53 protein-coding genes (1 of these 53 running past the window's edge) are annotated in these 56,348 nt (G+C 62.0%); 34 read left to right on the forward strand and 19 right to left on the reverse strand.

Features of this window, described 5'->3' with window-relative positions; genetic code table 11:
• Positions 1-55: 55 nt before the first annotated feature.
• Both NQL71_RS26070 and NQL71_RS26075 read right to left on the reverse strand, forming a co-directional pair.
• Positions 56-1,621, reverse strand: coding sequence for an aldehyde dehydrogenase (NADP(+)) (locus NQL71_RS26070; protein WP_046820261.1), 1,566 nt, complete (start codon positions 1,619-1,621; stop codon positions 56-58).
• 8 nt (positions 1,622-1,629) lie between these two features.
• On the reverse strand, positions 1,630-2,253 hold the full coding sequence (locus NQL71_RS26075) for a cysteine hydrolase family protein (protein ID WP_274643580.1): 624 nt from the start codon (positions 2,251-2,253) through the stop codon (positions 1,630-1,632).
• A gap of 99 nt (positions 2,254-2,352) precedes the next feature.
• Between NQL71_RS26075 and NQL71_RS26080 the strand changes: the two genes are divergently transcribed.
• Together NQL71_RS26080 and NQL71_RS26085 are read left to right on the forward strand one after the other, a co-directional pair.
• Entirely contained in the window at positions 2,353-2,871 is a 519-nt protein-coding gene (locus tag NQL71_RS26080; protein WP_046820259.1) for a winged helix-turn-helix transcriptional regulator, read from the forward strand.
• A gap of 117 nt (positions 2,872-2,988) precedes the next feature.
• Positions 2,989-3,327, forward strand: a complete 339-nt coding sequence (locus NQL71_RS26085; protein ID WP_046820258.1) for a hypothetical protein — start codon at positions 2,989-2,991, stop codon at positions 3,325-3,327.
• 24 nt (positions 3,328-3,351) lie between these two features.
• On the opposite strand, the gene NQL71_RS26090 is transcribed toward NQL71_RS26085, so the two are convergent.
• Complete coding sequence (locus NQL71_RS26090; RefSeq protein WP_274643581.1) at positions 3,352-4,359, reverse strand: LacI family DNA-binding transcriptional regulator; 1,008 nt, start codon at positions 4,357-4,359, stop codon at positions 3,352-3,354.
• A 189-nt stretch (positions 4,360-4,548) separates the two neighbouring features.
• On the opposite strand from NQL71_RS26090, the gene NQL71_RS26095 reads away from it, so the two are divergent.
• The 5 genes from NQL71_RS26095 (at position 4,549) to NQL71_RS26115 (ending at position 9,101) form a co-directional block, all read left to right on the forward strand.
• Positions 4,549-5,715: a Gfo/Idh/MocA family protein gene (locus NQL71_RS26095; protein ID WP_166619096.1), complete on the forward strand. Its 1,167-nt coding sequence runs from the start codon at positions 4,549-4,551 to the stop codon at positions 5,713-5,715.
• 38 nt (positions 5,716-5,753) lie between these two features.
• The gene (locus tag NQL71_RS26100) at positions 5,754-6,806 is read left to right on the forward strand and encodes a sugar phosphate isomerase/epimerase family protein (protein ID WP_046820256.1); all 1,053 of its coding nucleotides are present in this window, start codon (positions 5,754-5,756) and stop codon (positions 6,804-6,806) included.
• Between the two features lie 44 nt (positions 6,807-6,850).
• Entirely contained in the window at positions 6,851-8,083 is a 1,233-nt protein-coding gene (locus NQL71_RS26105) for a nucleoside permease (protein ID WP_046820255.1), read from the forward strand.
• Positions 8,084-8,285: 202 nt separating this feature from the next.
• The gene (locus NQL71_RS26110; protein WP_274643582.1) at positions 8,286-8,684 is read left to right on the forward strand and encodes a hypothetical protein; all 399 of its coding nucleotides are present in this window, start codon (positions 8,286-8,288) and stop codon (positions 8,682-8,684) included.
• 21 nt (positions 8,685-8,705) lie between these two features.
• Positions 8,706-9,101 (forward strand): hypothetical protein, encoded by a 396-nt coding sequence (locus NQL71_RS26115; RefSeq protein WP_046820253.1) that lies wholly within the window; start codon positions 8,706-8,708, stop codon positions 9,099-9,101.
• Between the two features lie 45 nt (positions 9,102-9,146).
• Here NQL71_RS26115 and NQL71_RS26120 read toward each other — a convergent pair whose 3' ends face one another.
• The 9 genes from NQL71_RS26120 to NQL71_RS26160 all read right to left on the reverse strand — a co-directional run bounded on the left by NQL71_RS26120 (position 9,147) and on the right by NQL71_RS26160 (position 19,414).
• Complete coding sequence (locus NQL71_RS26120; protein ID WP_077183164.1) at positions 9,147-9,866, reverse strand: NAD(P)H-dependent oxidoreductase; 720 nt, start codon at positions 9,864-9,866, stop codon at positions 9,147-9,149.
• 23 nt (positions 9,867-9,889) lie between these two features.
• The gene (locus NQL71_RS26125) at positions 9,890-11,431 is read right to left on the reverse strand and encodes an acyl-CoA carboxylase subunit beta (RefSeq protein WP_274643583.1); all 1,542 of its coding nucleotides are present in this window, start codon (positions 11,429-11,431) and stop codon (positions 9,890-9,892) included.
• Positions 11,432-11,500: 69 nt separating this feature from the next.
• A complete protein-coding gene (locus tag NQL71_RS26130) occupies positions 11,501-12,685 on the reverse strand; it encodes a thiolase C-terminal domain-containing protein (RefSeq protein WP_077183166.1) in 1,185 nt (394 codons plus the stop codon).
• Positions 12,682-14,211, reverse strand: coding sequence for an AMP-binding protein (locus NQL71_RS26135; RefSeq protein WP_077183167.1), 1,530 nt, complete (start codon positions 14,209-14,211; stop codon positions 12,682-12,684). Before NQL71_RS26135 ends, NQL71_RS26130 begins: the two co-directional genes overlap by 4 nt.
• Positions 14,212-14,219: 8 nt before the next feature.
• Entirely contained in the window at positions 14,220-14,636 is a 417-nt protein-coding gene (locus tag NQL71_RS26140; RefSeq protein WP_274643584.1) for a Zn-ribbon domain-containing OB-fold protein, read from the reverse strand.
• Between the two features lie 7 nt (positions 14,637-14,643).
• Positions 14,644-16,143, reverse strand: a complete 1,500-nt coding sequence (locus NQL71_RS26145; RefSeq protein WP_274643585.1) for a hypothetical protein — start codon at positions 16,141-16,143, stop codon at positions 14,644-14,646.
• 3 nt (positions 16,144-16,146) lie between these two features.
• Entirely contained in the window at positions 16,147-17,544 is a 1,398-nt protein-coding gene (locus NQL71_RS26150; protein WP_274643586.1) for an acetyl-CoA carboxylase biotin carboxylase subunit family protein, read from the reverse strand.
• Positions 17,541-18,950: an acetyl-CoA carboxylase biotin carboxylase subunit gene (gene accC, locus NQL71_RS26155; protein ID WP_077183171.1), complete on the reverse strand. Its 1,410-nt coding sequence runs from the start codon at positions 18,948-18,950 to the stop codon at positions 17,541-17,543. The genes NQL71_RS26150 and accC overlap by 4 nt, the downstream gene beginning before the upstream one ends.
• Entirely contained in the window at positions 18,950-19,414 is a 465-nt protein-coding gene (locus NQL71_RS26160; protein ID WP_077183172.1) for an acetyl-CoA carboxylase biotin carboxyl carrier protein, read from the reverse strand. The genes accC and NQL71_RS26160 overlap by 1 nt, the downstream gene beginning before the upstream one ends.
• A 196-nt stretch (positions 19,415-19,610) precedes the next feature.
• Between NQL71_RS26160 and NQL71_RS26165 the strand changes: the two genes are divergently transcribed.
• From NQL71_RS26165 to NQL71_RS26210, 10 genes are all read left to right on the forward strand, one after another.
• Complete coding sequence (locus NQL71_RS26165; RefSeq protein WP_077183173.1) at positions 19,611-19,835, forward strand: acyl-CoA carboxylase biotin carboxyl carrier protein subunit; 225 nt, start codon at positions 19,611-19,613, stop codon at positions 19,833-19,835.
• 5 nt (positions 19,836-19,840) lie between these two features.
• Positions 19,841-20,551, forward strand: coding sequence for a GntR family transcriptional regulator (locus tag NQL71_RS26170; protein ID WP_082240463.1), 711 nt, complete (start codon positions 19,841-19,843; stop codon positions 20,549-20,551).
• A gap of 62 nt (positions 20,552-20,613) precedes the next feature.
• Entirely contained in the window at positions 20,614-22,173 is a 1,560-nt protein-coding gene (locus NQL71_RS26175; RefSeq protein WP_166619093.1) for a class I adenylate-forming enzyme family protein, read from the forward strand.
• The gene (locus tag NQL71_RS26180) at positions 22,170-23,750 is read left to right on the forward strand and encodes an acyl-CoA carboxylase subunit beta (RefSeq protein WP_077183176.1); all 1,581 of its coding nucleotides are present in this window, start codon (positions 22,170-22,172) and stop codon (positions 23,748-23,750) included. Before NQL71_RS26175 ends, NQL71_RS26180 begins: the two co-directional genes overlap by 4 nt.
• 61 nt (positions 23,751-23,811) lie before the next feature.
• Positions 23,812-25,086 carry an MFS transporter gene (locus NQL71_RS26185; protein ID WP_077183177.1) on the forward strand — a complete coding sequence of 425 codons (1,275 nt, stop codon included), beginning with the start codon at positions 23,812-23,814 and terminating at the stop codon, positions 25,084-25,086.
• Positions 25,087-25,089: 3 nt separating this feature from the next.
• Complete coding sequence (locus tag NQL71_RS26190; RefSeq protein ID WP_077183178.1) at positions 25,090-26,091, forward strand: YeiH family protein; 1,002 nt, start codon at positions 25,090-25,092, stop codon at positions 26,089-26,091.
• A gap of 185 nt (positions 26,092-26,276) precedes the next feature.
• Positions 26,277-28,103, forward strand: a complete 1,827-nt coding sequence (locus NQL71_RS26195; protein ID WP_077183179.1) for a DUF1302 domain-containing protein — start codon at positions 26,277-26,279, stop codon at positions 28,101-28,103.
• 37 nt (positions 28,104-28,140) lie between these two features.
• A complete protein-coding gene (locus NQL71_RS26200) occupies positions 28,141-29,499 on the forward strand; it encodes a DUF1329 domain-containing protein (protein WP_077183180.1) in 1,359 nt (452 codons plus the stop codon).
• Positions 29,500-29,567: 68 nt separating this feature from the next.
• On the forward strand, positions 29,568-30,656 hold the full coding sequence (locus tag NQL71_RS26205) for a WD40/YVTN/BNR-like repeat-containing protein (protein ID WP_274643587.1): 1,089 nt from the start codon (positions 29,568-29,570) through the stop codon (positions 30,654-30,656).
• Between the two features lie 15 nt (positions 30,657-30,671).
• Positions 30,672-33,194 carry an efflux RND transporter permease subunit gene (locus tag NQL71_RS26210; RefSeq protein ID WP_082240465.1) on the forward strand — a complete coding sequence of 841 codons (2,523 nt, stop codon included), beginning with the start codon at positions 30,672-30,674 and terminating at the stop codon, positions 33,192-33,194.
• Between the two features lie 66 nt (positions 33,195-33,260).
• Here the strand turns inward: NQL71_RS26210 and NQL71_RS26215 are convergent, their stop codons facing one another.
• Positions 33,261-33,797: a glyoxalase superfamily protein gene (locus NQL71_RS26215; RefSeq protein ID WP_046820252.1), complete on the reverse strand. Its 537-nt coding sequence runs from the start codon at positions 33,795-33,797 to the stop codon at positions 33,261-33,263.
• 379 nt (positions 33,798-34,176) lie between these two features.
• Here NQL71_RS26215 and NQL71_RS26220 point away from each other — a divergent pair, with 379 nt between their 5' ends.
• Entirely contained in the window at positions 34,177-34,653 is a 477-nt protein-coding gene (locus NQL71_RS26220; protein ID WP_274643588.1) for an HvfA family oxazolone/thioamide-modified RiPP metallophore, read from the forward strand.
• A gap of 176 nt (positions 34,654-34,829) precedes the next feature.
• On the opposite strand, the gene NQL71_RS26225 is transcribed toward NQL71_RS26220, so the two are convergent.
• Positions 34,830-35,858, reverse strand: coding sequence for a D-cysteine desulfhydrase family protein (locus NQL71_RS26225; RefSeq protein WP_274643617.1), 1,029 nt, complete (start codon positions 35,856-35,858; stop codon positions 34,830-34,832).
• A gap of 266 nt (positions 35,859-36,124) precedes the next feature.
• Between NQL71_RS26225 and NQL71_RS26230 the strand changes: the two genes are divergently transcribed.
• On the forward strand, positions 36,125-37,360 hold the full coding sequence (locus tag NQL71_RS26230; RefSeq protein WP_274643618.1) for an MFS transporter: 1,236 nt from the start codon (positions 36,125-36,127) through the stop codon (positions 37,358-37,360).
• Here NQL71_RS26230 and NQL71_RS26235 read toward each other — a convergent pair.
• A complete protein-coding gene (locus tag NQL71_RS26235; protein WP_274643589.1) occupies positions 37,344-38,231 on the reverse strand; it encodes a LysR family transcriptional regulator in 888 nt (295 codons plus the stop codon). The two genes, NQL71_RS26230 and NQL71_RS26235, sit on opposite strands and share 17 nt — an antisense overlap.
• A 259-nt stretch (positions 38,232-38,490) precedes the next feature.
• Between NQL71_RS26235 and NQL71_RS26240 the strand changes: the two genes are divergently transcribed.
• Genes NQL71_RS26240 through NQL71_RS26255 form a run of 4 tightly spaced genes read left to right on the forward strand, consistent with a single transcriptional unit; the run spans position 38,491 to position 42,066 of the window.
• A complete protein-coding gene (locus NQL71_RS26240; RefSeq protein ID WP_046820247.1) occupies positions 38,491-38,805 on the forward strand; it encodes a DUF485 domain-containing protein in 315 nt (104 codons plus the stop codon).
• Complete coding sequence (locus NQL71_RS26245; protein WP_274643590.1) at positions 38,802-40,475, forward strand: cation acetate symporter; 1,674 nt, start codon at positions 38,802-38,804, stop codon at positions 40,473-40,475. Before NQL71_RS26240 ends, NQL71_RS26245 begins: the two co-directional genes overlap by 4 nt.
• 52 nt (positions 40,476-40,527) lie before the next feature.
• Complete coding sequence (locus tag NQL71_RS26250; protein ID WP_166619089.1) at positions 40,528-41,082, forward strand: cytochrome b; 555 nt, start codon at positions 40,528-40,530, stop codon at positions 41,080-41,082.
• A gap of 3 nt (positions 41,083-41,085) precedes the next feature.
• A complete protein-coding gene (locus NQL71_RS26255; RefSeq protein ID WP_274643591.1) occupies positions 41,086-42,066 on the forward strand; it encodes an NAD(P)H-dependent flavin oxidoreductase in 981 nt (326 codons plus the stop codon).
• A 74-nt stretch (positions 42,067-42,140) separates the two neighbouring features.
• Here NQL71_RS26255 and NQL71_RS26260 read toward each other — a convergent pair whose 3' ends face one another.
• On the reverse strand, positions 42,141-43,046 hold the full coding sequence (locus NQL71_RS26260; RefSeq protein ID WP_046820243.1) for a LysR family transcriptional regulator: 906 nt from the start codon (positions 43,044-43,046) through the stop codon (positions 42,141-42,143).
• A 116-nt stretch (positions 43,047-43,162) separates the two neighbouring features.
• Between NQL71_RS26260 and NQL71_RS26265 the strand changes: the two genes are divergently transcribed.
• The 4 genes from NQL71_RS26265 (at position 43,163) to NQL71_RS26280 (ending at position 47,241) form a co-directional block, all read left to right on the forward strand.
• A complete protein-coding gene (locus NQL71_RS26265; protein WP_274643592.1) occupies positions 43,163-43,828 on the forward strand; it encodes an MOSC domain-containing protein in 666 nt (221 codons plus the stop codon).
• 130 nt (positions 43,829-43,958) lie between these two features.
• Positions 43,959-45,476 (forward strand): CoA-acylating methylmalonate-semialdehyde dehydrogenase, encoded by a 1,518-nt coding sequence (locus NQL71_RS26270; protein WP_274643593.1) that lies wholly within the window; start codon positions 43,959-43,961, stop codon positions 45,474-45,476.
• A gap of 92 nt (positions 45,477-45,568) precedes the next feature.
• Positions 45,569-46,618, forward strand: a complete 1,050-nt coding sequence (locus NQL71_RS26275; RefSeq protein ID WP_274643594.1) for an NAD(P)H-dependent flavin oxidoreductase — start codon at positions 45,569-45,571, stop codon at positions 46,616-46,618.
• 68 nt (positions 46,619-46,686) lie between these two features.
• The gene (locus NQL71_RS26280; protein ID WP_274643595.1) at positions 46,687-47,241 is read left to right on the forward strand and encodes a nucleotidyltransferase family protein; all 555 of its coding nucleotides are present in this window, start codon (positions 46,687-46,689) and stop codon (positions 47,239-47,241) included.
• A gap of 129 nt (positions 47,242-47,370) precedes the next feature.
• Here the strand turns inward: NQL71_RS26280 and NQL71_RS26285 are convergent, their stop codons facing one another.
• On the reverse strand, positions 47,371-47,577 hold the full coding sequence (locus NQL71_RS26285) for a hypothetical protein (protein WP_046820238.1): 207 nt from the start codon (positions 47,575-47,577) through the stop codon (positions 47,371-47,373).
• Positions 47,578-47,768: 191 nt separating this feature from the next.
• A complete protein-coding gene (locus NQL71_RS26290) occupies positions 47,769-48,515 on the reverse strand; it encodes a hypothetical protein (RefSeq protein WP_274643596.1) in 747 nt (248 codons plus the stop codon).
• 270 nt (positions 48,516-48,785) lie between these two features.
• Here NQL71_RS26290 and nspC point away from each other — a divergent pair, with 270 nt between their 5' ends.
• On the forward strand, positions 48,786-49,883 hold the full coding sequence (nspC, locus tag NQL71_RS26295; RefSeq protein ID WP_046820236.1) for a carboxynorspermidine decarboxylase: 1,098 nt from the start codon (positions 48,786-48,788) through the stop codon (positions 49,881-49,883).
• 27 nt (positions 49,884-49,910) lie between these two features.
• A complete protein-coding gene (locus NQL71_RS26300; RefSeq protein ID WP_046820235.1) occupies positions 49,911-51,155 on the forward strand; it encodes a saccharopine dehydrogenase family protein in 1,245 nt (414 codons plus the stop codon).
• A 57-nt stretch (positions 51,156-51,212) separates the two neighbouring features.
• Here the strand turns inward: NQL71_RS26300 and NQL71_RS26305 are convergent, their stop codons facing one another.
• Positions 51,213-52,604 carry an aldehyde dehydrogenase family protein gene (locus NQL71_RS26305; RefSeq protein WP_274643597.1) on the reverse strand — a complete coding sequence of 464 codons (1,392 nt, stop codon included), beginning with the start codon at positions 52,602-52,604 and terminating at the stop codon, positions 51,213-51,215.
• Positions 52,605-52,704: 100 nt separating this feature from the next.
• Here NQL71_RS26305 and ptrR point away from each other — a divergent pair, with 100 nt between their 5' ends.
• The 5 genes from ptrR to NQL71_RS26330 form a co-directional block, all read left to right on the forward strand.
• Positions 52,705-53,577 (forward strand): putrescine utilization regulator PtrR, encoded by an 873-nt coding sequence (gene ptrR / locus NQL71_RS26310; protein WP_046820233.1) that lies wholly within the window; start codon positions 52,705-52,707, stop codon positions 53,575-53,577.
• A gap of 84 nt (positions 53,578-53,661) precedes the next feature.
• Entirely contained in the window at positions 53,662-54,384 is a 723-nt protein-coding gene (locus NQL71_RS26315; protein WP_046820232.1) for a GntR family transcriptional regulator, read from the forward strand.
• A complete protein-coding gene (locus tag NQL71_RS26320) occupies positions 54,381-55,169 on the forward strand; it encodes an SDR family oxidoreductase (RefSeq protein WP_077183198.1) in 789 nt (262 codons plus the stop codon). Before NQL71_RS26315 ends, NQL71_RS26320 begins: the two co-directional genes overlap by 4 nt.
• Positions 55,170-55,262: 93 nt before the next feature.
• The gene (gene kce, locus NQL71_RS26325; RefSeq protein ID WP_046820230.1) at positions 55,263-56,195 is read left to right on the forward strand and encodes a 3,5-dioxohexanoate:acetyl-CoA acetone transferase; all 933 of its coding nucleotides are present in this window, start codon (positions 55,263-55,265) and stop codon (positions 56,193-56,195) included.
• Between the two features lie 36 nt (positions 56,196-56,231).
• Positions 56,232-56,348 carry the 5' portion of an MFS transporter gene (locus NQL71_RS26330; protein ID WP_274643598.1) on the forward strand. It continues 1,224 nt past the right edge of the window, so only the first 117 of its 1,341 coding nucleotides appear in the window; the start codon lies at positions 56,232-56,234; the stop codon falls past the right edge of the window.

The raw sequence follows: 56,348 nt of genomic DNA on the forward strand, positions 1-56,348 counted from the left end.
CCTGGCCCCCCACCCCCCGCTCCCACATTCAGCATTTGCCAGGCGCGAAAACTGCTTATTGTCCGTCGACGCTGCGCGGCACACCGAGCGGGTTGCCCTCACGCAGCGCCTCGGGCAGCAACGCATCGGGAAAGCCCTGGTAGCACACCGGCCGCAGGAAGCGCTCGATGGAACTCATGCCCACCGAAGTGAAACGGCTGTCTGACGATGCCGGAAACGGCCCGCCGTGCACGCTGGCGAAAGACACCTCCTGGGGATGGGCGAAGGCGTTGACGACGATCCGCCCGGTGCGCCGTTCCAGGATCGGCAGCAAACGACGGGCCAGTCCCAGGTCCACGTCTTCCAGGTGCATGGCCGCACTGAGCTGACCGCGAAGCGCACGGGCGACCGCGAGCATTTGCGCCTCATCCTCGACTTTCACCAACAACGCGGCCGGCCCGAACACTTCCTCGGCCAGGCCTGTTTCGCCGAGAAAACGCGGGCCGTCGACCTCGAGCAATAGGGCCTGGCCGTCCAGTGCCGCAGTGGCGGCCAGGCCTTCGGCAACCGGCCTGGCACCGGCGCCGTGCAACCTGTCGAGTCCGCTCAAGTACGCTCCATGGATGCCCGGCGTCAGCATCGGCCGTGCCGCTGCCGCCGCTACCCGGTTGATCATGGCCGCGCGCAGGGGCTCGAAACCGGCCCCGGCGATGGCGATCAGCATCGCCGGCTTGAGACAGGCCTGCCCGACATTGACCAGCATGCGCTCGATGAAACCGTCACCGATCTGCGCACCACGCTCGGCCAGTGCCCGGGGCAGGATGAAGGTGGGGTTGACGCTGGCCATTTCGGTGAACACCGGGATCGGCTCGGGGCGTAGCTGCGCCCGGCGATACAGGGCCATGCCGCCCTGTTCGGAGCCGGTGAAGGTCACCGCCTTGATCAACGGATGGTCGACCAGGGCCTCGCCGATTGCGTTGCCGGCGCCGCGCACCATCGAGAACACGCCTTCAGGCAAGCCACTGTCCTGCACGGCCTTGCGGATGGCCCGGGCCTGGATTTCCGAGGCCCCCGGGTGAGCGTTGTGGGCCTTGACGATCACCGTCGCGCCGGCCGCCAGCGCGGCTGCCGTGTCGCCGCCGGCCACCGAGTAGCTGATGGGGAAATTGCTGGCGCCAAACACGGCCACGGGGCCGAGGGCGATTTTCTGCAGGCGATGATCCATGCGCGGGCGTGGCTGGCGCCCAGGCTGGGCCGGATCGATGGCCACCTGGAGAAAACGTCCGCGGCGCACCACCTCGGCGAATTGCCGGAATTGCGTGGCGGCCCTGGCCGCTTCGCCCAGCAATTGTGCTTCGGGCAAACCGGTTTCCAGGGCGGCCCGAACGGCCAGCGGCTGGGCGACGGCCTGCAGGTTGTCGGCGATACGCTCCAGCAAGGCCGAACGCTCGGCGAGCGAGGTGTGGCTGTAGTGGTCGAACGCGGCGTCGGCGAGGATCGCCGCCTGGTCCACTTCAGCGGCGCCACCGAAGGCGAACTCCGGCTCGATAAGCTGATGGGTGGCGGGGTTCAGCGCCTTCATCGTCCCTGCGCTGGCGGCGACTTCGTTGGCGCCGATCAACAGGTTTCCAGTCAGTTTCATGGGCGTGCTCACAGCTTGAGGGTGGCGGTCAGTTGCTCGGTGGTGACAATCGAATGGGCGAAGGTCGGGCCATTCAGTTCATGGGCCGCGTGCATCATTTCCGGCTTGAAAGCGGCGGTGGCGTCGCGCACCAGGGTGACGTGGTAGCCCAGTTCCTGGGCGTAGCGGGCGGTCGCCTCGATGCAGGTGTTGGCCAGCAGGCCGACGATGATCACGTGGGTGATGCCTTTCTGCTTGAGGCGAAAATCCAGGTCGGTGTTGGCAAAACCGCTGGAGCCCCAATGCTCCTGGACCACGGTGTCGCCGGGCTGGGGCGCGAAATCGGGGTGCCATTCGCCCCCCCATTCGCCACGGGCGAAGTGGTGCATGTGCTGGATCTTGCATTGGGTGGGGCTGGGGTGATCCCAGTTCTCGTAGTCGCCTTGCTCCCAACGCCGGTGCGGTACGATGAACACCGGTATGTCGAGGGCGCGAACCGTCCGGTCGAGGGTGCGCAGGTTGTCGAACAGGCCGACTTGCCGGGCGATCGGCTCCAGCAGCGGGAAAATCTTGCCGCCTTCGGAGAGGAAGTCGTTGTAGGGATCGACCAGCAGGTAAGCGGTGCGAGCCAATGGGTAGGGTGCGTTGGACATGACAAATGCTCCGGGAAAATGGGCGGTTCGGTGCCATGGGCTTGCCGTGGCAGTGCGTAGATATGATAATCATAGTTACTTGGAAAGAGGCAAGCCCGTATGGCGTTAAAAAAGACTAGCCCGCAAACCTTGTGTCCGATTGCCCGGGCCGAAGACGTGGTCGGCGATCGCTGGACCGTGCTGGTGCTGCGCGAGTTGTTCATGCGCAATCATCGCTACGATGACATCCAGGCGCAGACCGGCGGCACCCCGCAGATGGTCGCGACCCGCCTGAAAAGCCTGGAGGCGGACGGCATGGTCGAGCGCCGCGCCTACAACGAGCGGCCGCCGCGCTACGAGTACCACCTCACGGCCAAGGGGCAGGCGTTTTACTCCGTGGTGCTGGCGTTGCGCGCCTGGGGGGAAACCTGGTGCAAGTCGCCGCAAGAGGGCCTGGCCGTGCATTACACCCACCAGCGCTGCGGGCAGCCCGCAGGGCTGGGGCCGTTGTGCGAACATTGCGGTGAGTTGCTGCGCCGTGACGAATTGAGCAGCGAGCCGAGTGCGGCCTATGCCCAGGAGCGCCAGGAACGGCGCGAGGGGTTCAAGCGTGGGCCGGCGGTCAAGTCCGCGGAGTGAGGGCCGGGGTCTTTAACTATTCGTTGCACTGATAGTCACAATCATCCATCACAAGTTCTGTTGTTGCCGGCAAACAGGGAGTATCGCGTGCATTGAAAACGCTTCCGGAACCCTGTGATGAAGATGCTGACTCGACTGGCGCTGATCGCCCCCTTGCTGCTGTCCGGGTGTGCTTCTGCACCTAATGACCCGACGCTGACCCTGCAGACGAAAAAGGCCCCGGCGGACTACGCCCAGTGTGTCCTGCCGAAACTGCAGGAAGACGCGCTGAGCGCCACGATCTCGCAAACCCAACGCAGTTATCGAATCGTTGTATCGAGCAAGGTCGCCGCCGATGATGTACTCGAAGCCTACAAGGCCTCGAATGGCGGCAAGGTGTTCCTGTACGAACGCACGTTGCTGGCCTCGACGTTCGGGCCATCGCGCCTCGAACGTGCGGCCCAGGAATGCCTCTAGGCAGGCCCTCGATACAGCCGACCCTTACTGGCCTGCGTTCACTACCGCCGTGCTGCCGCGCAGCGTCAACTCGAACGGCAACACCACATGGCGCTGTACCAGCGGTTTTTTTTCGATCAGCGCAATCAGCATCTCGACGGCTTTGCGGCCGAAGACTTCGGCGGGTTGCGCGATGGTTGTCAGCGGGGGGTCGCAGTAAGCCGCGAAGGGAATGTCGTCAAAACCGACCAGCGAAATATCCTCGGGCACCCGTAAACCCTGTTGCTTGATGCGTTTCAACGCGCCGATGGCCATTTCATCGTTTTCGCAGAACAGTGCAGTGGGACGCTCTGGCAGATCCAGCATGGCGGCGGCGCCTTCATCACCGGCTTTCAGGCTGAAATCTCCATGGCAGATCAGTGTCGGGTCGCAATCAATCCCGGCCTGACGCAAGGCATCCTGATAACCGGCCACGCGGTCGCGGGTCAGCGGGCTGCTTTTAGGGCCCTTGATCAGGCCGATCCGGCGGTGGCCCAGTTCGATCAGGTGTTCGGTCATGGCCTTGGCGGCCGCGCGGTTATCCAGGCTGATGGTCGGATGACGGCCGCCATGGATCACCTCGCAGGCGTTGACGATAGGCGGTAGTTCGGTGTTGGGGAAGGGCGCCTCGAACGGGTCATAGGCGCGCAACTGGATCACACCGTCTGCCTGGTGGTTGTACACCAGTTCGGCGAATTCCTGTTCGATCTCCTCGCGACCCTGGGTGTCGCACAGCAGCAGCCGATAGTTGGCTGCCTGGGCCGCCTGTTGCGCGCCGCTGATGACCCGGGCGAAAAATGTGTTGGCGATGGCCGGCACCAGGATCACCAGGTTGCCGGTGCGGCGCGAACGAAACTGCACCGCCATCAGGTTCGGCCTGTAGCCGGCCTGTTCCACGGCCGCGTTGACCTTGTCCCGTGTCTTTGGGAGCACACGCTCAGGCGATTTCAGGGTTCTGGACACCGTGGCCACCGAGACGCCGGCCAGCCTGGCTACTTCACGGATATTGGACAAGATCACCTCGTTATCGAACCGCACGGCCGGCGAGCTTAACGCAGTTATTCCTGGGCTGAAATGTTCATTGATTTTAATCACGGGGTTTGACAGGCATTGAAACTGAGCCTAAATTTCCGCCACGATGTAACCGGTTACATCGGCGCCTGGCTTCAGTCTGAAAAGCCGCTTCAAACAGAGAACATTGCGATGAACGCTGCAACAGCAAAAATAAGAATGGGATTTGTCGGGGGCGGCGAGGGCGCATTCATCGCTCAAGCCCACCGTCAGGCCGCCGGGCTCGATGGGCGTTTTGAACTGGTGTGCGGCGCCTTCAGCCGCGACCCGCAGAACAACCTGAACACCGGCGCGGCACTGGGCCTGCCGCCCTCGCGCTGCTACAGCGACTGGCAGCAGATGATCGAGGCCGAGCGTGGGTTGCCCGCTGAGCAGCGCATGGAGTTGCTGGTGATCGTCACCCCCAACCACTTGCACGCTCCGGTTGCCAGCCAGGCGCTGGGTGCGGGTTTTCATGTGTTCAGCGAAAAACCTGCGGCACTGAACCTGGTGGAATTGCTGGCACTCAAGGACGTGGTCGAACGCAGCGGTCGCCTCTACGGCCTGGCCCATACGTACCTGGGCTACCCCATGGTCTGGCAGGCGCGCGAAATGGTGCGCAGCGGCGTGATCGGTGCGGTGCGCAAGGTCATTGTCGAATACCCCCAAGGCTGGCTCAGCCAGGATGTGGCCGGGCAGGGCAACAGGCAGGCGCTATGGCGCGACAGGCCGGAGCAGTCCGGTGTGGGCGGTTGCATCGGTGACATCGGCACCCACGCCTTTTCCCTGGCCGAGTTTGTCGCGGACCAACCGATCCAGCAGTTGTGCGCGATGTTGGGCGTGCACATCGCCGGCCGTCAGTTGGACGATGACGCCTCGATGCTGTTCAAGATGGCCGGCGGCGCCAGCGGCGTGTTGATCGCCAGTCAGGTCTGCGCCGGCGAAGAGAACCCGCTGAAAATTCGCGTCTATGGCGACCAGGGCGCACTGGAATGGCGGCAGGAGGAACCCGCCAGCCTGGTCCACCGTGCCCTCGATCAACCCATGCGCATCCTGCGCTCCGGTGTCGGCCAGCCGTGGCTGTGCGATGCCGCCAGCCAGCGCATGCGTTTGCCGGCCGGGCATCCTGAAGGCTATCTCGAAGCCATGGCCAATCTCTACGGCGATTTTGCCCGCGCCATCCGTGGCAACGTCGCGGGGCACGATGCGCCCGGGGTGCCCGGTATCGACATCGGCCTGCGCGGCATGGCGTTCATTGAAACCGTGATCGCCAACCATCGTGGCGACGCCAAGTGGACCGAACTGGTCTGCACCCCATGACTCTGGAGACTTGCGTGACTGACACTACCGCAACCGGCATGCGAGGCCCGGGGATTTTCCTCGCGCAGTTCATGTCCGCCGAAGCACCCTTCGATACCCTGGCCAACATCGCCCGGTGGGCGGCATCCCAGGGTTACAAGGCCATTCAACTGCCGACGCTGGGCACGTCGTTCATTGACCTTGCGCGCGCCGCCGAAGACCAGGATTACTGCGATGAACTGAAAGCGGTCTGCGCTCAGGCGGGCGTCGAGATCAGTGAGCTCTCGACTCATCTGCAAGGCCAACTGGTGGCGGTGCATCCGGCGTTCGACACGCTGTTCGATGACTTCGCACCGGCACATTTGCGCGGCCAACCCCAGGCCCGCACCGACTGGGCCATCGACCAGTTGAAGCTGGCGGCACGCGCCAGTCAGCGCTTGGGCTTGAAGGCCCACGCGACCTTTTCTGGCGCGCTGCTCTGGCCCTACCTCTACCCCTGGCCGCAGCGCCCGAGTGGTCTGGTCGAGCAGGGTTTCGCCGAACTGGCCAGGCGCTGGTTGCCGATTCTCGATTGTTTCGAAGAGGCCGGCGTCGACCTGTGCTACGAGATCCACCCCGGCGAAGACCTGCATGACGGCGCTTCATTCGAGCGCTTCCTGGAGGCAGTCGATCACCATCCCCGTGCGGCGATCCTGTATGACCCGAGCCACCTGCTGCTGCAGCAAATGGACTACCTGGGCTTCATCGATCGCTACCACGCGCGCATCCGCATGTTCCACGTCAAGGACGCCGAATTCCGGCCCGATGCCCGTTCCGGTGTCTACGGCGGATACCAGGGCTGGGTCGAGCGGCCGGGGCGTTTTCGCTCATTGGGCGATGGCCAGATCGACTTCAAGTCGATCTTCAGCAAATTGACCCAATACGACTACGCCGGGTGGGCCGTGCTGGAGTGGGAGTGCTGCCTGAAGGACTCCGCGCAGGGCGCCGCAGAAGGTGCGGCATTCATCGAGCGACACATGATCAGCAAGACTCGCAAGGCCTTTGACGATTTCGCCAGCGTGTCGTCCGACGCCGCCTTCAATCGTCGATTGTTGGGGTTACCCGACGCCTGAACCCGTTTCTCTCGCACCACAACAACAATAAGACGGTGACTGTCATGACCACGATGACCGCGCGGCTAAGCGCAATGATGTTCCTGCAGTTCTTTATCTGGGGTGGCTGGTTCGTCACCCTCGGTACCTTTCTTGCCAGCAATCTGGGCGCCACAGGCGGGCAGATCGGCATGGCGTTCTCGACCCAGTCATGGGGCGCGATCATCGCGCCCTTCGTGATCGGTCTGATCGCCGACCGCTTCTTCAACGCCGAGCGCATTCTTGCCGTGTTGCACCTGGTGGGCGCGGTGTTGCTGTATCAACTGTATCGAGCACCGGATTTCAGCACCTTCTATCCATTCGTGCTGGCCTACATGATGGTCTATATGCCGACCCTGGCCCTGGTCAATTCCGTCGCGTTCCGCCAGATGAGCGACCCGGCGCTGGAGTTTTCGCGCATCCGCGTGTGGGGCACCCTCGGCTGGATCGTCGCCGGCGTGGTGATCAGCTTTGTGTTTGCCTGGGACTCACAAGCGGCGATTTCCTCCGGCGGGTTGCGCAACACCTTCCTGATGTCGGCGATCGCGTCACTGCTGCTGGGCGTGTACAGCTTCACCTTGCCGCGTACCGCACCGCTCAAGGGCGAATCGAACGGCGGTCTCAAGCAGATGCTCGGGCTGGATGCCCTGGGGTTGCTCAAGGATCGCAGTTATCTGGTGTTTTTTATCGCCTCCATCCTGATCTGCATTCCGTTGGCGTTTTACTACCAGAACGCCAACCCGTTCCTGGCGGAAATCGGCGTGACCAACCCCACGGCGAAAATGGCCATCGGGCAAGTCTCCGAAGTGCTGTTCATGCTGCTTCTGCCGCTGTTCATCCAGCGCTTCGGGATCAAGCTTGCGCTGCTGGTGGGGATGCTGGCGTGGGCTCTGCGCTACCTGTTGTTCGCCTACGGCAACAACGGTGACCTGGCGTTCATGCTGTTCACCGGTATCGCCTTGCACGGCATCTGCTATGACTTTTTCTTCGTTTCCGGACAAATCTACACCGATGCCAAGGCTTCGGAGCGTTTCAGGAGTTCCGCCCAGGGCTTGATCACCCTGGCGACCTACGGCCTGGGCATGCTGATCGGTTTCTGGGTGGCGGGGCAGGTCACCGACCACTACGCCGCGTCGGCGGGCGCCCATGATTGGAAAAGCATCTGGCTGTTCCCGGCCGGGTTTGCCCTGGTGATCTTTTTCTGTTTTTCCCTGGCGTTCAAGGGGCGACAGGCGGTGGCTGTACAAACCACGGTTTGACCCAGGGTATCAATAAGTTGGGGTGTTGCACTGCGCGAACATTAGTTGGATTAAGTGACGGCCAATGTCCATATAATTTACATGTTCGTGCAGTTTGCAATGTGCGCGGGTTATTGAATTTATCGTGAATAATTATATTTACGCGGTGCTACGTGACTACTCTTAAAAGATTGGATCCGCTGGCTGATAAAAGGTGAGCGCTATGAATAAGATTATTGCCTGTTCAATAGTTATATGCTTGATGGCGGGTTGCTCATCCTCTGGTCACCAAGCTGCCATGGATGCCCATGCCGATGCCCCGGCGACTGCAAAGCAGCTCAGTGCAAGCGAGATCAATTCCACGGTAATAGGGCGCAAGCACTCCAGCGTCACCTCTACTGGATACCCCTTCTCTGAAACCCTGAATCCTGACGGCACCGCGACCATTAATATTTCCACCGAGCCTGTGCAGGCCGGTACCTGGGTAATCACCGAGGACGTCATTTGCGTGAGCTATCAGAAATATGGCAAGGAATGCAATAAAGTCCTGAGTGACGGAGTCACGATCTGGTTTGTCGATAGCGTAAAAAATAAAACCAACAACAAGTTTTCCGTTCAATAAAGTTGATGGGCGAGGTGCGGCATGAACAAAGAATATTGGAGCTGCCTGTTCCTGGCCCTTGTCTTGTCCGGTTGCGCTTCGTCTGGCAACCATCCGATAAAGCCGGTTTCACCTTCGGCGGTTGCGCTCGATGATGATCAGGTGCGCAGCACCCTGATAGGCAACAAATTGCATAATGTCGGGCCTTCGGGCTTGCCGTATTCGTTGAGTTTCAATGCCGATGGCACGGAAATATTCAAACTGTCCGGCAACCCACCCGAAACCGAATACTGGACCGTCAAGGATGGCGTGATCTGTTTCACCTCGCCCAAGATCCCCAAGGAATGTTATCGGCTGAAAAAGGACAAGGATGACTACTGGCTGGTAGATCCACAGACGGGCGCAGTGCACTACCACTACACCCTGACTTCGCAATGAGGTGATGACGCTTGCTGTTGAAGGCGTCGGCGAACTTGCCTGTTACTACAACGGGGTGTCAACCAGTCCCAGGGGATAGAGTCGATCATCGAACTGACTCAGGCGAGGGTATTGGATGGGTTCGTCCGCCTCGATGTTTTCCAGGCGCTGGCGATAGCTGAGCAAAAAATCCTGTCGCGCTTCGGCGCTAATGTACGGCACATGCCAACCGACAAAAGGTGGCAGCACTTCCAGGCCGACATAGGCCAGGGTACCGCGCAGCAGCGGGCGCAACATGTCTTCCAGGGGGCCGTGGATCGCCTTCTCGCCGAACATGTGTTCACGCCCGCCCAAGGTCACAGTCACCAGGGCTTTCTTGCCGCTCAGCCCGCCTTGATCATAAAAACGTTTGCCGCCGTAGCAGATGCCGGACACCAGTACCCGGTCAATCCAGCCCTTGAGGATGGCCGGCGTGGAGAACCAGTAGATCGGGAAATTGAGGATCAGCAGGTCTGTCCAAAGCAGCTTGTCCAGTTCCTGCTGAATATCGGCGGCGAGCGTCCGCTCCTTGCTGTTGCGTCGTTGTTCCAGCGCGTAGACCAGGTACTCGGGATTTTCCCTGACGCAAAAGTCCTCGGCACTGGCCACTGGGTTCCAGTCCATCGCGTACAGGTCCGATACCCGCACCTCATGCCCTTGGGCTTGCAGGGTCTGGACCGCCTGGTCGCGCAGCGCAGCGGTGAAGGACTTTGGTTCGGGGTGGGCATGCACGATCAAAACGTTCATGGTGAATCCTTGAAAGGGAGGGATCAAAAGTAGGTTGGCCACGTACGCATTTCGTGACGGCCGATACCGTTGTTGAAGCCGCGCCGTTGCGCCGCCAGTGCCTCGACCAGAAAGCGCCGGGTTTCTGCCGGGGCGATTACCTCGTGGGTGCCCATGGCACCGGCCAGGGCAAAGGCCGAGGTGTCTTTTGAGAATTCGGCATGCAGTCGCTCGTAACGCTCGGGGTCGCTTTCGCGGGTCACGTCATGCACGACGCTGACCGCAACGCCGGGGTCGACGAAGCTGACGTCGGCCATGCACCAGGCGGCGGACTGGTCGCTGTTGCGGCCACCGCCGAAATTCAGGTAGGCCTGGCCAAAACTCTTGCGCACGATTACCGAAAGTTTGGGCACCGAACACAGTTGCACTGCGTGAATCATGTTCATGATGTGCGCGGGCGCGCTGTGTTTCTCGCCTTCGATGCCCACCAGGAAACCGGGTGTATCGACTAGAAATACCAGTGGAATGTTGAACGAGTCGCACAGGGCGATGAAACCGGTGGCCTTGCGGCAGGCATCGGCGTCGAGCGCTCCGCCTTTGAATTGCGGGTTGGAAGCGACAATGCCGATGCTGGCCCCCTCGAGCCGGGCCAGGGCGGTGACGACCGAGCGACCGAAGCGATCCTTGAGTAAAAACAGGCTGTCACGATCGACCAGGGTGGCGAGCAGCTTGCGCATGTCGTAGGTCTTGCTGCGTTCGGCCGGGACGATGCGTTCAGGTCCCGACGAATCCGGACGGTCCTCGAGCGTGCAGGGCAGCACGGCCGGCATCTCATTCGAATGGGAGGGCAGGTAGCCGAGAAAACGCTGGATGGCGGCCAGCGCTTCCTGATCGGTGTTGACCACCATGTCGGCCAGCCCGGTGATTTCAGCATGCATGCGCCAGCCGCCGAGTTCTTCGCTATCGGACGCCTCGCCGATCGCCACCGAGGTGACTTTAGGGCTCGAAACAGCCAGCAATGCGCCTTTGCGCATCACTGTGAAATCCGCCAAACACGAATACCAGCTCGCCGAACCGAAACACGGGCCGAGCACGGCGCTGACCCACGGCGTCTCGCGACGGCGGCAGTATTGCTGAGCATCCTGACCGCCGCCGGCCATGGCGCCCGCGCCCATTGCATCCTGCATGCGCTGGCCCGACGACTCGCCAAGGAAGATCAGCGGCATGCCGTTGCGGGTGGCGCATTCCTTCATGTAGGCGATCTTGCGCGCATTGACCCACGAGGACGACGCGCCTTTGACTGTCATGTCGTTGGACACCACGGCGACCCGGCGCGAATCGATGCGGCCAAAGCCGGTGATCTTGCCATCGGCGGGCGTGCTATCCCGATCTTCGGGGCGGGCGGAGTGGGCGAGCATGCCGATCTCACTGAACGACTGCGGGTCCAGCAGACCCTCCAGCCGCTCACGGGCGTTGAGCACGCCGGCATCGCGTCGTGCCTGGAGTCTGGCTTCTCCGCCCATGTCCAAGGCGGTGGCGCGGCGGGAGTGCAGTTCTTGATCGGGTGAAGTGTGATCGCGGGTCATCAGTCTTTCTCTTGGGGAACCATGACGGCACGTCCGACGATTTCGCCGCGACGCATTGGCAGCAGGACTTCAATCACCTGGTTCGTTCGCCAGCACCATGTACATGAATGCCGACATGACGAGCCCGCCAGTCTGGACCAGGCAGCTGCTGCCATTGGCGACCTGGCGTGCGCCGCATTCGCCGCGCAGCTGGCGCACCGACTCGATCATCAGTTGCATGCCGAACTGGCCGGAGTGGTTGAACGCCAGGCCACCGCCCGACGTATTCACCGGCAATGCGCCGCCGGGCGCGGCAATGCCGCTGCGCAGAAACGCGCCCGCCTGGCCGGGTTCGCACAAACCCATGCTCTCCAGGCCGACCAGCACATTGATGGTGAAGGCGTCATAGATCTGCACCATGCTCAATTCGCTGCGCGCGATGCCGGACATGCGCATCGCCCGCTCGACGCAGGCGCCGGTAACGCCGTCGTCGAGCCAGTCGAACGTATTGACCGGCGTGACGTGGCCCCGATAGGTATCGGCGAAACCGCGGATGAACACCGCAGGTTTGGCCAAGGTGCGGGCGTGTTCGGCCCTGGTGAGGATCAATGCACCGGCACCGTCGCTGACCAGGCAGATATCGGCTTTGCGCAGCGGGTCCGAGATCAGCGGCGAAGCCAGGTAATCCTCCATCGTCAGTGGTTGGCGCAGCGTGGCCTGGGGATTGAGTTGCGCCCAACGCCGCGCGTTGATCGCCACCTCGCCGAGGTCCTCTGCGCTCGCCTGGTATCGATGCAGATACTGCTGCGCGAGCATCGCGTACCAACTGATCGGACTGAGCACGCCGTAGGGCGCCACGAATTGGCCGGACGGGGAACGCGGGTCGGTGACCACGCCGCCACGGTGGCGACTGTGATCCAGGCGCTGGGTACTGCCGTAGGTGACCAGCGCCACTGAGCACAGGCCAGCGTCGATCGCAGCCATGGCGTGGATCAAGTGGGTCAGGGGCGAACCGCCACCCACCACCGTGCTGTCGACGTAGCGCGGCGTGATCCCCAGGTATTCGCTCACCAGCAACGCATTGGCGCGGTCGTCCCAGTGCGCGAATACCCCATCGACATCGCCCAGGGTGAGCCCGGCCTCCAGTAGCGCTTCGCGGGCCGAGCGGCATTGCAGCGACAGCGCGGTGTCGCCTGGCTGCGCCTTGCCGAGGCCGGCCTCGCCCACACCGACGATGGCGTAGCGGCCGGCGAGGTGGGATGCGTCGAGCGTCATGGTCGAGGCTCCTGCGCGATCAGCTGTGCACGCACGTCTTTTTTCAACACCTTGCCGACCGGGCTGCGTGGCAGGCTGTCCCAGAACAGCACGTGTTTGGGCGTCTTCAGGCTGCCGAGTTTTTCCCGGCAGGTGGCGATCAATTCCTGCGCTGTTGCAGTGGCACCGGCCTTGAGTTCGATGACCGCGACGACTTTCTCGCCCCAGTCGGCATCGGGAATGCCGACCACTGCGCAATCCATCACCGCGGGATGCGCCCAGATCAGTTGCTCGATCTCGCTCGGGTAGATGTTGAACCCACCTGAGATGATCATGTCCTTGGTGCGATCGACGATGTACAGGTAGCCGCCTTCGTCGAACACGCCGATGTCACCGGTGTGGTGCCAGCCGTACCGGAGTGCCTCTTCGTTGGCTTGCGGATTGTCGTAGTAGCCGGGGGCGACCAGTTCGCCACGGGCGACGATCTCGCCGCGCTCGCCAGTCTCGACGAACCGCCCGTCGTCATCCATCAGGGCCACTTCGCAGGCACCGGTGGGACGGCCGGCTGAACCCAGGTGCTTGCCCTCACGCAGGTGGTCTTCGCGGGTCAGTACCGTGATGACACCGGGCACTTCGGATTGGCCGTAAAACTGCACGAACACCGGCCCCCACAGGGCGATGCCTTCGCGCAGCTTGTCCACGGACATGGGGGCGGCGCCGTAGATAACATATTCGAGCGAGGAGCAGTCGCGGGTCCTGGCGTCCGGGTGCGACAGCAGTCGGTAGATCAGGGTCGGTGGCAGGAACAGGTGGGTGATGCGTTCCCGTTCAATGGTTTCCAGGACCACGCCCGGATCGGCGGACGCTGCAATCACGTTGCGCGTGCCGAAACTCGACAGGGCCATGGCAGTTGCGCCTGCCGCATGGGTCAGCGGCGCCACGACCAGGTGCGCGGGGCTTTTTGCCGGCGGCATGAACTGGTTACCAATGCGGTAGCAGGCGAGCAATGCGCGATGGCTTTGCATGATTGCCTTCGGCCGCCCCGTGGTGCCGCCCGAGGACTTGATCAGGGCAATCTCGTCGAGCGTCTGGCGCACCGTGCACGGCTGGCCGGCATGTTCGCGGCACCAGGAGGCGATGCTCAGCCCGTCGATCGGCTCGTCCAGGCCGATCAGGGATTTCAGGGTGGGTACGCCGGCACGAATGCGCTCGGCATGCTCGGCGTACTGGGAGTGCAGCACGAGCACTGACAACTTGGTGAAACTCATGAACCAGATGAGGCTGTCGATCGAGTCCCTGGCATTCAAGGGTATGAAAGTGCTCCCTGCGCGCAAGGCGCCCAGCATGGCGACGAAGCTCAGCGGGTGATTGGGCGCCAGCACGCCGACATGCGCGCAGCTCAGCCCTAGCAGGGTCAAGGCATGGCCGATGGCGTGGGAATCGGCCTGGACCTCGGCGTAGGTGAGGCTCAAGCCTGGGCCTTGCAGGCAGACATTGTCCGGGTGGCGATTGGCGCCTGCATCGAAGTGGTCGGTAATCATTTGCATGGTGACGGCTAATCCAAAAGAGTGAACTGGGGCAGCGTGCAGGATTCGCTGACGGACTCGAAACAGACGCTGACCCGGGCGCCGATGGCGACGCGCGCAAGGTCGGCATCGAGGATATTGGCGACCAGGCGAACGCCTTCATCGAGGTCGATCAACGCAACCACATAGGGCAACCGGGATTCGAAGGCCGGCGAGGGCGCGATCCGGCAGACCGTCCAGGTATAGATGCGCCCGTGGCCGCTGGCGTTGATCCAGTCGAGGCGGTCGGACAGGCAGCTGATACAGAAGGCCCGAGGGTAGAACTGGCAGGTCCCGCAGCCAGCGCAGCGCTGAATCACCAGCCGGTGTTCATGCGCGGCCGCCCAATAGGCGGCCGTTTCGGCGGTGGGTTGCCGCAGAGGCCGTGCAGAGAGGGGAGTCGACATGGCAGCCTCAGTGAGTACGCAGTTCGAAACCGGCCATGGCGATATGCACATGGCGTTGCTCCGGGAACCTTGCCAGCCCGGCGATCAGTTCATGCAGCGGGCGACGCACACTGAAGGTGTCGTCGACCACGGCAGGGACCAGCCCGGTGATTTTTTCGTCGCCATACATGGCACGCAGCAACAGTTCATCATCCGACAGGCCGGGATATCGACGGCGCAGCTCGGGAACCCTTGGCGAGAGCACCGGTGGCGTCGTTGCCACCTCGCGGGAGCCGTTGGCGAGTACAAGATCCCTGACGTCGGGATCGACCGGCAGTGGCAGAGCGCCGAAGTAACCGCACACGTACTTTTTCACTTCGTCCGGTACCACCTTGTAGCGCTCGCCGCTCAGCACGTTCATCACCGCTTGCGCGGCGATCATGGCGGGGAAGGGCGTGGCCATCACGGGCGAGCCCAGTTCCACGCGCACGCGGGCGATCTCTTCGAGCACGACCGGCAGCTTGTCGGCGATCCCCGCCAGCTGCAGTTGCGACTGCAGGTTCGACATGGCGCCGCCGGCGTATTGGGTGACGAAGTGCGCCGGGTCGTATTCCGCCGGGATACCCAGGGGAAAACCGTTCTCTTCGGCCACGCCGGCGAGGTACTCGCCGATCTCGTCAGCCGCGCGGTCATCGAAGTCGACCTCGAAACCGATTTCGCGCAGGTTACGGGCCAGCATCTGGGCCGAGGGCCCTGCATTGCCGTTGGCCAGCGGATCGATCGAGCACAGCAGGCGGTCGGCGCCGTGCACCGCCGCTTCTATGGCCGCCAGCGAACCGGTCGCGTTCAGGCAGTGGGTGAGCACTTCGAGCGGTCGATCGCCGATCACCGCCTTGATCGCTGGCACAATGCTGCGTACCTGTTCCACGGTCATGCTGCCGCCGGCGTCGCCGAAGGTAAAGGCGTCGATGTCGAAGCGTTCGATGGCCTCGCGCGCCTTGGCGGCGTAGAACGTCGCGTCGTAGCCCGGGGCCAGGTTGTAGATCATGGCGAGGTTGGTGGTGGCGCCCAGGCGCTTGGCCGTGGCGATCGCCGGTACCAGGTTGTCCCAGCAATGCAGTGAGTCGAGAAAGCCGATGTCACGGGCACCGTTGGCGACCAGGCGCTCGACGTACAGCTCGCTGAGGTCGTCCGGTTCCGGGTAGAAGCTGCGCAGCATGTTGCTGCGCACGATACCGCGCAGCGGCGTGTGGCGGATCCGCTCGGACAACAGGCGGAGCCGCTCCAGCGGATTCTGGTTGAGGAACAGCACGCTGGCGTCGAACTGCACCAGGGCAACGCCTTCTATCGCATCGAAACCCAGCGCATCCAGGCGCTCGGCCATCGGCAGCATGTGCTCGGTGCGCATGCGCGTGGCCCACAGGCACTGGTGCGCATCGCGCAGGGTGGCATCGACCAGCTGGATGCGCCGGCGTTTGCCGGTGCGGACAAAATCCGCATTCACTTTTTCGCGTAGTTGATTCAGCACATGTCACCCCTTGCTGTGTTCAAGATGGATGGACAGGCCGGGGCCTGTGACACTCAATACGGTGTAATCGGGCCAGCGTTGCAGCAGCCCGAGCGTCAGGGCTTGCTCGGGTGTGCGCACTTCGTAGTGAAGACTGTGCAGCGGTGGCAGCGCCGGGCAGCCGCAGACCAGTGCCGCGAGCGCCTCATCGCAGGCGGGCACGTCGATCCCGCGGCCAGGGTGCGCAACCGCGCCGATGCGTTGCTGCAGGCTGTTCAGCGATGTGTCGATCGGGCCGTAGCAGCCTTGCAGCCAGCGGCGCAAGGTTGGCTGCAACGTGGCGTAGCGTGGGCTGGCATCCAAATGCTCGAGGGCTTGATGCGCAATAGCCCGGGCGAAAGGTTGCAGCATCGGCGGATTGCCCAGTTCCTGGCGAATGCGCGTGCACTCGCGGGAATACTCGAACAGATCGGCCAGGCGTGCGCGATCGCGCAACGCTTGCATGGCCTCGGCGGCGATTTCGCCCGGCAACTGGTGCTCAAAGGGCGCGAGGTCGAAGGCCCAGGGCTGGTTCTCGGCAAACCCCTCCTGATCCGCCACGCCGGCGAGCTGGGCCTGGGCTTCTTCCACACGCGCCTGATCCGGTGTTTGCAGCGGCAATTGCAGCAGCGCCGCCGACCGGATCAACAGTGCCAGCGAAGGCGTCGAGGCACCGTTGGCGACACAGGGCAGCGCGACATCGAGGCGGTCGATGCCGAGGCGAATCGCTTCCAGCGCCACCTGCGGGCCGAGACCGGTGTGGCAGCGGGTGTGCAGGTCCAGAGGTGTTCCATCAGCGCCGCTGCGCAGGGCTGCGAGCAAGCCGGGCAGGCGATCGCCATGCAGCAGGCCGGCTTCGTCGCGCAGCATGATGCGCTGCGCTCCGGCCTGTACCAGCTGAGCCGCGCAGGCCGAATAGTGGGCGTTGCCATGTTGATGATCGTCCACATAGGGCAGGGCGGCGGTGGCGGTCAGACCGTTCGCCAAGGCCAACTGCACGGCGTTGCCCAGGCGCTGGAAGTCCAGCTGCGGATCGATCAACACCACCTCGCTGATACCGGACCGGGCAAGCACTCGCAGCCAGCCATTCAGCGCTTCGCCTGCGAGCACATCGATGGCGCCCTGGGCGGGCAGCAGGTTCACCGTGGCGCGCAGGGGCGTGCCATGGGCGCGTTCGCGCATTGCAATGACGCGTTGCAGCGGATTTTCACCGCGGCCGAGACATTGCGCGATCACGGCGGGACTCAATACCTCGATCGCCGCCAGCCGGGCGTGCCCCAGTGAATTCATGGCGCCGAGCAGCATCGCTGTGCCGGGGGCACCGCCCCAGGCTGCGGTCTGGCCGTCGCTCAGGCTGACATCGACCAATGTTGTCATGCTCATGCGCGCTCCTTGGCTTGTTTCAAGGCCTGCTTGCGGGCGGGTACGAAGACGTCTTCGACCCAGCGAGTGGTGACCAGGCCTGCGACGAAGTCGGGGTGATCGAGCACGGCATGGTGGAAGCTGGCGGTGGTCGACAGGCCTACCACCTTCATGTCCTCCAGCGCCTTGCGCATGTGTACGATAGCCTCGCTGCGGGTCGGTGCATGCACGATCAGCTTGGCCAGCAGGGAGTCATAGAACGGTGGCACGGTGGCGCCGCTGTAGCAGTGGGTATCGACCCGTACGCCTTTGCCCTTGGGCGGCAGCCACTCGCTGACCAGGCCCGGGCTCGGGAGGAAATGGCGGTCCGGATCTTCAGCGTTGATCCTGCACTCGATGGCATGGCCGACCAGTTTGACGTCGGCCTGGCTGAACGACAGCGGCAGGCCGGCGGCGATGCGAATCTGCTCGGCCACCAGGTCCAGGCCGGTGATCATCTCCGTTACCGGATGCTCGACCTGGATGCGGGTGTTCATTTCCAGGAAATAGAATTTGCCATCGCGGTCGTCGACCACGAATTCAATTGTGCCCGCGCCGAAATAACCGACATTGCGCGCCAGGCGTACCGCGCACTCGCCCATTTGTTCGCGGGTTTGCGCCGCGAGGCTCGGGGAGGGTGCTTCCTCGATCAGTTTCTGGTGTCGGCGCTGGGTCGAGCATTCGCGTTCGCCCAAGTGCACCACGTTGCCGTGGCGGTCGCCCATGATCTGGATTTCGATGTGGCGCGCCAGTTCGATGAACTTCTCGACATACAAGGTCGGGTCGCCAAAGGCCGCCTGTGCTTCCGAGGAAGCGGAACGGAAGGCGGCCTCGGCTTCTTCGTCGCTGCGCACGATGCGCATGCCACGCCCGCCGCCCCCGGCGGTGGCCTTGAACAGCACCGGGTAGCCGATGTCGCTGGCGATGGCGCGGGCGGTTTCTGCATCGGCCACGGCGTCCGAGCCCGGTACTCGCGGTACTTCGGCTTTTTCCGCCAGGCCGACGGCGGTGATCTTGTCACCCATCGAATCAATGATTTCAGCCGATGGACCGATGAACGCAATGCCGGCGTCTTCGCAGGCCTGGGCAAAATGCGAGCGTTCGGAAAGGAAGCCGTAACCCGGGTGGATGGCATCGCAGCGCTGTTCCAGTGCCGTGCGCACCAACAGCTCGGCGCACAGATAGCTTTGCGCGGCCGGCGCCGGGCCGATGACCACGTACTCATCGGCGAGGCGCGCGGCCAGGCTGTCCTGGTCTGCTTCGGAGACGGCAGCAACCGATTCGATGCCCAGGGTTTTGCAGGCGCGCACGATGCGCACCGCGATTTCGCCACGGTTGGCGATCAATACCCGGCGGATGTCGCGGGTTGCCACGGGAATGCTGCTCATCAACGTGCCTCCGGTTCAAGAATCATCAATAGCTGGTCACGCTGCACCATCTGCAGGTCCTGGGCGACGATGCGCACGACGCGGCCTTTCACCGGTGACGCAAGGGTGTTGAAGAGCTTCATGGCTTCGACCAGGCACAGCGGCGTGCCTGTCTCGACCAAGGTGCTCTCTTCGACGAAGGACGGTTGGTCAGGACTGGGTTTGCGATAGAAGGTGCCCATCATGGTGGCGCGCACGGCGACCTGACCGGCGGCGATTTCAGGTTCGCTGGTGGCCGCCACAGTGGTCGGCTGCGCCGGTTTTGCCGGAGTAACGCCTTGCGCAGGCGCCTGGGACCGCTCGATCGTTCCCGACTTGCTGGCAGTCAGGGTGGTGTCACCGATGCGGACTTCAAGGAAGTCCAGATGCCGGGTGTGATCCAGTATTTCCAGGATTCTTCGTGCTTCTTTATGTGTGAGCGACATGCCTTCTGGCCTCTTGTTGTTCGAATTGCCTTGACGGATATGAACATCGATACGTAGGATTGTCAACAATCAGACAATCATGTAATTTGCTGATCGTGATCCAGGGCGTTTGCGCAGGCCTTCAAGAAAAGCGTAGCGCGCGGCGGCCAAGGGCCCGGCGATTTGAGAAATCAGTAGTGTTTTGGAGGGGGCGAGAATGAGTACAATCGCGGTTAAGTCAGATGTCGCTGGAACGGTGTGGCAGATTCATGTCGGCGTGGGCGATGTCGTTGAAGAAGATCAGATACTCATCGTCATGGAATCCATGAAAATGGAAATTCCATTGATGGCTGTCGAACCGGGGCGCGTTATCAGCGTTCTTGTTGCCGAGGGCGACGTGGTGAAAGACGGCCAGGATGTCTTGCTTATGGAGTGCGATTGAAGTCTATGTCAATGAATGCAGGTTCGGCGTCGGCCGCCAAGGGCGGTAGTGCAATAGGTATCATGCGTGCTGGTCGCCAGCGCGTATTGACGATGCCGGAGCAGATTGCCGAAAGCATTACGCTTGCGATTCTGCGAGGCGAATACGGGCCGGGCGATTCGGTGCGTGAACAGGAACTGGCCGACCACTTCCAGGTCAGCCGGGGTCCGATTCGCGAGGCCCTGCGCATTCTCGAGAAGGTCGGCGTGGTGACCATCGTGCCGCAGCGCGGCGCGCATGTGACTTCATTGAGCAGGCAGGAGATCGACAATCTGTTCGAGATCCGCGCGGTACTGGCCGGTTTGCTGGCCAAATACCTGGTCGACCTGGATGGATCGATCGTCAATCAAATGGACGCCATCGTCACCCGTCTTGAGCAGATTGCCTCGCAAGCGGATGCCCTGGACGAGTATGCCCAAGGCAGTTATCGCCTGAGCACGCTGTTATTCCAGTCCTGCGGCAACAAGCAGCTGGCGGAACTCATGGGAGCGCTGGGCATCCAGACCGCACGCTACACGCGGTTGGGGTTGCGTTCACCGGAGCGTCGCCAGGCTTCCGCCAACCATTGGCGCCAACTGGTCGAAGCGCTCAAGCACAACAGCAGTTCGGTGGCCGCGAACATGATGGTTGAGCTGATCAACGCTTCCCATCAAGCCGCATTGAATCACCTGGAATAATCCACACGGGGGCACATCACTCCCGAGTGCTGTGTCAGGTTGTCGACAATAAGACAAAAATCATGACAAAAAAACGCACCGCAGGACACATGCTCAGTTGGGCAGCCAAGCAATACCGAGGCCGCACCGCCCTGATCTTCGGCGACACCGGCCTGACCTATGATGAGGTCGAGATGGGCAGTAACCGGCTTGCCCATGCCTTGATTGGCCTTGGATTGCAGGTTGGGGAGCGCGTCGCCGTGCTGCTCAACAACTCGCCGGAGGCGATCGAGAGTGTTTTCGCTGTCGAGAAGGCCGGTTTGGTTTACGTGGCGCTCAATGCCCGGCACACCTTGGCCGAACAGATCGCGATCCTCGAGGACGCTGGCGCCGGTGTGTTGGTGGTGGGGCCTGAGTTTCGCGAGATCGGCGAAGGCGTTCTCGATCGCGTCGCGGGTTTGCGTCATGTGATCGCGCTCGATTGGCAGTCACCACAGCTACTGGACTACCGCCGGTTGCTCGCCTCGATGCCAACGCAGGCGCCGAATGTCCAGGTGTCTCCCGATGCCTTGCTGCGCATTGCCTATACCTCGGGCACCACCGGCAAGCCCAAGGGCGTCACCTACACGGTCAAGCGCTGGTATGAACGCCTGACCAACCATTTCTACGCCATGGAATACAGCCTGGGCGTGGAGGATGCGATGTTGCATGTCGGTCCCTTGACCCATGCCGCCGGCGTGCATCTGTTGCCCTGCTACTTGCGCGGGGCGCGCAATGTGATTCTCGAGAAGTTCGAGCCACTGGATACGCTGCAACAGATCCAGCGACACCGGATCACGCAGATGATGTGCGTGCCGACCATGCTCATGCGGTTGCTCGACGCCCTCGACAGCGGCGCCAGTGCGGATCACTCGTCGCTCAAGTGCATCCACTACGGGACTGCGCCGACATCCGTCGACCTGATCCAGCGCGCCATTGCGCGCTTCGGCCCGGTGATGCGTCAGCAGTACGGAATGACCGAGGCGGTCCAGCCGCTGGCGGTGTTGTACCCGCACGAACACGTCGAAGACGGCGTGCTGCGTTCCTGCGGCAAACCGACTGCCAATGTGCAGATCAGCGTGCGCGATGTTCACGGCGCGGAACTGGCGGTGGGCGAGATTGGCGAGATCGCCATCGCCACCGACGGCATCGGCGAAGTGGCGTTCTGGCGTCGCCCGGATCTGGAGGCCGAGGCCATTCGTGACGGCTGGTACTACTCGGGCGACCTGGGTTACCTCGATGTCCAGGGCTTTCTTTATATCGTCGGGCGCAACAAGGACATGATCATTTCCGGTGGCTTCAACGTGTATGCACGGGAAGTCGAGGATGCCCTGGAAAGCCATCCGCAGGTACTCGAGGTGGCGGTCCTGGGCCTGCCTGACGCGGAGTGGGGCGAGCGCATCGCCGCGTTTGTCGTACGGCGCGAAGGCGCCACGCTCGATAGCGAGACCCTGGGCAGTCATTGCGCAGCCCTGATCGCCGGCTACAAGAAGCCGCGCCTGATCGAATTCGTCGAGGCCTTGCCGCGCAATAGCGCCGGCAAGGTGGTGAAGAACATTCTGCGCGATGACTATCTCGCGCGCCTGCAGAGGAAATCATCATGAGCACGCCTGTTGCCCCTGAATGGTCGCTGGAGCTTGCGGACATCCGCGCGCGTCGGGAAATCGCCTACGCATTGGGTGGTCCCGAAGCGGTGGAAAAACACCACGCCCAAGGCAAACTCACGGCGCGTGAGCGCATCGGCCATCTGCTCGATGATGAAAGTTTCGAGGAGTTCGGCATTCTTGCCGGCGCGGTGAAGTACACGCCGCAAGGCACGATCGCCTCGGCCACACCGAGCACGGCCGTGGTGGGCGTCGGTCAGATCGACCGGCGGCGCACTGTGGTGGCGGCCGATGATTTCACCATCCGGGGTGGTTCGTCGGAAGCGGCGGTCGCCGAGAAGTGGATCTATGCCGATCGCTACGCCTGGGAATACAAGTTGCCGATCATCCGCATGATTGACAGCGCCGGCGGCAGTGTGAAGCTGCTCGACAAACTCGGTCATACCAAGATCCCGGGTTATGCCCTGTTGCCGATCACCAACCTGCTGGGCGCGGTGCCGGTGGTCGGCATTGCCCACGGTGCTTGCGCCGGCCTGGGTGCGCTGCGGGTGGCCGCTTCACACCTGTCGATCATGGTGCGGGGCCAGAGCCAGGTGTTCGCGGCTGGCCCGCCGGTGGTAAAGCAGGCGTTCGGCATCGATATCGACAAAAACGATCTCGGTGGCTATGACCAGGTGCATCGTCACAGCGGCATGATCAACCTGGCTGCCAACAGCGATGCCGAGGCACTGGACCTGGCCAAGCGCTTTTTGTCCTATCTGCCGGGCAATGTCTGGGAGCAGCCGCCACGAGTTGCCTCGCAAGACTCTCCGGCGCGCCGTGACGCCTGGCTCAACGACGCGATTCCCCATGACCGGCGCAAGATCTTCAACCCGCACAAGATCCTCAAGTCGCTGGTCGACAAGGACAGCCTGTTCGAGATGTCCCCGGATTTCGGTGCCTCGACCATCACTGCGTTCGCCCGTCTCAACGGCTATTCGGTGGGAATCATCTGCAACAACCCGCGGGTTGGCGGCGGTGCGCTGACCCGTGCGGCGGCGCTCAAGCAGACTCGCTTCATCGACCTGTGCGACACCTTTCACCTGCCGCTGATCTACCTGGTGGACCAGCCCGGTGTCATGACCGGTCAAGAGGCGGAAATGCAGGGCACGTTGATTGCGGCCATGCAGGCTGTGCATGCGATAGAACAGGCGAGCGTGCCGGTCATCACCATTGTGCTGCGCCGTTGCGTCGGGCTTGCCGGTGCCATGGTCAGCCCCTGGCATGGCCCTACGGGTACGGCATTACCGCACCGGTTCGCCTGGCCTTCGGCGCAGTGGGGTTCGATTCCGATCGAAGGCGGTGTCGCCGCTGCCTACAAGCAGGAGATCGCTGCAGCCGATGATCCGCTGGTACGACGCAAGGAGCTGGAGGCCCATTACCAGGCCCTGGCTTCACCGCTGCGTACGGCCGAACGCTTTGGCGTGATCGACATCATCGAGCCAGACAGTACGCGTCCGCTGCTGTGCAACTGGGTGGGTGACGCGTATCGCCTCACCGCGCTTTCCCTCGGGCCGAAGCGGCGGACCATGCGCTAGTCCCCATGGGACGGGTGGCATCGAGCCTTACCTTCATAAAAACAATCAAAGGTACTGACGAATGTTCTGGAAAAAGAGTCCCTGTGCCGTCCTTGCGACGCTGATGGTGATTCACCTGTTGGCCCAGGTGGACCGCAATATCCTGCTGGGCTTCGCCCCGCAGATCACCGGTGAGCTGGCGATCAACAATGCGCAGTACGGTTTTCTGGTCGGCGCGGTGTGGGTACTGAGCTATGGCGTGATGGCGGTATTTCTCGGTGCGCTGGCCGATCGTCACAGTCGGCCGCGGGTGATCGGCGCAGGCATGCTCGTCTGGAGCGTTTGTACGGTGGCCTCCGGTTACGTCCAGAACTTCGAACAAATGGTCGCGGCGCGTTTTCTGGTGGCCACCGGCGAAGCCGCACTGGTGCCCGCCGCCACGGCCCTGTTGATGGAGCTGTTCTCGGAAAAACGTCGGGGCACCGCGGTGGGACTGTTTTACCTCGGCATTCCGTTGGGCATTGGCTGCAGCTTTTTGCTGGCGGGCACACTCGGCGCCGCCCATGGCTGGCGCACCACGTTCCATTTCCTCGGTATCGCCGGGGTGATCATTGGCTTGCCGTTAATGCTGATGAACGACAAACGCAGCACGTGCATGGTGCAGGAGCGCGGCGAACCCCTCGCCGCACAGATGGCCGCCGTGTTCGGCGAACTGCGCAGCAACAGTGTGGTGCGTTACACCGTGACCGGGTTCGTGCTGGCCCACCTGGCCTATCCGGGCATTTCATTCGCACAACTCTGGATGACGCGGGAGAAAGGACTGGACCCGGCCTCGATTGCCATGACCCTGGGCGCCATGCAGATCGTTTTCGGTTCGTTGGGCGCGTTGGCCGGCGGCATTCTGAGCGACCGCCTGGCCCCTCGTTTCAAGGGCGGCCACGGCAGTGTGCTGGCGTTGCTCATGCTGGTGTGCGCGCCGTTCATGATCGCTTATCGCCTGGTACCGGTCGATTCGCCGCTGTTTCATGTGGGGATGGCGGTCGGCATCTTCATGTTGATGTCGCTCTACGGTTCCGCGACCACCGCTATTCAGGGCGCGGTCCCGGTGCGCATGCGTTCGACGGTCATGGGCTTCTCGATGCTGCTGCTCAACCTGTTTTCGGTAGCACTGGGCACCTTCGTCGTCGGCTGGATCAGCGATGCATTGACGGCTGCCGGAGTGGATTCGCCGCTGACCCATGTGTTGCTGGTCAGCGACATTCTCGCCCTGGTGCTGGGTGGGGTTTTCTTTTATGTGGCGGCGCGTATCAAGCGTGCAAGCGCCTGTGCGATGCCGACTATGGGTATCAAGGTTTAGCTTATGACCAGGTCCGCCGTCCTCCAATTGCAGTCGGTCACCAGCCTGTATCTGCCGGGTGTGCTGGCGAGCATCGTAGTCGCCATTGCCGCGCGCTTCCTGGCTGACCAGTACCACGCGCCGGTGATGCTGTTGGCACTCTTGCTCGGCATGGCCATGAACTTCCTGGCGGCGGGGCCGAGCAGGGCCGGTATCGACTTCAGCGCCCGGGAAATCCTGCGCGTGGGCGTGGCCTTGCTGGGGCTGCGCATCTCGCTGGAGCAGATCGTGGCGCTGGGCTGGCATCCGGTGTTGATCGTGGTCGTGTCGGTGGTGGTCACCATCGGGGTGTCGATGCTGGCGGCGCGCGCCCTGGGCTTCAATGCGCTGTTCGGCCTGTTGTCCGGCGGGGCCACCGCGATCTGCGGCGCGTCGGCGGCACTGGCCCTGGCGGCGGCGTTGCCGGGCCACCAGGCCAAGGAGCGGGCGACGCTGTTCACGGTCATTGGCGTGTCCAGCCTGTCGACCCTGGCGATGATCGTCTATCCGCTGATTGCCCAGGCGCTGGGCCTGGACCCGCTGCAAGCCGGGGTTTTTCTCGGCGCCACCATCCATGACGTTGCCCAGGTGGTCGGTGCCGGCTACAGCATGTCCCATGACATCGGCGATACCGCCACGGTGGTGAAACTGATGCGCATCGCCATGCTGCTGCCGGTAATCGTCTGCGCGGTGTTGATCACCCGCGCCCAAGGCGGGCAGGGCACGGGTGAGCGGCCACCGTTGTTGCCCTGGTTTGCCGTGGCGTTCGTGGTGCTGGCGACGTTGACCAGCCTGGGTTGGTTGCCATCGGTGGTGCAGGGCCTGGGCAATCAGTTGTCCAGTTGGTGCCTGGTGGTGGCCATCAGCGCGTTGGGGATGAAAATCCAGTTGAAGGAACTGGCTACGGTGGGGTTCAAACCCATCCTGTTGATGGTCGGTGAAACAGTGTTCTTGCTAGGGCTGGTGTTGCTGATGATACGACTCTGAAGTTGAGTCTGGTCGTTCAATAACGCGGATGTTCTGACGCCGGCGGTATTGACTGGATCTCGTTGAATGAACTGAACGCTCCCCTGACGGGGTTATGAGTGGTGGGCACTGTCATGCCCGAATTTTGAATAGCCAGGTGTATTTCCATGAACGCAAAACAACAACAAAAACCACAGAGGCAACCTATGCGGGCAAACAAGACTCATGGCGTTGGTGTGTTCGAGCCAACGCTGCTGGCCTCGGCGCTGTTCATCGCCATGTTGCCGGCGGCACAGGCCTTCGAACTGGGCACCGGCAGTGAAGACTGGGCCGTGCGCTTCGATAACACCTTGAAGTTCAACTACGCCCAGCGAGTCGAAAGCCCTAACAGCAAGTTGGCCAACTCATGGAACAACAATGATGGCAATCGCAACTTCTCTTCCGGCAGTGCGGTGTCCCAGCGCCTGGATGTGCTGTCCGAACTGGACGTGACGTACCAGAAGAAAGCCGGTTTTCGCGTCAGCGCCAACAGCTGGTACGACCATGCCTACGACAATGTCGGCAGTGACAACGCGGCGACCAACCAGCTCAACGATGGCCGAACGGATTCGCGCCACGTGAGCGGTTATGTCGATCGCTACTACAACGGTCCGTCGGCGGAGATCCTCGATGCCTTCGTCTTCGGCAGCACGGAAATCGGCGAAGACTCGATCCTCAGCGCCAAGCTCGGCAAGCACACCCAGTACTGGGGCGAAAGCGTCCTGGCCTTTGCCCACGGCAACAGTTACGGCCAGTCGGGCCTGGACATCAGCAAGGCGCTGGCGGTGCCCGGCACCGAAGCCAAGGAGCTGTTCATCCCGCGCAATCAGTTGTCGGTCAGCTTTACGGTCAACCCGGAACTGACCCTCGGCGCGCAGTACTTCCTCGACTGGGACGCTTCGCGCCTGCCGGAATCCGGTACCTACCTGGGCTTCAACGACGGCATCCAGAACGGCGGGCACAACCTGTCGCTGATCGGTGGGCAAAATCCGTTCTTCGGCGCCCCGGGCGCGATCGGAGCCAACCAGTTCCTGCGCCTGAGCAATGGCCATACCTTCAAGCCGGACAAACGCGGCGACTTCGGCCTGATGGCGAAGTGGAGCCCGGAATGGCTCGACGGTACGCTCGGTATCTACTACCGCAACACCTCTGACATCTTGCCCAACCTGGTGCTGCAGCCGACCGCTGTCGGCCCAGCCCAGCTGATCTCCGGCAACATCGGCAGCTACAACCAGTTCTATGTCGACGACATCGATATCTATGGCATCAGCCTGTCGAAAAGCGTCGGCGATGTCAGCGTCGGTTTCGACCTCAACTACCGCGAAAACATGCCCCTGGCCAGCGTCGCCGGTACCGTCAGCCCGGCCGCGGTAGCTGCCGGCCGGCCAGGTTTCATCGGCGGCTTCGACGGCGAAGACGGCGTGGCTCGCGGCAACACCGTGCATGCGGTGCTCAACGGCCTGACCACCTTTGGCGACACCCCGCTGTGGGACAGCTCCTCATTGCTGGTTGAACTCGGCTATAGCCGGTGGCTGAAGGTGACCGACAACAAGCAGCTGTTCAAGGGCGAGGACTGGTACCGGGGTACCGACAAGGTCACCAAGGACAACTACATCATTGGGGTCAACTTCAACCCGACCTGGTACCAGGTCTTCCCGGGCATCGATATGTACCTGCCGATGACCTACAACGTCGGCCTCAACGGCAACTCCGCCGTCCAGTTGGGGGGCAACGAAGACGCCGGCAGCTACTCGGTCGGCGTCGGCTTCGACGTGCACAACCAATATCGCTTCGACCTGAAATACGTGGACAACTTCGGTCCATTCGACACGTGCAGTTCGCCAGGCAGCGCTGGCAGCCAGGGAGACGGCGCTGCGCCGGGTGCCAACGGGCAGTACAACTGCACGCCCGGACAAACCACCGCCTTTGGCGGTACACCGGCCCAGCTCAAGGATCGCGGCATGGTAACGGCCACCTTCAAGACAACTTTCTGATTCGCGATTGCTTAAAAACAATCAGGAGAACGACACCATGAAATGCATGCACAATCTGTTAACCGCCTCCGTCGCGCTGGCGTTCGCCGGTCTGGTCCAGGCCGCGGTACCCGCCGCAGACGCCGGCAAGCTGGGCAGCAACCTCACTGCCGTCGGTGCCGAAAAAGCCGGCAACGCCGATGGCTCCATTCCGGCCTATACCGGTGGCCTGACGACCGCGCCAGCGGGTTTCAAATCGGGCGATACCCTGCGTCCCGACCCTTATGCCAACGAGAAACCGCTGCTGGTGATCGATGGCAAGAACGTCGCGCAGTACAAAAACCAGCTGACGGCCGTCACAGTCGAACTGGCCACGCGTTTTCCCAGCTTTCGCGTCGAGGTCTATCCGACTCATCGCAGCGTGGCCCTGCCACAGAGCGTGCTGGACAACACCTTGAAGAACGCCACCGGCGCCAAGTCGCTGGAGGGTGGCAACGCCATCGAGAACGTCCTGCCGGGGGTGCCTTTCCCGATTCCGCAGTCAGGTGCCGAAGCCATGTGGAACCACCTGCTGCGTTATCAAGGAGTGGCGTATTCGACCAAGTATGACTCCTGGAACGTCGATGCCTCGGGCGCGCAGATCCTTGCCACCAGCGGCGAGATCGTCAATTCGTTTCCGATCTTCGAAGACCTGGGCAAGGTCATCGATGGTAAGGACACCTACTTCCAGACTCGTCTGTTCTACACCGGTCCCGCACGCCGGGCGGGCGAGGCGATCATGCTCAAGGACGCCGCCAACCCGCTGGCCCAGGCGCGTCGTGCCTGGCAATACCTGCCGGGGCAACGCCGGGTGAAGCTGGCGCCGACCCTGGCCTATGACACGCCAAACCCGGGCACGGCTGGCTCGGGCACCTATGACGACGTGTACGTCTTCAACGGTGCGCTGGATCGCTACGACTGGAAGCTGGTGGGCAAGCAGGAAATGATCGTGCCTTACAACACCTACGCGCTGAGTTACATCAAGGACCCGAAAGCCCTGACCACACCCAACCACCTGGCGCCGCAATTCGTGCGTTGGGAGAAGCACCGCGTGTGGGTGGTGGAAGGCACGCTCAAGGCCGGCGCCCGTCACGTCTATGCCAAGCGTCGCTTCTATCTGGACGAGGACAGCTGGGTGGCCCTGGCCTCCGATCAGTACGATGCGCGCGGCCAACTGTACCGTGGCTCTTTCAGCTTCCTCTCGCAGAGCTACGACGTGACCACCCCCAACACCACGCCGCACGTGATCTATGACCTGGTGGGCGGGACCTACAACATCAACGGCTTGTCCGGCGCCTACGGCGGCATCAAGTACATCGCACCGCTCACCAAGGCGCAGTGGTCACCTGACGCACTGGCCGGTAACGGTATTCGCTAAGCGCGTTACACCAGCAGGCCCGCTGCACCTCGGGTGCAGCGGGCGCGGTTTTGCCAGGAGGACGCACTATGTGTTCATTGAACAAGCGCAGGTTGCAGGCGTTGGTGATGCTATTGGCGCTGTGGCAGACGGGTGCCCAGGCGAGCGGCTACATCGATGTGCTGGATCTGCCCGCAAGGGCCAGTGCCTTGGCGGGACGCAGCCCCATGCTCGACGTGGCGAATGCGGGGCAGCGCCTGCTTGCCGTAGGGCAACGCGGCCATATTCTTTATTCCGATGACGCCGGCCAGCAATGGCAGCAGGCGAGTGTGCCGGTCAGCAGCGACCTGAATGCCGTTTACTTTTCATCCCGGGACCAAGGCTGGGCCGTGGGCAACGATGGGGTCATCCTGCACAGCAGCGACGCCGGCGTGACCTGGAGCAAGCAACTGGACGGTCGCCAGATCGGCGCGTTGCTGGTCGAGCATTACTCGCAGTTGGCCAATGCAGAGCCGGCCAACGAACAGTGGCCGCTGCTGGTCGCGCAAGGGCAGCGGCTGGTGGAAGAGGGTGCCGACAAACCCTTGCTCGACGTCTGGTTCGCCGACGACAAACTCGGCTATGCCGTTGGTGTGTTCAACCTGATCCTGCGGACCGAGGATGGCGGCCAAAGCTGGACGCCATTCCAGGATCGCACCGACAACCCGCAGAACTTACATCTGAACGCGATCAACTCGACCGGGGATGCCTTGTACATCGCGGGAGAGCAGGGGTTGTTGCTCAAATGGGATAGCTCTCAGCAACGCTTCATGGCCTTGGAGACACCCTATCAAGGCAGCTATTTCGGCGTGGTCGGCAAGCCTGGCGAAGTCGTGGTCTACGGCCTGCGCGGCAACCTCTTTCGCAGCACCGACGGCGGCCTGAGCTGGACCCCGTTGAAAAGCGCAGTGCAAGTGAGCATCACCGCCGCGGCCGTCGATGCTCAAGGTCACTATCGGTTTTTCACCCAGGCCGGTCACATGCTGGTGGCGAAGGACGACAGCGGTCGCTTGCAGCTGGTGGTGCAGCAATCCCCGTCACCGGTCGCAGGCGCGACATCGCGGCTCGACGGCGCGCTGGTCGTGGTCGGCAGCCGTGGTGCCCGCACGCTTCTCGAAGAACAAGAGCCAGAACAATAGAGCGAGAACTCACACATGGCCCCTACCAAGCAAGACAACATGCCGGTCATCCGCGATCTGCGTGATTTCGATCGGCGCTCCGGCAACCTGCTGGAACGGCTGGTGTTCAACCATCGGCCGCTGTTCATGCTGCTCATGGCCGTGGCCACCGTGGTCCTGGGTTACATGGCCGCCACGCGTCTGGAACTGCGCCCCAGCTTCGAGAAGATGATTCCGCAGAGCCAACCCTACATCCAGAATTTCCTCGAGAACCGCCAGTCGTTGCGCGGCCTGGGCAACTCGGTGCGTGTCGTGGTGGAAAACACCCAGGGCGATATCTTCGACCCGAACTACCTGACGGTGCTCAAGCAGGTCAACGACGAGCTGTTTCTCAGCGAAGGGGTTGATCGCGCCTGGATGAAGTCGCTGTGGACGCCTGCGGTGCGCTGGACTGAAGTCACCGAGGAAGGCTTCCAGGGTGGTCCGGTGATGCCAGATACCTATGAGGGCAAACCCGAGCAGATCGAACAGTTGCGCCAGAACATCTCCCGCGCCGGCATTGTCGGCAGCCTGGTGGCCAGCGACTACAAGTCGAGCATGTTGGTCGTGCCGCTGCTGGACAAGGCCTCGGCCACCGGCCAGAGCATCAACTACCACGCCTTTTCGCAGATGCTCGAAGAGCGGCTGCGCGACAAGATCGAGTTTGCCGGTGACAGCTCTGCGCGTAAGTCCGGGGAAGAGGGCAAGGGGCCGTACAAAGTGCGGGTGATCGGTTTCGCCAAGCTGATGGGCGACCTGATTGATGGCTTGATTCAGGTGATGATGTTTTTCGGCCTGGCCGTCATCACTTCACTGATCATCATCTACGCCTACACCCGTTGCGTGCGCAGTACCCTGTTGGTGGTCGGCTGCTCGTTGATCGCGGTGGTCTGGCAACTGGGCATCGTCGCCTGGCTGGGCTATGCCATCGATCCGTATTCGGTCCTGGTGCCGTTCCTGATCTTCGCCATCGGCGTGTCCCACGCGGCGCAGAAGATGAACGGCATCATGCAGGACATCGCCCGTGGCACGCACAAGCTGATTGCTGCACGCTACACTTTTCGCCGTCTGTTCATTGCTGGCGTCACCGCGCTGCTGGCGGACGCGGTGGGCTTTGCCGTGTTGATGCTGATCGACATTCCGGTGATCCAGGACCTGGCGATCACCGCCAGCATCGGTGTCGCGGTATTGATCTTCACCTCCCTGTTGCTGATGCCGGTGGCGCTGTCCTACATCGGCGTCGGGCGCAAGGCCGCCGAGCGCGCGCTGAAAATCGATACCCGTGCCGAGCACCACAAAGGCTTCGGCAAACTCTGGGACCTGCTCGATCGCTTCACCACGCGCAAGTGGGCGACCGGCACCGTGCTGGTCGCCGTGTTGCTGGGCATCGGCGGGTTCATGGTCAGCCTGCAACTGAAAATCGGTGACCTCGACAGCGGGGCGCCGGAGTTGCGCGCCGACTCGCGCTATAACCGCGATAACGCCTACATCACCCAGCATTACGCGCTGTCGAGCGACCTGTTCGCGGTGATGATCAAGACCCCGGCGGAAGGCTGCCTCAACTACCAGACCCTGGTACTGGCCGACCGCCTGGCCTGGGAGCTGCAACAGTATCCGGGCGTGCAGGCCACCGCTTCGCTGGTCAACGCGGTACGCCAGATCACCGCCGGCACGTACGAAGGCAACCCCAAGCTCAACAGCATCCAGCGTAACCAGGACGTGCTGAACTACGCCGCGCAGCAGGCTTCGGTCAATGCCCCAGAGTTGTTCAATACCGATTGTTCATTGATGCCGGTGATCGCCTTTCTCAAGGACCATAAGGCCGAGACACTGGATGCGGTGGTGGCGATTGCCGACAAGTTCGCCAGGGAGAACAGCAGCGATGATCGCCAGTTCCTGTTGGCGGCCGGCAACGCCGGTATTGAAGCGGCGACCAACATCGTGGTGCGCGAGGCCAACCGCACCATGCTGCTGTACGTTTACCTGGCGGTGACGCTGTTCTGCCTGATCACCTTCCGCAGCTGGCGCGCCACGCTGGTGGCGCTATTGCCGCTGGTGCTGACCTCGATTCTTTGCGAAGCCTTGATGGTGGTCATGGGCATCGGCGTGAAGGTCGCGACCCTGCCGGTGATCGCCTTGGGCGTGGGGATTGGCGTGGACTACGCGTTGTACCTGCTCAGTGTGCAGTTGCAGTACCAACGCCAGGGCCTGTCGCTGTCCCAGGCCTATCGCAAGGCCGTGGCCTTCACCGGCCGGGTGGTCGGGCTAGTGGGTATCACCCTCGCCGCCGGCGTGGTGTGCTGGGTCTGGTCGCCGATCAAGTTCCAGGCCGACATGGGCATCCTGCTGACCTTCATGTTCCTGTGGAACATGCTCGGCGCGCTGATTCTGATTCCGGCGCTGTCGTTCTTCCTGCTGCGCAAACAACGGAGTGGGGGAGCGCTTGAGGTGGCCGATCGCGAGGCGGTTGTTGCCCCGGGCAAGCGGGTGGAGTTCGCCGCCAGTTCCCTGCGTCGATAAGCGCTGGACCAGCGCATCCAGGCGGCCAGCAATGCGCCGTCTGGATGCGAACTGGGGTCTACCCGATCAACCCTGGCAGAAGCGGATCCGGTTGCCGAATGGATCGTAGACTTCCAGGACTTGCCCCCAGCCCTGCTGGACAATCTCCGGACGCCCGTAGCCATAGCGCTTGGCGAGTAACTCGTCGCGCAGCAATTCGATATTGTGCATCGGGACAAACACCGTCGAGCCCGGGCTGGCGTCGCCATGATGTTCGGACAGGTGCAGTTGCAGACCGTTGCGGCTGATGCCCAGGTACAGCGGCAGGTCGGCTTCGAAACGGTGCTCAAATTCGACGCTGAAACCCAGGAAATCAAGATAGAACTCTCGGGCCTTGGCTTCGTCGAACATGCGCAATATGGGAATAGGCTTGTCGAAGGTCACGGTGGTCGCGGGCTTTGTGTCGGCCTGGGGAAGCATGGCGGACGCGGTGTTCCAGTCCTTGTAGCCCAGTTGCTGCGCGACCAGTTCCAACGCGGTGGAGTGAGACAGGCTCTGATTGCGTTCCTCCAGCGAGGCGCGCAACTGTTTGGCCATCTGCTTGGCTTGCTCGATTGAAATCATCGTTGCTCCTGTAGCCGAGATCCTTGGGTGCCCGCGTTGCCAAACCTCGACCGTCAAGAGATACGACAGGGTTCGCATGAGGAAGCGATGCTTTCACCTTTCCCATCGGGAGCGAGCGGCGGGCAGCATCGGCCCGGTGCCGATAATACATAGCCGCCCCCGAGACGGGAAGGCATGCGCCTGTGTATCGCTGTGTATCCAGGCCCGTCGTACGCAGAGTGGCTTACAAATGCCCCCGCAACCGGATACATCCGGGATACACGTGTGCCGTCAAATAGCCCTGCCTTAGCGAGAAAGCAAACGCACCTCGCTCCACGGCTTATTGCCCTTGTGGCATGACCCACGCGGCTCGGCCGCACACAGTCTCCGGAGAATCACCATGTCCCGTATGTCTAACAAATCCCGCATTGGCCTGATCGCTGTTGCACTGGCCGGCAGCCTCAACCTCGCTTCTACCGCCTTTGCCGCAGACGCATTGCCCCAAGGCTACCAACTGGCCTCGGCGGAAAAAACCAGCGAAGGCAAGTGTGGTGAGGGCAAGTGTGGTGAAGGCAAGTGTGGCGCAGAAGAAACCGGCGCCAAAGTGACCAAGGCCGGCGAAGGCAAGTGCGGTGAAGGCAAATGTGGCGATGCTTCGTTCGCCCGTACCGACACCGACCACGACGGCCGCGTTTCCCTCAAGGAACTGCTGACCGTTGCCCCGCAAGGCGGTGAAGAGTTCAAGGCCATGGACACCAACAACGATGGTTTCCTCTCCGAAGGCGAGGTCTACAAATTCCGCACCAACCAGTTCACCTCCAACGGCAAGAAAGTGCCTACGGAATTGTTCACCCAGATGAGCAAGGCGAAGAGCTGATTACGCGATACGGCGGTAAACAAACCTCCCTGGGTTTTTCCCTGGGGAGGTTTTTTTGTTTTTTCAGTTACCAGATCCAGCGCGATCCCACATCCAGCGCCTTGACCTTGAGGCCGCCATCGCTGGCATGCCAGTTCCTACAGTAGATCGGTTGCAGCCGCGATAGGCGTTGCCCCTCAGTCAAAGGCACTGCGGTAGGCAAACAGCCCGGGCATGCCGCCGGTCATCACAAACAGCAGATTACTGCCCGCCGGATAGTCGCCCCGGCGTACGGCGGCGAGCAGGCCGGAGAAGGCCTTGCCGCCGTAGACGGGGTCGGTGAGCAAGCCTTCCCGGGACGCGAGCAGGCGTACTGCTTCGAGCATCGCGTCGGTCGGCGCGCCATAGGCATCGCCGCGCTGGCTGCCGTCCACGCGAATCGAGTCGTCGGCCAGCGTTGTGGACGGGTCCAGCAGCTGTAGAACCTGGCGGGTCTTTTCCAGGGTCGTGGTCGTGGCCTGTTCCTCTGTCGCCAGCACCGAGTAGCCGAGAATGTGCGTCGAAGCGCCCGCCACGGTGACACCGGCCAGCAACCCTGAGTGCGTGCCGGCGCTTCCGTTGGGCACGATGATCTGCTCGAAATGCACGCCCAGCGCATCCGCCTGGCTCAGGATTTCCGAAGCGCAGGCGGCATACCCCAGGCTGCCCCGGGGGCTGGAACCGCCAAGCGGCATCACGAAGGGCTTTTTACCTTGCCCCTTGAGTGTGTCGACCCGTTCTGACGCATAGGTATCAGGCACGACGCCTCGAGAGAGCCGATGGACCTTCGCGCCAAACAGTGCGTCGAGCAGTACATTGCCGTTGTGGCAAAAATCGTCGTCGGTGCGCACGGCAGAGGGTGTCAGGATCAGCTCGCAGGCGAGGCCGTGACGAGCCGCCGCGGCCGCGGTGAGCCGCGCATGATTGGATTGAAAGCCGCCCCAGGTCACCAGTGTATCGGCGCCTTCGGCCAGGGCTTCGCCGAGCAGGAATTCCAGTTTGCGCAGTTTGTTGCCACCGCCGCCGAGACCGGTCAGGTCGTCGCGCTTGACGTAGAGGTTGCAGCCATTGAGTTCTGGCAAGCGGCTCAATCGGGACAGTTTCTGGATCGGGGTCGGGCCTTCGAGCAGGGCCACCCGTGGGTAGGCGGCCAATGCGGCATCAAGATGATTCAAGTCGTGGGGCATGAAGGATCGCTCATGGGGTAGAGGAAGCTCGGTGGGCTTGATCGCCATCTGCCACTCTAGGAAGCCATGGCGTGAAGATATACCGCTGGCGAGGAATTACAGTTGATACACCGTGTAATGAACGCTGATATCTTAAAAGCAGATAACACTGATCTTGATTATTCGTTTATTGAGATATCAACGCGCGAGATAACGTCTGCCCGACTGAAAGTAGGGAAGGGCAGACGATGAACAACGAGAAACCAGCGACAGCCGACAGTGGCCCGATGAATTATGCCGAGCGCAACCTTGCCTACTGGCAGCGCAACCTGGCGGTTTGTGTGTTCGGCTCGTTCACCACCCTGGTCAGCCTGAGCATGCTGTTGCCGTTTCTGCCGCTCTATGTGCAGCAGCTGGGCGTCACTGCCCAGGCCGACGTGGTGCAGTGGTCCGCCGTGGCGTTTGGGGCGACATTTTTTGGCACTGCGATTACCGCGCCGTTGTGGGGGCGGTTGGCGGATCGGTATGGGCGCAAGCCGATGCTGGTACGCGCGGCCATCGGCATGGCGGTGGTGATGTCGCTGATCGGGCTGGCGCGGGATGTCACCGACCTGGTGGTGTTGCGCCTGGTCGCCGGGCTCATCGGTGGTTATGCCTCGGCTTCGATCGTGATGATCGGTTCCCAGGTGCCACGGGAAAAGGCCGGTTGGGCCTTGGGCGTGCTGTCGACGGGGGCATTGTCCGGCAACCTGATCGGGCCACTGGTGGGGGGCTTCCTGCCGCAGTGGGTCGGCATCCGCGGCACTTTTTTCGTCGGTGGTGCCATGATCGCGGTGGCTGCGATCACTACTGTCGTGCTGGTTCGCGAAGACTTCCGTCGGCAGTTGGACGGGGCACGCCGGAGCAATACTTCCAGACATCAGGCCGACAGTGCGCGCTGGCCGATCATCGCCGCATTACTGATGACGGCGATGATGGTGCTGCTGGCCAACATGTCGATCGAGCCGATCATCACCGTCTACATCGGTCACCTGGGCGTGGCCTTCGATGATCAGGCGCGGATTGCCGGAATCGTGATGGCGTGTTCGGCGCTGGGCAGCATCTTGACGGCCGCCCGGCTGGGGGCGTTGGCTGATCGTGTTGGCAGCTGGAATGTGATCACCGGATGCCTGGTGCTGACCGGCATCGTCATGGTGCCCCAGGCATTCGTCACGCAGTGGTGGCAGCTGGCAGTGCTGCGCGGCCTGATGGGCATGACCATTGCCGGGTTGCTGCCGGCGATAGCCAAGCTGATCCGCCAATCGGTAGCGGAGCACAACAGCGGAAAAGTCCTCGGCTACCTGCAATCGGCGCAGTTTTCCGGACAGGTGATCGGGCCCCTGATCGGAGGCCAGATCGGTGCGCATTTCGGCCTGCACCACGTGTTCCTGGTCACGGGTGCGCTGCTGGTGGTGTGTGCCGGGGTGAACGGCTGGATCAGGTCACGGGTTGATACGCTGCAGAGTGCTACGACGCCAAGGTAGCGGGAACCCCATCAAGACGCACGCTGTGCAGGAAGGTGGCCAGTGCGCTGGAACAGTAGCCATCGATGCGCCGCACGAACACCGTCTCGACTTCAGCCAGCTGCGGGGACAGTTCGTGCACGGCCACCAACCCCTCGCGGGCCGCATTGGCAACCACGCCCCTGGGCAACAGCGTGACCCCGACTCCAGCCGATACGCAGGCAATGATCGCTTCGATGGAGCCGAACTCCAACGGCTCGGGGGCGAGGGCGCCGAGGTTGGCCAGCAGCGTATCCAGGCGTTGGCGATAAGAGCAGCCCAGGCGGAAAACCACGGTCTTGAGGTTCAAGGCCGCGGCGACATCCTCCACGCGACGCAAGCTCGGTGAGGTGACCAGCACCAGTTCTTCGCGAAAGACGACTTCGCTGTGCAGCTGCGGATGATTGACCGGGCCAACCACGAACGCGCCCTCCAGCTTACAGTCGATGACGTCCTGGATCAGGCTGCAGGTGGTGCCGGTGCGCACCACCGGGCGCACCTCAGGGTAAGCCTTGGCAAATCGAGCGATCAGCTGCGGCAGGCGCAGGGCGAGGGTGGTCTCCAGCGTACCGATCTCCAACACACCCCTGGGCTGGCCGTCATCGCGGGCGGCGCTGGAGGCATCGAGCAGCAATTTCGCCAGGCGGTCGGCGAAGGGCAGGATGCGCCGCCCCGCGGGCGTCACCTGAACGCCCTTGGCGCTGCGTTGGAACAGCGCAACCCCCAACTCGTCCTCCAGCGAGCGGATCCTCGCGGACACGTTCGACTGTACGGTGTTCAGTTCGCTGGCGGCCTTGTTCATGCTGCCGTGGCGCGCCACCGCGGCCACTACCTTGAGATCCGTGACATCCATCGAACTCACCTATCTGAAAAAACCGTAACGGGTGCGCAATTCAAAGCCCATTAGAGATTAACAGGCGTCGGAGAACAACCCGAGACTGGGTGCATGCAGATTCACCAAAAGCGATCAACTGAATCATTAATGATCATTTTACATGATCATTTGCCGAGCATAGGTTGACAGGGCACAGAGACCGCAGCCAGTGGCGGATCGAGTCTGAATCTGAGGCTGTGGAACAACAATAACGCTACCACTGCTACACGGAGTCAACGTGAACCATGCAACCGAATCGGCCAGGATCCGTCACCACCCCCGGTACAAGGATCTGGTCTCGCGCCAGCGTACGTTCGTCGCGAGTCTTACCGCGGCAACCCTTGTCCCTTACTTCACGTTCATCCTCGTCGCCGCCTTCGCGCCCCAGCTGTTGGCAACGAAACTGTCGGCGACCAGCATCATCAGTATCGGTTGGCCACTGGGCGCGGTTTTTATCATCGGCGCCTGGTTGTTCACCGGCCTTTACATCCTGCGTGCCAACGGTGAGTTCGATGACCTGACGGCACAGATCCGCGCGGGGGCCATCGTATGAAACGCATCCTGCACAACCTCTTCCTCGGCACGCTGCTCGCAGCGCTGGCCTGCGGTGCTATGGCCGGCGACGTGTTGCAGAACGTCAAACAACAACCGATCAACACCACCGCCATCGGCATGTTCCTGGTCTTCGTCGTGACGACGCTGGGCATCACGTACTGGGCCGCTTCCAAAACCCGATCCATGGAGGATTTCTACACGGCCGGTGGCGGCATCAGCGGTTTCCAGAACGGCCTGGCGCTGGCCGGGGACTACATGTCGGCGGCGGCGTTGCTGGGGGTCACCAGCATGATCTTCTTCAACGGCTTCGACGGCGTGCTGTACTCGATCAGCTTCTTTGTCGCCTGGCCCCTGTTGCTGTTCCTGTTTGCCGAGCGCATCCGCAATCTGGGGCGTATCACCATCTCCGACATCGCGTCATACCGCCTTGACCAGAATCGCATCCGCACCCTGACGGCCTTCGGCTCGCTGACGGTGGTGTGCTTCTATCTGGTGGTGCAGATGGTGGGGGCGGGGCAGTTGATCCAGCTGTTGTTCGGCTTGCCCTATCACTATGCGGTGATTGCCGTGGGCCTGTTGATGGCGGTCTACGTCACCTTCGGCGGCATGGTCGCCACCACCTGGGTGCAGATCATCAAGGCTGGGTTGCTGCTGGTGGGGGGAACCTTGCTGGCGATATTGGCACTGAGCAAATTCGGTTTTTCCTTCGATCTGTTGTTTGAGCAAGCCGTGGCCGCGCACCACGATGGCGAGCGGATCCTGCTGCCGAGCAAGCTGGTGGCCGACCCGCTGTCGCTGATCTCGTTGTCACTGGGGCTGGTGTTTGGCACGGCGGGATTGCCGCACATCCTCATGCGCTTCTTTACCGTGCCGGACGCCAGGCAAGCGCGCAAATCGGTATTCGTGGCCACAGGCTTCATCGGCTTTTTCTACTTGATCGTGGCGGTGCTGGGCCTGGCTGCCATCGTCATCGTCGGACAGGACCCGGCCTTCTACGAGTCCGGCGTTGTCGGCGGCAAACTCATCGGTGGCGGCAACATGCCGGTGATGCACCTGGCCAAGGCCGTGGGCGGTGACTTGCTGCTCGGTTTCATTTCCGCGGTGGCGTTTGCGACGATTTTGGCGGTGGTGTCCGGCCTGACCATGGCCGGCACTTCCGCGATCTCCCATGACCTGTATGTGATGGTGGTCAGGAAGGGCAAGGCCGAGGCCCGGGACGAGCGTCGCGTATCGCGGATTGCCTCGGTGGGTATCGGTATCGTCGCGGTGGTGTTGGGGATTTTGTTCAAGGACCAGAACATCGCCTTCCTGGTGGCGCTGACCTTCGGCGTGGCGGCTTCGGTCAACTTTCCCATCCTGGTGCTTTCGATGTACTGGAAAGGGCTGACCACCCGCGGCGCCTTGATTGGCGGCATCGCCGGGCTGGTCAGTGCTGTCGGCCTGGTGGTGCTCTCGCCAGCGGTGTGGGTCAAGGTGCTGGGCAATGCCGAGGCGATCTTCCCGTATGACTACCCGGCGATCATCTCGATGAACGTGGCGTTTCTCTTTACCTGGCTTGGCTCGGTGACCGATCGCAGCCAGGGCGCGGTGCTCGAGCGCGAGCGATTCGACGATCAACTGATCCGTGCCCAGACCGGGCTCGGGGCCGCGCAGGCGGTTAATCACTGAAGCGGTCATCCCCCACCTTTTTGATGTGCGTCTTTTGCAAAGGGAGCCTGTCATGCAACTCAAAGACAATGGCCTGAGATTTTCACCTGTCACGGTGGTAACACACTGGATCGTGGCGTGCTCACTGCTGGCGATTTTCGCTCTGCAGCTGCTGATCGATCATGCCTCCAGCGCGGCACTGCAACAGCCACTCGGCCGGGCGCAAAACCTGCTCGGCCTGATCCTGTTCCTCGTCTCGATCTATCGGTTCTGGGCGCGGGTCACTTCCTACCATCCGCTACCGGTGGGCACGCCAAACCCCATCGAAGTGATCATCAGCCGTTCGGTGGCAGTCGCGCTGGCCCTGGCGATGGTGCTGCTGCCGATTGCAGTCTGGGCTTCACGGGCCGCCGCCGGCGAGGTGGTGCAATTGCCCGGCGGGTTGTGGATTCCAGCGCTCCTGCCGGCCAATCCGACCTTGAAGCATGGGGTCGATGTGCTGTTCGACATCGGCGCCTCGGCGTTTCTTGCCGGTCTCGCGCTGCATGTCTTCGGCGCGCTGAAGAATCACTTTCTCCTGAAGAACAACACGCTCAAGCGGATGCTTGGAAAACATGTGGAGCTGTGAGTCATGAACCAGGACAGAATCGATTATGCGGGTAACGTCGTCACCCGGCTCTGCGGCGTGAGGTACCCGATATTCCTCGGCGGCATGGCCGCCATTTCCGGTCCGCAGCTGGTGGGCGCGGTGGCCAACGCCGGGGGCATGGGCGTCCTCGGCGGCTTGCGCCTGCCGCCACTGGCCCTGCGCCGCTGGATCGACGAAACACGGGCGCTGACCGACCAGCCCTTCGGCGTGAACCTGGTGCCGCAGTTTGGCGGCCCGGAAGTTTTCGAAGCGCAGTTTCAAGTGGTCCTCAGGGAAAAGCCCAAACTGCTGTCGCTGTTTTATGCCGAGCAGTATGCCGCCGACATGATTGCCAGGGCGAAGGACGCCGGGTTGCTGGTCATGGTGCAAGCGGGCTCGGTGGAGCTGGCCCGGATCGCCATCTCGCAGGGCGCGGACATCATCATTGCCCAGGGCAGTGAAAGTGGCGGTCACCTCAATCGCGGTACGATCGGCATCATGCCGTTATTGACCTCGATCATGGCTATCGCCGAGGGGCGGCCGGTACTGGCGGCGGGCGGTATCGTCCAGGGTGACGATGTGCGCGCACTGATGTCGCTCGGCGCATCGGGGGTGGTGGTGGGCACGGCCTTCATTGCCACCGATGAGTCGAACGCCCATGCCCTGTACAAGCAGAAGATCGTCGAGGCGACCGCCGATGACACCGAATACCGCACCGGCTATTCGTTCGGCTGGACCTACGGCACACCGCATCGTGTGATTCCCAATCGGGACAAATGGAACCTGCTGCGCCTGATCGGTGGCGGCGCCCGGGCGATCGACAAGCCGCGAATGGCGCAGAAGCTGTCGCTGTATGCGGGGCAGGGGGTGGGCAAGATTCACAGTGTGGTGCCGGCGGCCGAGCGGGTGGCGGAGCTGGCCCTCGGCCTGGTGACTGCACCGGATCAGCCGCCGAATAAACAGAGAAGGGCGTTAGGCGTGTAGGAGTCGGCTTGCCGGCGAAGGCGTCCTTGAATATTGCATCGAGCTTTCGGGCCTCTTCGCTGGCAAGCCAGCTACTACAGGGGTTTGCGCAAGGCCTTGCTTTGTGATCGCGCGATCTGCTGCTGCGCCAGGCCGATGAAGGCGCTCATGGCCGAGGTGATCATCGTGTCGTTGCGGCGGATGAACACCGTGGAGACATTGGCGAATTCCGGCGGCAGGGTGTGGCAGCGGATGGCGTGGCGCACGCTGCAGTTTTCCGCGATGGCCTTGGGCAGCAGGGTCACGCCCATGCCCGCCGCCACACACGAGAGGATGCCGTCGAGGGTGCCCAGCTCCATGATCTGGTTCGGCACCAGGCCCACCTGGTAGAACCAGTTTTCCAGGGTCGAGCGATAGAAACAGCCGGTGCGGAACACCAGCACGGTCTGCTGGGGCATTTTCTCGATCAGCGCGGCCAGCGTTTCGAACTGGTTGCTACTGACCAGCACCAGCTCTTCTGAAAACACTTCTTCCTGGGCCAGTGCCGAGTTCTGGTGGAAGCCGCCGACGAAGGCGCCGTCGAGGCGATGGGCTTCAATCGCCTTGATCAACTCGACCGTGGTGCCGGTCAGCAACGACAACTGCACTTGCGGATACTGCTCGCGGTACCGGGTCAGCACTTGCGGCAAGCGGATGGCGGCGGTGGTTTCCATCGAGCCCAAGCGCAGCAACCCTGACGGGCTGCCGGTGTCCATCAGGGCACTGCGGCTCTCGTCGGTCAGTTGCAGGATGCGCCGCGCGTAGCCGAGGAACGTCTCGCCCGCCGATGTCAGCACCACCCCGGACTTCTTGCGGATGAACAGCTCGCGATTGAGTTCGGCTTCCAGTTCCTTGACGCGCATGGTGACGTTGGACTGCACCGTATTAACCTGCAACGCGGCGGCGGTGAAGCTGCCCAGTTCGGCCACGGCGCAGAAAATCTTCAATTGGCGCATTTCCATGATCGTCACCACCCATCTTTAAAAGTGATTGTTGACATGCTTAACGATCACTTTACGGGCTTTTCCGCTGATTAGTAAAGTGGCCGTATCCAAGTAACTGAACGCGGTTTAAACCCATGACACTGACTTCGAAAATCGACCATGTCTTCGCTGGAGGCCTGGGGGTATTGCAACCCGAAGGGCAGCGCACCGGCATCTTCAAGCAACGCCGCGCCGGCCCCGTGCGCGTGGAGTTGCAAGGGATCGTCGGCGACCAGCACGGCGACACCCGGGTGCACGGTGGCCCGGAAAAGGCCGTGCACCAGTATGCGGCGCAAAACTACCCGCGGCTGGCGCAGGCCTTTGTGCCCAGTGCCGGGCAACTGGTGGCGGGGAGCCTGGGGGAGAACATTTCCGCGTTCGGGCTCTCGGAACTCAACGTGCACATCGGCGACGTGTTCCGTATCGGCAGCAGCGTGTTGCAGGTCTCCCAACCGCGCAGCCCGTGCTGGAAGATCAACCATCGTTTTGACGCCGAGCACCTGTCGATGTTCGTCGCCCGGGAGCGGATCACCGGTTGGTATTACCGGGTACTCGAGCCGGGTTTGATGGAAGCGGGGGACCGAATCGAGTTGCTGGAACGCCACGACGAACGCTTTTCCATCGACCAGTTCTGGCAGGTGCAGTTGTCGCACCGGCCGGTGATCGACGATTTGCTGGCACTGGCAGCGACCCATGGCCTGGCCGCGGACTGGAAGCGCCGCCTGGGTGAGCGGGCAAAATGGTTGCTTCATAAAATGTGATCCTTAAGATCATTAATCATCATTTTACATGATTTATCGGCGGACCTACCTTGGCCGTGTCGGGAGCGCTCAACAGCCCCCGACCTGACAACAAGAGATGGCTCTTATCCACCACCAGGGGACACCCGCCATGAGCACCCAGCCTGCAGACATCGCACATTACATTCACGGTCGCCCGACACCAGGGACTTCCAGTCGTTCGCAGTCCGTCACCAATCCCGCCACCGGTTCGGTGATCGGCAAGGTGGCCCTGGCCAACGCCGCTGACGTTGACGCCGCGGTGCAGTCGGCCGCCGCCGCATTTCCAGCCTGGTCGGCGACGCCGCCGCTGCGCCGCGCGCGCATCCTGTTCAAGTTCCTCGCGCTGCTCAATGAGCACCGCGACACCCTGGCGCGGATGATCACCACCGAACATGGCAAGGTCTTCACCGATGCCCAGGGCGAAGTGACGCGTGGCATCGAGGTCGTCGAGTTCGCCTGTGGCATCCCGCAACTGCTCAAGGGCGACTACACCGAGCAGGTCTCGACCAACATCGACAACTGGACAATGCGCCAGTCCCTGGGCGTGGTGGCCGGTATCACACCGTTCAACTTCCCGGTGATGGTGCCAATGTGGATGTTCCCGGTGGCCATCGCCTGTGGTAACACCTTCGTGCTCAAGCCAAGCCCGATCGACCCTTCACCGGCGCTGCTGATCGCCGAGCTGTTCAAGGAAGCCGGGCTGCCGGACGGTGTGTTCAATGTGGTGCAAGGCGACAAGGAAGCCGTGGATGCCTTGCTCGATCACCCTGAAGTCAAGGCCGTGAGCTTTGTCGGCTCGACGCCGATCGCCAACTACATCTATGAGACCGGAGCCCGCCGCGGCAAGCGCGTGCAGGCACTGGGCGGGGCGAAGAACCACATGGTGGTGATGCCCGATGCCGACGTCGACCAAGTGGTCGACGCGCTGATCGGCGCGGCGTTCGGCTCTGCTGGCGAGCGCTGCATGGCGATCTCGGTCGCGGTGTTTGTCGGCGATGTGGCCGACAAAGTACTGCCGAAACTGGTGGAGCGCACGCGCACGATGAAGATCCTCGAGGGCATGAACCTGGCCGCCGAAATGGGCCCGATCGTCTCGCAAGCGGCGCATCAGCGCATCACTGGCTACATCGAACAAGGCATCGACGAAGGCGCGCAGATGTTGGTCGACGGCCGTGGCTTTGATGGCTCGCAGGCCGGTGCCGACTGCGCCGGCGGCTTCTGGCTCGGTGGCACGGTGTTCGACCATGTCACCCCCGAGATGAAGATCTACAAGGAAGAAATCTTCGGACCGGTGCTGGCGTGCATGCGCGTCAAGGACTTTGCCGCGGCGGTCGATCTGGTCAACGCCCATGAGTTCGGCAACGGCACGGCGTGCTACACCCGCGACGGTCACATCGCCCGCGAATTCGCCAGCCGCATCCAGGTGGGTATGGTCGGCATCAACGTGCCGATTCCGGTACCGATGGCGTGGCACGGTTTTGGGGGCTGGAAGCGTTCGTTGTTCGGTGACATGCACGCCTACGGCGAAGAGGGTGTGCGCTTCTACACCAGGCAGAAGTCGGTCATGCAGCGCTGGCCGAACAGCATTGCCAAGGGCGCCGAGTTTGCCATGCCGACCTCAAAGTAGCGGTTTACGCTTTCGGGCCGCTGGACAGCGTGCAAGCGCCGGCTCGCACGCTGTCCAGCGTTCGCTTTCATTCATCAGGTTCAGGTGCTGCCATGTCCAATCCTCTGTTGTCCCTTTTGAACATCGAACGGCCGATCATTCAATCGCCGATGGTAGGCGTTTCCACCCCCAGTCTCGCGGCGGCGGTGTCCAATGCCGGCGGGTTGGGTTCCATCGGCATTGGCGCGAGCAGTGTCGAGCAGGCGCAGGCCATGCTGCGCGAGACGGCGGCACAGACCGGCAAACCCTTCAATGTGAATGTGTTCTGTCACCAACCCGCTGTTCGGGACGTCGCGCGGGAATCGCAATGGCTGCAATCGCTGGCTGGTTTTTTCGACGAATTTGGCGCCGAGGCGCCCGTTTCGTTGCGGGAAATCTACACCTCGTTTGTCGAGGATGCCGGGATGCTGCAGATGCTGCTGGAAGAAAAACCGGCGGTGGTGAGCTTCCATTTCGGCCTGCCTGCGCAACCGGCCATCGATGCACTCAAGGCCGCCGGCATCCTGCTGCTGTGTTCCGTGACCAGCCTGGTCGAAGCGCTGGCGGCTGAGCAGGCGGGAGTGCATGCACTGGTGGCTCAGGGGTACGAGGCGGGTGGGCATCGCGGGGTTTTCGATCCGCAGCAGGACTTGCAGATGGGCACCCTGGCCCTGGTGCGTGTACTGGCCCAGGCCTGCCGCCTGCCGGTGATTGCCGCGGGCGGTATCATGGACGGTGCGGGCATCAACGCCGTCATCGCGTTGGGCGCCAGTGCCGCGCAACTGGGCACGGCGTTCATTCTCTGCCCGGAGTCGTCCGCGAACGGCGCTTATCGCGAAGCGCTCAAAGGGCCACGCGCGCACCAGACGCGCGTCACGAGTGTCATTTCCGGCCGCCCGGCCCGGGGCATGGTCAATCGCAACTTCACCAGCCTCGAGGTGGCAGGCATCGAATTGCCGGACTACCCGCTCACCTATGACGCCAACAAGGCACTCAATGCCGCCGCGGCGGCCCGGGCGAATACCGATTTTGCCGTGCAATGGGCCGGGCAGGGGGCACCGCTGGCGCGGGAGTTGCCGGCTGCCGCGTTGGTGGAGCTGCTGGCGGCCGAGATGAAATCCTGAGTGCAGTCCTGTCACGGTTTTGTTGTAACTTGGGCGACAGGATTGAATCGGTTTCCCAAGGATTAACCATGACATTGACGTGCGAAAGGTTGGTCGACATCGCGATGACCAACTCCATCAATGCTGAATTGATTTCAAGCTTGCCCGGACTCGGCCTGGATCAATGCATGCTCACGGCAGGCTGCCTGTTCCAGGCGGTATGGAATGAAAGGGCGCAGCGCGATACTGGCTGGGGCGTGAAGGATTACGACGTTTTCTACTTTGATACAGACCTGTCCTGGGAGGCCGAGAACGAGGTCATCCAGCGGGCTCGATCGCTGTTCCAGGACCTTGGAGTCAACGTCGAATTTAAGAATCAGGCACGCGTGCACCTTTGGTACGGCCAGCGCTTTGGCGGGACTTACCCCAGGCTTGAGTCGGCCAGGGACGGGGTTGATCGTTATCTGGTGGCGGGCACCTGCATCGGCCTGGATGTCGCCAGCGGCGAGGTCTATGCCCCCTATGGCCTGGCGGATGTCGACCAGGGCGTGTTGCGCATCAATCCGGCAAACCCCAGGCCTGAGCTGTTCGAGCAGAAGGCGAAAAGTTATCAGGAACGCTGGCCATGGTTGAGGATTATGTAAGACAAAGCGCCCCTGTAGGAGCTGGCTTGCCAGCGATGGGGCCCGAAAGGTCAATTCACCCTTCGAGGCCGCCTTCGCTGGCAAGCCAGCTCCTACAGTTTTTTGCGCAGGGCGTTGGACGACTCGCCGTCAGGCTATGAAGGCCGACGTCTGCACAAGGTTGTTATCCTGGGCCGCAGCGACGAGGTGCAAAGGCACATGCGGTTGCTCGGCGGGGGTGACAATTTCAAAGCTTCCAACAATATGAAGCTGTCGCTCGCTCAGTCCGGTCGACTCTTGTTCCTTTGCCTTAGCCATTCTCGCGTGGTTCGCTGCGATTTCGTTGAGAGTTGACACGTTACATCTCCGGTGACTGACCAAGCGTATTGCTGGAGTCCTTAAGCGTTGATTGGATGGCCGTCGCGTCAGTTTTATGTCGTTCGCGACGGCTAACGCGGGCCGGTGCAATCCTTACGCCAGACAAGGCCAGGATTTTCTGCGGCGATATCATTTGCGACGAAAGGTTATGGGCAAGGTTTGGCATCGGGTCAAAACACGATGCCAATCTTTGCGCCGTACTCGTCTCGGGTCTGTTTGTCGAAGTCGGTAAACTGAAACTGACCGTCCGTTTCATATTCGTACCGGTTGAAGTAAAGGCTTGCAATCACGGGAACCGACCCTTGCTGGTTGAACAGCCAACTCAGCTCTACAAAAGGATTGGTGGTGTCTTCAAGGTCCAGCTCCTGACTCCCTACATCATTGATTTCCAACTGCGAGTCGCCGTCAATAACTTGCCGAACACCTGCTTCCAGGCGCAAAGTCGAATTGCTGAAGGCGTGGTTGTAGCCCAGCGTTAATTTAGCGAAGGGGGTGCGATTGGTGAGGTTTATGTCGTACTTGTTAAAGTCCGGGTCATAACGGTTCCATTTATAGCCAGCTCCGATCAAAACGTCTAAAAAATTCTCGGTATCCAAGGCCAGCCTCCAGCCAAGGTCCAGGTCGGCCTGGCCATCGCTGACGCGCTGATGCTTTTCTTCTGAGTACTGACCGGTGATTTCCGCTTGATACACAAGGCCGGCCCCGCCGGTCATCTTGTTGCCGAAGTTCAGGAACAGTCCCGCCTCCGGGATATGCTCTGTACTGGTGGTTCCACTACCGGTGAACTCCAGTTCGCTATAACTCCCCAACAGGCCGACGGCAAAAACAGGTGCTTGGGAAGGTGTTGCGCAAGTGATTGGCGGGGCGAGGCCCGCAAGCAGGGAAGTGACAACAGCAGCAAGACTGGTTCTATTCATGAGAACTCCATCAGCGCGTTACTGGTCCGTAGTGGACCTGTCACTAACAACAATAGTCGGTTTTGGTGCGGCGTTAGACCGGTCGTCGGCGTGAACGAAAAAAAGATGGCATTTCGCCTTGACGTCATCTTTCTGTCGCCTGCCTATGCGATTTTGCAGGGTCGTAAAGGGAATCCTGTCCGACGAACTGTGCTTCTGCTCTTTCGATCTGTGCCCAGTGCGGGCACAATGCGCATCCTTTTTTTGGCTGGCCTTGCCGGAGGCCTCGAAATGATCAAAACGCCGTACTACCTCATCGACAAGCAAAAGCTGCTGGGCAACATGGAAAAGATTGCCTACGTGCGCGAACAGTCCGGGGCCAAGGCCCTGCTGGCGCTCAAGTGCTTCGCCACCTGGTCGGTGTTTGACCTGATGCAGCAGTACATGGATGGCACCACGTCGTCGTCGCTCTACGAGCTCAAGCTCGGCCGGCAGAAGTTCGCGGGCGAGACTCACGCCTACAGCGTCGCCTGGGCCGATGACGAAATCGAGGAGATGCTCGACAACTGCGACAAGATCATCTTCAACTCCATCGGCCAATTGCAGCGCTACACTGAAGCCTCTGCAGGCAAGGTCCGTGGCCTGCGGGTCAACCCGCAGGTGAGCAGCTCCGATTACCTGCTGGCCGACCCGGCACGGCCTTTCAGCCGCCTGGGCGAGTGGGACCCGGTGAAGATCGAGCAGGTCATCGAGCAGATCTCCGGCTTCATGTTCCACAACAACTGCGAGAACGGCGACTTCGGCCTGTTCGACCAGATGCTGTGCACCATCGAAGAGCGTTTCGGCCACCTGCTGCACAAGGTCGAGTGGGTCAGCCTCGGTGGCGGCATTCACTTCACCGGTGAAGGCTACGCACTGGATGAATTCTGCGCGCGTCTCAAGGCGTTCTCGCAGAAGTACGGCGTGCAGGTTTACCTGGAGCCAGGCGAAGCGGCCATCACCCAGAGTGCGTCGCTGGAAGTCACCGTGCTCGACACCCTCTACAACGGCAAGCACCTGGCGGTCGTGGACAGTTCCATCGAAGCGCACATGCTCGATCTTTTGATCTACCGCCTGAACGCCAAGCTGGCCCCAAGCGAGGGTGAGCACACCTACATGGTGTGCGGCAAATCCTGCCTGGCCGGCGATATTTTCGGTGAGTACCAGTTTGATCGTCCGCTGGCCATCGGCGACCGCCTGTCGTTCGTTGACGCCGCTGGCTACACCATGGTCAAGAAGAACTGGTTCAACGGCCTTAAAATGCCGTCCATCGTAGTGAAACAACTCGACGGTACTGTCGAGGTGGTTCGTGAGTTCGGTTACAACGACTATATGTCCAGCCTCTCGTAAGCTGGCTGAGAAGGAGAGAGAGAAAAATTGAAGAAGAACGTACTTATCATTGGTGCAGGAGGTGTCGCCAAGGTGGTGGCCCACAAGTGCGCGCAGCACAACGACGAACTCGGTCGTATTGCTATCGCGTCGCGCAACATCTCCAAATGCCAGGCCATCATCGACAGCGTCAAGGCCAAGGGCAGCCTCAAACAGCCCGCTGAAATCAAGGCATTCACCCTCAATGCCCTGGACGTCGAGGCGACCAAGACGCTGATTCGCGAAACCGAATCGCAGATCGTCATCAACGTCGGTTCCGCTTTCCTCAACATGTCGGTGCTGCGTGCCTGCATCGATACCGGCGTGGCCTACCTGGACACCGCCATTCACGAAGAACCGGGCAAGATTTGCGAGACGCCGCCCTGGTATGGCAACTACGAGTGGAAACACCTCGAGGAATGCCAACAAAAGAACGTGACCGCCATTCTTGGCGTGGGCTTCGATCCGGGCGTGGTCAACGCCTATGCGGCCCTGGCCAAGCAACAGTATTTCGACAGCATTGATTCGATCGACATTCTCGATGTCAATGCCGGTTCCCATGGCAAGTATTTCGCCACCAATTTCGATCCGGAAATCAATTTCCGCGAGTTCACCGGGCAGGTGTGGAGCTGGCAGGACAGCCAGTGGACCAGCAACACCATGTTCGAAGTCAAGCGCACCGATGACTTGCCAGTGGTAGGTTCGCAGAACCTGTACCTGACCGGTCACGATGAAGTGCACTCCCTGTCCAAGAACCTTGGCGTGCCCAACGTGCGGTTCTGGATGAGCTTTGGCGAGCACTACATCAATGTGTTCACCGTGCTCAGGAATCTCGGCCTGCTCTCCGAGCAACCGGTCAAGACCGCCGAAGGCCTGGAAGTCGTGCCGCTCAAAGTGGTCAAGGCCGTGCTGCCTGACCCGAGCTCGCTGGCCCCTGGCTACACCGGCAAGACCTGCATCGGTGACCTGGTCAAGGGCACCAAGGATGGCCAGCCGCGCGAAGTGTTCATCTACAACGTCGCGGATCACGAGGAAGCCTTTGCCGAAACCGACAGCCAGGGCATTTCCTACACCGCCGGCGTTCCACCGGTGGCTGCAGCCCTGCTGGTAGCCCGTGGCGAGTGGGACGTGCAGCGCATGGTCAACGTCGAGGAGCTGCCAGCCGAGGCGTTCCTCAAGGCGTTGGACGTGATGGGCCTGCCGACCCGCATCAAGGACGAGCACGGCGACCGTGCGTGGGACTGCAACGCCTAAGGACTGTGTAGGAGCGAGCTTGCTCGCTCCTACATTGGATCAGCAGTGCCGATTCAATCAGTGGCGATCCAGCCACACCGTCTGCGCATTGCAGAATTCGCGCACGCCGAAATGCGACAGCTCGCGACCAAATCCGCTTTTCTTAACGCCACCGAACGTCACGCGCGGGTCGCTGGCGCAATAGCCATTGATGAAGACCCCGCCGGTTTCCAGCTCGCTGGCCATCTGCTCGGCCTGCTCGACATTGCCGGTGTAGATTGTCGCAGCCAGACCGAATTCGCTGTCGTTCGCCAGTTCAAGCGCGTGCTCTGCATCGCGAGCGGTGATGATCGAAGCCACCGGGCCGAACAGCTCCTGCTTGAATGACGTCATCTGGTCTGTGACGCCCGCCAGCACCGTGGGCTCATAGAAATTGCCCGGGCCCTGGGGTTTCTGGCCGCCCAGCAGCAAGGTCGCGCCTTCCTCCAGGGTGTCGCGCACCTGTTGATCGAGTTCGTCACGCAGATCGAAGCGGGCCATCGGGCCGATATAGGTTTGGGCGGACAGCGGATCGCCGACCACCAGCTGGCGCGTGGCTTCGACAAAGCGGCGAGTGAATTCCTCGACAATGCCTTGCTCGACGATCAGGCGCTTGGCCGCTGCACAGACTTGCCCGGTGTTCTGAAAACGCCCGATCACGGCCGCTTTGACGGCGTCGTCGAGGTTGGCATCGTTGAGCACAATGAACGGGTCGGAACCGCCCAGTTCCAGGACGCTCTTCTTCAGCACCGCGCCAGCCTGGGCGCCGATGGCCATGCCGGCTCGTACGCTACCGGTCAGTGTGACGGCCGCGATGCGTGGGTCGGCAATCGCCGTGGAAACACCGTCCGGCGTGACGTTGATCACCTCGAAGACGCCTTCGGCGAAGCCCGCCTGCTTGAAGGCGTCCAGCAACAGATAAGCGCTGCCCATCACATTCGGCGCGTGCTTGAGCATGTAGGTGTTGCCGGCGAGCAGCGTCGGGACCGCACCGCGCAATACCTGCCAGATCGGGAAATTCCACGGCATGACCGCGAGAATCGGCCCCAGTGGGCGATATTCGATGCGAGCCTTGCCGCCTTCGACCAGGGTCGGTTCGGCGCTTAACATGGCCGGGCCGTGTTCGGCATACCACCCACAGAGCTGGGCACATTTTTCGATTTCACCGCGGGCCTGGGCGATCGGCTTGCCCATTTCCAGGGTGATCATGGTGGCCATGGCTTCGGCGTTGTCACGCAATGCCTGACCGAGGGCAAGCAAGCGCTGCACGCGTTGTGTCACCGGTGTGCGACTCCAGGCACGGAAGCCGCTGGCAGAACGCGCCAGGGCGGCCTGCAATGCTTGTGCGGATTCGTAAGGGTAGTGGCCGATCTGTTCCCCGGTCGCCGGGTTGATCGAGATGGCGTGGGTAAGGCTGGAAACGTTGGTCATGGCACCGTCCTGCGGGGTAGGAATGCGCTCAGGTTACGGTGCTGTATGTTTTCTTTAAACTGAATAATAATGAGCGTCTTGTTCACGTTTGGAGAATGAAGTGGATCTGGTCCAGCTCGAGATCTTCAAGGCTGTCGCCGAGCACGGCAGCATCAGCGTGGCCGCACAGCACATCCATCGCGTGCCTTCGAACCTGACCACGCGGATCAAGCAATTGGAGCAGGACCTGGGCGTGGACCTGTTCATCCGCGAAAAAAGCCGCTTGCGCCTGTCGCCGGCCGGGTGGAGCTTTCTCGACTACGCGCGACGGATCCTCGACCTGGTCCAGGAAGCCCGTGCCACGGTGGCGGGTGAAGAACCCCAGGGCACTTTTCCCCTGGGGTCGCTGGAAAGCACCGCGGCGGTGCGGATTCCCGCGTTACTGGCGGCCTATAACCAGCAGTACGCCAAGGTCGAGCTGGACCTGTCCACCGGACCCTCCGGCACCATGATCGACGGGGTGCTGGCGGGCCGATTGACCGCCGCGTTTGTCGATGGCCCGGTGCTGCACCCGGCCCTGGAGGGGGTCCCGGCGTTCGAAGAAGAAATGGTGTTGATTGCACCGCTCAACCACGACCCGATCCATCGCGCGCAGGACGTGAACGGCGAGAACATCTACGCCTTCCGCTCCAACTGCTCCTACCGGCACCACTTCGAGAGCTGGTTCGCCAAGGACGCGGCCGTGCCGGGCAAGATCTTCGAAATGGAGTCCTATCACGGCATGCTCGCCTGCGTCAGCGCTGGCGCGGGCCTGGCCCTGATGCCGCGCAGCATGCTGCAAAGCATGCCCGGATGCAGCACGGTCAGTGTCTGGCCGTTGTCGGAGTCTTTCCGCTATTTGCGCACCTGGCTGGTCTGGCGCAGGGGCACGGTGTCGCAGAGCCTGAGCATGTTCGTGCGGTTGCTGGAGGAGCGGTGTGAGGTGACGGATTAGTCGGGCGGCTTCCATAAAAAATTTGACATATGTTATTTGTGATCACATATTTGACCCATAAGAACGTCCAATGTGAGCTGACTCATGACTGATCAACCGATCCTCCTGCCCACCATGCGCCAGGTTTCCCGCGATACCCTGCAGGACCAGGTCTACCGGCAGATCCGCGAAGCGCTGATGAGCGGCCGCTTCCAGCCGGGCCAGAAGCTGACCATCCGCGGTTTGGCCGAGGCGCTCGGCTCCAGCCCGATGCCGGTGCGTGAAGCGCTGAACCGCCTGAGTGCCGAAAACGCCTTCGAAGTCACCGAAACGTCCCGCCTGCGTGTGCGCATGATGACCCCCGAACGCCTGCGCGAAATCCGCGACGCCCGGGTCGCGCTGGAAGGGCTGCTGGCCGAGAAAGCCGTCATCCTGCTCAACGACACTGACCTCAAGGACATCAGCCACCTGTGCGACCAGATGCAGCAAGCCGCCGACAGCGTCGATGTGGCCCGCTACCTGTGGACCAACTTTGCCTTCCACCGGCGCATCTACGCGGTGGCCAAGGCCGACCTGACCATCGCGGCCGTGGAGAATTTCTGGCTGCACATGGGCCCCTGCTTTGCGCTGGTGGCGCCTGACAAGGCGCACCTGCAGCGCTCAATGGAAGCGCACAACCGCATCGTCGAGGCCCTGGCCGCGCGAGACGGAGCAGCAGCCCGGGCCGCGGTCACCGACGACATCATGCAGGCGGCTGACTCTCTGTCGCGCCTGATCGTCAAGAGCGACCGTTCACGGTCGTCTGTCTCTGGAGTAAAAAAAGCATGAGCGTTCTCAACCGACTGGTTCCCTATACCGGCCTGCGCGTCCTGATTTCCGGCGGTGCTGCCGGGATCGGCGAAGTGCTGGCGGCGGCTTACCTGGAAGCCGGCGCCAAGGTGCATGTGTGCGATGTCAGTGAGGCGGCGCTGGCGGCGTTCCGCGATCGCTACCCGGACAGCGTGGCCACCCGCGCCGACGTCGCTGACCCGGCGCAGATCGAAGCGGTGTTCAAGGTGCAGCGCGAGCAGTTCGGCGGCCTCGATGTGCTGGTCAACAACGCCGGCATCGCAGGGCCCACCGCCGGGATCGACGCCATCACCGACGAGGAGTGGCAGCGTACCATCGACATCAACCTCACAGGCCAGTACCGCTTTGCCCATCATGCGGTGCCGCTGCTCAAGGCGTCACCCAATGCCCACCTGATCCACATCGCGTCAGTGGCCGGCCGCCTGGGTTACGCCTGGCGCACCCCGTACGCCGCGACCAAATGGGCCATCATCGGCCTGATGAAATCCCTGGCGTCGGAGCTTGGCGAAAGCGACATCCGCGTCAACGCCTTGCTGCCCGGCATCGTCGAAGGCCCGCGCATGGACGGTGTGATCCGCGCCCGCGCCGAGCAGATGAATGTGCCTGAAGCCGAGATGCGCGAGGAGTACCTGAAAAAGATCTCGCTCAAACGCATGGTCACCGCCGAAGACGTCGCCGCCATGGCGCTGTTCCTTTGCTCACCCGCCGCACGCAACGTGACCGGCCAGGCCATCAGTGTGGATGGCAACGTCGAGTACCTGTAGGCGCCTCGACCCTGCCGCAACAACGACCGGACCCATTCCGCGTCGAGTGACCCCCAATAACTTTCTCGTCAAGAACAAGAACGGAGAACACTCATGTCCAAAAAACGCCCGATCATCATCACCTGCGCCGTCACGGGCGCCATCCATACGCCGTCGATGTCGCCGCACCTGCCGATCACGCCGCAGGAAATCGCCGACGCCGCCATCGGTGCCGCCGAAGCCGGGGCGTCGATTGTCCACCTGCATGCGCGCGATCCTATCGATGGGCGGCCTAGCCAGGATGTCGACCTGTTCCGTCAGTTCCTGCCGCAAATCAAGGCCAAGAGTGACGTGGTGATCAACATCACCACCGGCGGCGCGCCGACCATGGGCGTGGAAGAACGCCTGCAGCCTGTGGCACAGCTCAAGCCGGAACTGGCCTCGCTGAACATGGGCTCGATGAACTTCGGGCTGTATGAAATGCTCGACCGCTTCACCGAGTTCAAGCACGAGTGGGAACGGCCCTACCTGGCCGAAAGTGACGACCGGATCTTCCGCAATACCTTCCGCGACATCGCCCATATACTCAATGCCTGTGCCGAGAACCGCACCCGCTTTGAAATCGAGTGCTACGACATCGGCCACTTGTACACCGCCGCGCACTTCCTCCAGCGCGGGCTGCTCAAGGCGCCGATTTTCATTCAGTCGGTGTTCGGCCTGCGCGGCGGCATTGGTGGGCATCCTGAAGACCTGGCGCACATGCGCCGTACCGCCGACCGCCTGTTCGGCGACGCGTACCAATGGTCGATCCTCGGCGCCGGGCGCAATCAGATTCCGCTGGGCACCATGGGCCTGTCGATGGGCAGCCATGTGCGTGTCGGCCTGGAAGATTCGCTGTGGGACGGGCCGGGCAACCTGGCGGCGTCCAATGCCGATCAGGTCAAGCGCATTCGCACGGTGATCGAAGCCCTGGGCGGGCGCGTGGCGACCCCGGATGAAGCGCGGGAAATGCTCGACCTCAAGGGCAAGGACCAGGTCGACTTTTAACAGCGCCCCTCTCGAAAACTCGAAAAGGTTAGTCCGATGACAATAATAAATAAAACCGACGCGCTTTCCGAACCTCGTGATTCGGCGACGTTGAACAGACTGATGTTTGTAAAACTCATGCCATTGCTGATTGCGGCCTACGTGTTGAGCTTT

Origin of the sequence: Pseudomonas serbica (genome assembly GCF_028823535.1) — a bacterium.
Taxonomy (GTDB): Bacteria; Pseudomonadota; Gammaproteobacteria; order Pseudomonadales; family Pseudomonadaceae; genus Aquipseudomonas; species Aquipseudomonas serbica.

What these genes read in the sequence shown, in the direction of transcription:
- NQL71_RS26070 (WP_046820261.1), bottom strand. Translation starts at nt 1,621, where the DNA reads ATGAAACTGACTGGAAACCTGTTGATCGGCGCCAACGAAGTCGCCGCC.
- NQL71_RS26075 (WP_274643580.1), bottom strand. Translation starts at nt 2,253, where the DNA reads ATGTCCAACGCACCCTACCCATTGGCTCGCACCGCTTACCTGCTGGTC.
- NQL71_RS26080 (WP_046820259.1), top strand. Translation starts at nt 2,353, where the DNA reads ATGGCGTTAAAAAAGACTAGCCCGCAAACCTTGTGTCCGATTGCCCGG.
- NQL71_RS26085 (WP_046820258.1), top strand. Translation starts at nt 2,989, where the DNA reads ATGAAGATGCTGACTCGACTGGCGCTGATCGCCCCCTTGCTGCTGTCC.
- NQL71_RS26095 (WP_166619096.1), top strand. Translation starts at nt 4,549, where the DNA reads ATGAACGCTGCAACAGCAAAAATAAGAATGGGATTTGTCGGGGGCGGC.
- NQL71_RS26100 (WP_046820256.1), top strand. Translation starts at nt 5,754, where the DNA reads ATGCGAGGCCCGGGGATTTTCCTCGCGCAGTTCATGTCCGCCGAAGCA.
- NQL71_RS26105 (WP_046820255.1), top strand. Translation starts at nt 6,851, where the DNA reads ATGACCACGATGACCGCGCGGCTAAGCGCAATGATGTTCCTGCAGTTC.
- NQL71_RS26110 (WP_274643582.1), top strand. Translation starts at nt 8,286, where the DNA reads ATGAATAAGATTATTGCCTGTTCAATAGTTATATGCTTGATGGCGGGT.
- NQL71_RS26115 (WP_046820253.1), top strand. Translation starts at nt 8,706, where the DNA reads ATGAACAAAGAATATTGGAGCTGCCTGTTCCTGGCCCTTGTCTTGTCC.
- NQL71_RS26120 (WP_077183164.1), bottom strand. Translation starts at nt 9,866, where the DNA reads ATGAACGTTTTGATCGTGCATGCCCACCCCGAACCAAAGTCCTTCACC.
- NQL71_RS26125 (WP_274643583.1), bottom strand. Translation starts at nt 11,431, where the DNA reads ATGACCCGCGATCACACTTCACCCGATCAAGAACTGCACTCCCGCCGC.
- NQL71_RS26130 (WP_077183166.1), bottom strand. Translation starts at nt 12,685, where the DNA reads ATGACGCTCGACGCATCCCACCTCGCCGGCCGCTACGCCATCGTCGGT.
- NQL71_RS26135 (WP_077183167.1), bottom strand. Translation starts at nt 14,211, where the DNA reads ATGCAAATGATTACCGACCACTTCGATGCAGGCGCCAATCGCCACCCG.
- NQL71_RS26140 (WP_274643584.1), bottom strand. Translation starts at nt 14,636, where the DNA reads ATGTCGACTCCCCTCTCTGCACGGCCTCTGCGGCAACCCACCGCCGAA.
- NQL71_RS26150 (WP_274643586.1), bottom strand. Translation starts at nt 17,544, where the DNA reads ATGAGCATGACAACATTGGTCGATGTCAGCCTGAGCGACGGCCAGACC.
- accC (WP_077183171.1), bottom strand. Translation starts at nt 18,950, where the DNA reads ATGAGCAGCATTCCCGTGGCAACCCGCGACATCCGCCGGGTATTGATC.
- NQL71_RS26160 (WP_077183172.1), bottom strand. Translation starts at nt 19,414, where the DNA reads ATGTCGCTCACACATAAAGAAGCACGAAGAATCCTGGAAATACTGGAT.
- NQL71_RS26165 (WP_077183173.1), top strand. Translation starts at nt 19,611, where the DNA reads ATGAGTACAATCGCGGTTAAGTCAGATGTCGCTGGAACGGTGTGGCAG.
- NQL71_RS26170 (WP_082240463.1), top strand. Translation starts at nt 19,841, where the DNA reads ATGTCAATGAATGCAGGTTCGGCGTCGGCCGCCAAGGGCGGTAGTGCA.
- NQL71_RS26175 (WP_166619093.1), top strand. Translation starts at nt 20,614, where the DNA reads ATGACAAAAAAACGCACCGCAGGACACATGCTCAGTTGGGCAGCCAAG.
- NQL71_RS26180 (WP_077183176.1), top strand. Translation starts at nt 22,170, where the DNA reads ATGAGCACGCCTGTTGCCCCTGAATGGTCGCTGGAGCTTGCGGACATC.
- NQL71_RS26185 (WP_077183177.1), top strand. Translation starts at nt 23,812, where the DNA reads ATGTTCTGGAAAAAGAGTCCCTGTGCCGTCCTTGCGACGCTGATGGTG.
- NQL71_RS26190 (WP_077183178.1), top strand. Translation starts at nt 25,090, where the DNA reads ATGACCAGGTCCGCCGTCCTCCAATTGCAGTCGGTCACCAGCCTGTAT.
- NQL71_RS26195 (WP_077183179.1), top strand. Translation starts at nt 26,277, where the DNA reads ATGCGGGCAAACAAGACTCATGGCGTTGGTGTGTTCGAGCCAACGCTG.
- NQL71_RS26200 (WP_077183180.1), top strand. Translation starts at nt 28,141, where the DNA reads ATGAAATGCATGCACAATCTGTTAACCGCCTCCGTCGCGCTGGCGTTC.
- NQL71_RS26205 (WP_274643587.1), top strand. Translation starts at nt 29,568, where the DNA reads ATGTGTTCATTGAACAAGCGCAGGTTGCAGGCGTTGGTGATGCTATTG.
- NQL71_RS26210 (WP_082240465.1), top strand. Translation starts at nt 30,672, where the DNA reads ATGGCCCCTACCAAGCAAGACAACATGCCGGTCATCCGCGATCTGCGT.
- NQL71_RS26215 (WP_046820252.1), bottom strand. Translation starts at nt 33,797, where the DNA reads ATGATTTCAATCGAGCAAGCCAAGCAGATGGCCAAACAGTTGCGCGCC.
- NQL71_RS26220 (WP_274643588.1), top strand. Translation starts at nt 34,177, where the DNA reads ATGTCCCGTATGTCTAACAAATCCCGCATTGGCCTGATCGCTGTTGCA.
- NQL71_RS26225 (WP_274643617.1), bottom strand. Translation starts at nt 35,858, where the DNA reads ATGCCCCACGACTTGAATCATCTTGATGCCGCATTGGCCGCCTACCCA.
- NQL71_RS26230 (WP_274643618.1), top strand. Translation starts at nt 36,125, where the DNA reads ATGAATTATGCCGAGCGCAACCTTGCCTACTGGCAGCGCAACCTGGCG.
- NQL71_RS26235 (WP_274643589.1), bottom strand. Translation starts at nt 38,231, where the DNA reads ATGGATGTCACGGATCTCAAGGTAGTGGCCGCGGTGGCGCGCCACGGC.
- NQL71_RS26245 (WP_274643590.1), top strand. Translation starts at nt 38,802, where the DNA reads ATGAAACGCATCCTGCACAACCTCTTCCTCGGCACGCTGCTCGCAGCG.
- NQL71_RS26250 (WP_166619089.1), top strand. Translation starts at nt 40,528, where the DNA reads ATGCAACTCAAAGACAATGGCCTGAGATTTTCACCTGTCACGGTGGTA.
- NQL71_RS26255 (WP_274643591.1), top strand. Translation starts at nt 41,086, where the DNA reads ATGAACCAGGACAGAATCGATTATGCGGGTAACGTCGTCACCCGGCTC.
- NQL71_RS26260 (WP_046820243.1), bottom strand. Translation starts at nt 43,046, where the DNA reads ATGGAAATGCGCCAATTGAAGATTTTCTGCGCCGTGGCCGAACTGGGC.
- NQL71_RS26265 (WP_274643592.1), top strand. Translation starts at nt 43,163, where the DNA reads ATGACACTGACTTCGAAAATCGACCATGTCTTCGCTGGAGGCCTGGGG.
- NQL71_RS26270 (WP_274643593.1), top strand. Translation starts at nt 43,959, where the DNA reads ATGAGCACCCAGCCTGCAGACATCGCACATTACATTCACGGTCGCCCG.
- NQL71_RS26275 (WP_274643594.1), top strand. Translation starts at nt 45,569, where the DNA reads ATGTCCAATCCTCTGTTGTCCCTTTTGAACATCGAACGGCCGATCATT.
- NQL71_RS26280 (WP_274643595.1), top strand. Translation starts at nt 46,687, where the DNA reads ATGACATTGACGTGCGAAAGGTTGGTCGACATCGCGATGACCAACTCC.
- NQL71_RS26290 (WP_274643596.1), bottom strand. Translation starts at nt 48,515, where the DNA reads ATGAATAGAACCAGTCTTGCTGCTGTTGTCACTTCCCTGCTTGCGGGC.
- nspC (WP_046820236.1), top strand. Translation starts at nt 48,786, where the DNA reads ATGATCAAAACGCCGTACTACCTCATCGACAAGCAAAAGCTGCTGGGC.
- NQL71_RS26305 (WP_274643597.1), bottom strand. Translation starts at nt 52,604, where the DNA reads ATGACCAACGTTTCCAGCCTTACCCACGCCATCTCGATCAACCCGGCG.
- NQL71_RS26315 (WP_046820232.1), top strand. Translation starts at nt 53,662, where the DNA reads ATGACTGATCAACCGATCCTCCTGCCCACCATGCGCCAGGTTTCCCGC.
- NQL71_RS26320 (WP_077183198.1), top strand. Translation starts at nt 54,381, where the DNA reads ATGAGCGTTCTCAACCGACTGGTTCCCTATACCGGCCTGCGCGTCCTG.
- kce (WP_046820230.1), top strand. Translation starts at nt 55,263, where the DNA reads ATGTCCAAAAAACGCCCGATCATCATCACCTGCGCCGTCACGGGCGCC.